Annotated in this window: 53 protein-coding genes, 1 tRNA gene and 1 other RNA gene; 30 read left to right on the top strand and 25 right to left on the bottom strand. The window is 29.3% G+C overall.

The window, feature by feature from the left end:
* Positions 1-75: 75 nt before the first annotated feature.
* Entirely contained in the window at positions 76-1,122 is a 1,047-nt protein-coding gene (locus tag Q0731_RS12165; RefSeq protein ID WP_299064479.1) for a GntR family transcriptional regulator, read from the bottom strand.
* Between the two features lie 681 nt (positions 1,123-1,803).
* On the opposite strand from Q0731_RS12165, the gene Q0731_RS12160 reads away from it, so the two are divergent.
* The 8 genes from Q0731_RS12160 (at position 1,804) to Q0731_RS12125 (ending at position 12,100) form a co-directional block, all read left to right on the top strand.
* Positions 1,804-3,900 (top strand): bifunctional aldolase/short-chain dehydrogenase, encoded by a 2,097-nt coding sequence (locus Q0731_RS12160; RefSeq protein WP_299064477.1) that lies wholly within the window; start codon positions 1,804-1,806, stop codon positions 3,898-3,900.
* An 82-nt stretch (positions 3,901-3,982) separates the two neighbouring features.
* Positions 3,983-5,263 carry a sugar isomerase gene (locus tag Q0731_RS12155; RefSeq protein ID WP_299064475.1) on the top strand — a complete coding sequence of 427 codons (1,281 nt, stop codon included), beginning with the start codon at positions 3,983-3,985 and terminating at the stop codon, positions 5,261-5,263.
* 37 nt (positions 5,264-5,300) lie between these two features.
* A complete protein-coding gene (locus Q0731_RS12150; RefSeq protein ID WP_299064473.1) occupies positions 5,301-6,677 on the top strand; it encodes an FGGY family carbohydrate kinase in 1,377 nt (458 codons plus the stop codon).
* Positions 6,678-6,708: 31 nt separating this feature from the next.
* Positions 6,709-7,998 (top strand): class II aldolase/adducin family protein, encoded by a 1,290-nt coding sequence (locus Q0731_RS12145; protein WP_299064471.1) that lies wholly within the window; start codon positions 6,709-6,711, stop codon positions 7,996-7,998.
* Positions 7,999-8,003: 5 nt separating this feature from the next.
* Complete coding sequence (locus Q0731_RS12140) at positions 8,004-9,155, top strand: alpha-hydroxy acid oxidase (RefSeq protein ID WP_299064469.1); 1,152 nt, start codon at positions 8,004-8,006, stop codon at positions 9,153-9,155.
* Between the two features lie 198 nt (positions 9,156-9,353).
* Positions 9,354-10,739 (top strand): hypothetical protein, encoded by a 1,386-nt coding sequence (locus Q0731_RS12135; RefSeq protein ID WP_299064467.1) that lies wholly within the window; start codon positions 9,354-9,356, stop codon positions 10,737-10,739.
* A gap of 3 nt (positions 10,740-10,742) precedes the next feature.
* Positions 10,743-10,910: a hypothetical protein gene (locus Q0731_RS12130; RefSeq protein WP_299064465.1), complete on the top strand. Its 168-nt coding sequence runs from the start codon at positions 10,743-10,745 to the stop codon at positions 10,908-10,910.
* A gap of 179 nt (positions 10,911-11,089) precedes the next feature.
* Entirely contained in the window at positions 11,090-12,100 is a 1,011-nt protein-coding gene (locus Q0731_RS12125) for a GntR family transcriptional regulator (protein WP_299064463.1), read from the top strand.
* Positions 12,101-12,131: 31 nt separating this feature from the next.
* Here Q0731_RS12125 and gldG read toward each other — a convergent pair whose 3' ends face one another.
* From gldG to Q0731_RS12105, 4 genes are all read right to left on the bottom strand, one after another.
* Positions 12,132-13,772, bottom strand: a complete 1,641-nt coding sequence (gene gldG, locus Q0731_RS12120; RefSeq protein ID WP_299064462.1) for a gliding motility-associated ABC transporter substrate-binding protein GldG — start codon at positions 13,770-13,772, stop codon at positions 12,132-12,134.
* The gene (gene gldF, locus Q0731_RS12115; RefSeq protein WP_299064460.1) at positions 13,765-14,481 is read right to left on the bottom strand and encodes a gliding motility-associated ABC transporter permease subunit GldF; all 717 of its coding nucleotides are present in this window, start codon (positions 14,479-14,481) and stop codon (positions 13,765-13,767) included. The genes gldG and gldF overlap by 8 nt, the downstream gene beginning before the upstream one ends.
* Before the next feature lie 96 nt (positions 14,482-14,577).
* Positions 14,578-15,111, bottom strand: coding sequence for a GNAT family N-acetyltransferase (locus tag Q0731_RS12110; RefSeq protein WP_299064458.1), 534 nt, complete (start codon positions 15,109-15,111; stop codon positions 14,578-14,580).
* Positions 15,112-15,166: 55 nt separating this feature from the next.
* On the bottom strand, positions 15,167-16,012 hold the full coding sequence (locus Q0731_RS12105; protein WP_299064456.1) for an SAM-dependent chlorinase/fluorinase: 846 nt from the start codon (positions 16,010-16,012) through the stop codon (positions 15,167-15,169).
* Between the two features lie 130 nt (positions 16,013-16,142).
* Here Q0731_RS12105 and Q0731_RS12100 point away from each other — a divergent pair, with 130 nt between their 5' ends.
* The 6 genes from Q0731_RS12100 to Q0731_RS12075 all read left to right on the top strand — a co-directional run bounded on the left by Q0731_RS12100 (position 16,143) and on the right by Q0731_RS12075 (position 24,821).
* Positions 16,143-17,096 (top strand): PhoH family protein, encoded by a 954-nt coding sequence (locus Q0731_RS12100; RefSeq protein ID WP_299064455.1) that lies wholly within the window; start codon positions 16,143-16,145, stop codon positions 17,094-17,096.
* A gap of 80 nt (positions 17,097-17,176) precedes the next feature.
* A complete protein-coding gene (locus Q0731_RS12095; RefSeq protein ID WP_299064454.1) occupies positions 17,177-18,136 on the top strand; it encodes a phosphoribosylaminoimidazolesuccinocarboxamide synthase in 960 nt (319 codons plus the stop codon).
* Between the two features lie 146 nt (positions 18,137-18,282).
* Positions 18,283-19,470 (top strand): enoyl-ACP reductase FabV, encoded by a 1,188-nt coding sequence (gene fabV, locus Q0731_RS12090; protein ID WP_299064452.1) that lies wholly within the window; start codon positions 18,283-18,285, stop codon positions 19,468-19,470.
* 42 nt (positions 19,471-19,512) lie between these two features.
* Entirely contained in the window at positions 19,513-19,992 is a 480-nt protein-coding gene (locus Q0731_RS12085) for a hypothetical protein (protein ID WP_299064450.1), read from the top strand.
* A 41-nt stretch (positions 19,993-20,033) separates the two neighbouring features.
* A complete protein-coding gene (locus Q0731_RS12080; RefSeq protein ID WP_299064448.1) occupies positions 20,034-24,425 on the top strand; it encodes a T9SS type A sorting domain-containing protein in 4,392 nt (1,463 codons plus the stop codon).
* Positions 24,426-24,449: 24 nt separating this feature from the next.
* Positions 24,450-24,821 carry a glyoxalase gene (locus Q0731_RS12075; RefSeq protein ID WP_299064446.1) on the top strand — a complete coding sequence of 124 codons (372 nt, stop codon included), beginning with the start codon at positions 24,450-24,452 and terminating at the stop codon, positions 24,819-24,821.
* Positions 24,822-24,865: 44 nt separating this feature from the next.
* On the opposite strand, the gene Q0731_RS12070 is transcribed toward Q0731_RS12075, so the two are convergent.
* Both Q0731_RS12070 and Q0731_RS12065 read right to left on the bottom strand, forming a co-directional pair.
* Positions 24,866-25,672 (bottom strand): tellurium resistance protein TerC, encoded by an 807-nt coding sequence (locus Q0731_RS12070; RefSeq protein WP_299064444.1) that lies wholly within the window; start codon positions 25,670-25,672, stop codon positions 24,866-24,868.
* Positions 25,673-25,923: 251 nt separating this feature from the next.
* Entirely contained in the window at positions 25,924-26,691 is a 768-nt protein-coding gene (locus Q0731_RS12065) for a sulfite exporter TauE/SafE family protein (RefSeq protein WP_299064442.1), read from the bottom strand.
* 138 nt (positions 26,692-26,829) lie between these two features.
* On the opposite strand from Q0731_RS12065, the gene Q0731_RS12060 reads away from it, so the two are divergent.
* The 4 genes from Q0731_RS12060 to Q0731_RS12045 all read left to right on the top strand — a co-directional run bounded on the left by Q0731_RS12060 (position 26,830) and on the right by Q0731_RS12045 (position 34,998).
* On the top strand, positions 26,830-27,093 hold the full coding sequence (locus tag Q0731_RS12060) for a DUF4212 domain-containing protein (RefSeq protein WP_299064440.1): 264 nt from the start codon (positions 26,830-26,832) through the stop codon (positions 27,091-27,093).
* Between the two features lie 6 nt (positions 27,094-27,099).
* Complete coding sequence (locus Q0731_RS12055) at positions 27,100-28,785, top strand: sodium:solute symporter family protein (RefSeq protein ID WP_299064438.1); 1,686 nt, start codon at positions 27,100-27,102, stop codon at positions 28,783-28,785.
* Between the two features lie 112 nt (positions 28,786-28,897).
* The gene (gene acs / locus Q0731_RS12050; protein ID WP_299064436.1) at positions 28,898-30,805 is read left to right on the top strand and encodes an acetate--CoA ligase; all 1,908 of its coding nucleotides are present in this window, start codon (positions 28,898-28,900) and stop codon (positions 30,803-30,805) included.
* A gap of 356 nt (positions 30,806-31,161) precedes the next feature.
* Positions 31,162-34,998 carry an N-6 DNA methylase gene (locus tag Q0731_RS12045; protein WP_299064434.1) on the top strand — a complete coding sequence of 1,279 codons (3,837 nt, stop codon included), beginning with the start codon at positions 31,162-31,164 and terminating at the stop codon, positions 34,996-34,998.
* A gap of 680 nt (positions 34,999-35,678) precedes the next feature.
* On the opposite strand, the gene ssrA is transcribed toward Q0731_RS12045, so the two are convergent.
* Positions 35,679-36,072: a transfer-messenger RNA gene (ssrA, locus tag Q0731_RS12040) on the bottom strand.
* A 257-nt stretch (positions 36,073-36,329) separates the two neighbouring features.
* Between ssrA and Q0731_RS12035 the strand changes: the two genes are divergently transcribed.
* Positions 36,330-36,551 carry a DUF3820 family protein gene (locus Q0731_RS12035; RefSeq protein WP_299064432.1) on the top strand — a complete coding sequence of 74 codons (222 nt, stop codon included), beginning with the start codon at positions 36,330-36,332 and terminating at the stop codon, positions 36,549-36,551.
* Positions 36,552-36,609: 58 nt separating this feature from the next.
* Here the strand turns inward: Q0731_RS12035 and Q0731_RS12030 are convergent, their stop codons facing one another.
* On the bottom strand, positions 36,610-37,167 hold the full coding sequence (locus tag Q0731_RS12030) for a hypothetical protein (protein ID WP_299064430.1): 558 nt from the start codon (positions 37,165-37,167) through the stop codon (positions 36,610-36,612).
* 35 nt (positions 37,168-37,202) lie between these two features.
* Between Q0731_RS12030 and Q0731_RS12025 the strand changes: the two genes are divergently transcribed.
* A complete protein-coding gene (locus Q0731_RS12025) occupies positions 37,203-37,574 on the top strand; it encodes a DUF1801 domain-containing protein (RefSeq protein WP_299064428.1) in 372 nt (123 codons plus the stop codon).
* Here the strand turns inward: Q0731_RS12025 and Q0731_RS12020 are convergent, their stop codons facing one another.
* A complete protein-coding gene (locus Q0731_RS12020) occupies positions 37,575-38,528 on the bottom strand; it encodes a transglutaminase domain-containing protein (RefSeq protein ID WP_299064426.1) in 954 nt (317 codons plus the stop codon). It lies immediately after the preceding gene.
* A gap of 189 nt (positions 38,529-38,717) precedes the next feature.
* Positions 38,718-39,536 carry a 3-deoxy-8-phosphooctulonate synthase gene (gene kdsA, locus Q0731_RS12015; protein WP_299064424.1) on the bottom strand — a complete coding sequence of 273 codons (819 nt, stop codon included), beginning with the start codon at positions 39,534-39,536 and terminating at the stop codon, positions 38,718-38,720.
* A 164-nt stretch (positions 39,537-39,700) separates the two neighbouring features.
* On the opposite strand from kdsA, the gene Q0731_RS12010 reads away from it, so the two are divergent.
* A complete protein-coding gene (locus Q0731_RS12010; protein ID WP_366915415.1) occupies positions 39,701-40,672 on the top strand; it encodes a M28 family peptidase in 972 nt (323 codons plus the stop codon).
* 15 nt (positions 40,673-40,687) lie between these two features.
* Positions 40,688-41,212, top strand: coding sequence for a DUF4136 domain-containing protein (locus Q0731_RS12005; protein ID WP_299064422.1), 525 nt, complete (start codon positions 40,688-40,690; stop codon positions 41,210-41,212).
* Between the two features lie 107 nt (positions 41,213-41,319).
* On the opposite strand, the gene Q0731_RS12000 is transcribed toward Q0731_RS12005, so the two are convergent.
* The 8 genes from Q0731_RS12000 to Q0731_RS11965 all read right to left on the bottom strand — a co-directional run bounded on the left by Q0731_RS12000 (position 41,320) and on the right by Q0731_RS11965 (position 48,661).
* On the bottom strand, positions 41,320-42,102 hold the full coding sequence (locus Q0731_RS12000; protein WP_299064420.1) for an SGNH/GDSL hydrolase family protein: 783 nt from the start codon (positions 42,100-42,102) through the stop codon (positions 41,320-41,322).
* The gene (locus Q0731_RS11995) at positions 42,092-42,253 is read right to left on the bottom strand and encodes a hypothetical protein (protein ID WP_299064418.1); all 162 of its coding nucleotides are present in this window, start codon (positions 42,251-42,253) and stop codon (positions 42,092-42,094) included. Before Q0731_RS11995 ends, Q0731_RS12000 begins: the two co-directional genes overlap by 11 nt.
* A gap of 148 nt (positions 42,254-42,401) precedes the next feature.
* A complete protein-coding gene (locus Q0731_RS11990; RefSeq protein ID WP_299064416.1) occupies positions 42,402-43,247 on the bottom strand; it encodes a DUF2807 domain-containing protein in 846 nt (281 codons plus the stop codon).
* Positions 43,248-43,326: 79 nt separating this feature from the next.
* Positions 43,327-44,946: a pyruvate dehydrogenase complex dihydrolipoamide acetyltransferase gene (locus tag Q0731_RS11985; RefSeq protein WP_299064414.1), complete on the bottom strand. Its 1,620-nt coding sequence runs from the start codon at positions 44,944-44,946 to the stop codon at positions 43,327-43,329.
* A 3-nt stretch (positions 44,947-44,949) separates the two neighbouring features.
* Positions 44,950-45,939 (bottom strand): pyruvate dehydrogenase (acetyl-transferring) E1 component subunit alpha, encoded by a 990-nt coding sequence (gene pdhA / locus Q0731_RS11980; protein ID WP_299064412.1) that lies wholly within the window; start codon positions 45,937-45,939, stop codon positions 44,950-44,952.
* 135 nt (positions 45,940-46,074) lie between these two features.
* The gene (locus Q0731_RS11975; protein WP_299064410.1) at positions 46,075-46,731 is read right to left on the bottom strand and encodes a hypothetical protein; all 657 of its coding nucleotides are present in this window, start codon (positions 46,729-46,731) and stop codon (positions 46,075-46,077) included.
* A gap of 182 nt (positions 46,732-46,913) precedes the next feature.
* Entirely contained in the window at positions 46,914-47,582 is a 669-nt protein-coding gene (locus Q0731_RS11970; protein WP_299064408.1) for a M15 family metallopeptidase, read from the bottom strand.
* Between the two features lie 68 nt (positions 47,583-47,650).
* On the bottom strand, positions 47,651-48,661 hold the full coding sequence (locus tag Q0731_RS11965; RefSeq protein ID WP_299064406.1) for a fasciclin domain-containing protein: 1,011 nt from the start codon (positions 48,659-48,661) through the stop codon (positions 47,651-47,653).
* Between the two features lie 165 nt (positions 48,662-48,826).
* On the opposite strand from Q0731_RS11965, the gene ctlX reads away from it, so the two are divergent.
* From ctlX to Q0731_RS11950, 3 genes are all read left to right on the top strand, one after another.
* Complete coding sequence (gene ctlX, locus Q0731_RS11960; RefSeq protein ID WP_299064404.1) at positions 48,827-49,762, top strand: citrulline utilization hydrolase CtlX; 936 nt, start codon at positions 48,827-48,829, stop codon at positions 49,760-49,762.
* A gap of 726 nt (positions 49,763-50,488) precedes the next feature.
* Positions 50,489-50,689 carry a hypothetical protein gene (locus Q0731_RS11955; RefSeq protein WP_299064402.1) on the top strand — a complete coding sequence of 67 codons (201 nt, stop codon included), beginning with the start codon at positions 50,489-50,491 and terminating at the stop codon, positions 50,687-50,689.
* A 9-nt stretch (positions 50,690-50,698) separates the two neighbouring features.
* Entirely contained in the window at positions 50,699-51,505 is an 807-nt protein-coding gene (locus Q0731_RS11950; RefSeq protein WP_299064400.1) for a hypothetical protein, read from the top strand.
* A 30-nt stretch (positions 51,506-51,535) separates the two neighbouring features.
* Here Q0731_RS11950 and Q0731_RS11945 read toward each other — a convergent pair whose 3' ends face one another.
* From Q0731_RS11945 to Q0731_RS11925, 5 genes are all read right to left on the bottom strand, one after another.
* Complete coding sequence (locus Q0731_RS11945; protein WP_299064398.1) at positions 51,536-51,676, bottom strand: hypothetical protein; 141 nt, start codon at positions 51,674-51,676, stop codon at positions 51,536-51,538.
* Complete coding sequence (locus Q0731_RS11940) at positions 51,676-51,984, bottom strand: hypothetical protein (protein WP_299064396.1); 309 nt, start codon at positions 51,982-51,984, stop codon at positions 51,676-51,678. Before Q0731_RS11940 ends, Q0731_RS11945 begins: the two co-directional genes overlap by 1 nt.
* A 2-nt stretch (positions 51,985-51,986) precedes the next feature.
* Positions 51,987-52,271: an alkaline phosphatase family protein gene (locus Q0731_RS11935; RefSeq protein ID WP_299064394.1), complete on the bottom strand. Its 285-nt coding sequence runs from the start codon at positions 52,269-52,271 to the stop codon at positions 51,987-51,989.
* Between the two features lie 32 nt (positions 52,272-52,303).
* Positions 52,304-52,483, bottom strand: a complete 180-nt coding sequence (locus Q0731_RS11930; RefSeq protein ID WP_299064392.1) for a hypothetical protein — start codon at positions 52,481-52,483, stop codon at positions 52,304-52,306.
* A 257-nt stretch (positions 52,484-52,740) separates the two neighbouring features.
* Positions 52,741-52,899, bottom strand: coding sequence for an alkaline phosphatase family protein (locus Q0731_RS11925; RefSeq protein ID WP_299064390.1), 159 nt, complete (start codon positions 52,897-52,899; stop codon positions 52,741-52,743).
* Positions 52,900-53,153: 254 nt separating this feature from the next.
* Between Q0731_RS11925 and Q0731_RS11920 the strand changes: the two genes are divergently transcribed.
* The 5 genes from Q0731_RS11920 to Q0731_RS11900 all read left to right on the top strand — a co-directional run bounded on the left by Q0731_RS11920 (position 53,154) and on the right by Q0731_RS11900 (position 56,968).
* Positions 53,154-53,894 carry an ABC transporter permease gene (locus Q0731_RS11920; RefSeq protein WP_299064388.1) on the top strand — a complete coding sequence of 247 codons (741 nt, stop codon included), beginning with the start codon at positions 53,154-53,156 and terminating at the stop codon, positions 53,892-53,894.
* A gap of 4 nt (positions 53,895-53,898) precedes the next feature.
* A complete protein-coding gene (locus tag Q0731_RS11915) occupies positions 53,899-54,666 on the top strand; it encodes an ATP-binding cassette domain-containing protein (RefSeq protein ID WP_299064386.1) in 768 nt (255 codons plus the stop codon).
* A 62-nt stretch (positions 54,667-54,728) separates the two neighbouring features.
* Positions 54,729-54,801: transfer RNA gene (locus tag Q0731_RS11910), tRNA-Lys, on the top strand.
* Between the two features lie 141 nt (positions 54,802-54,942).
* Positions 54,943-55,443: a CIA30 family protein gene (locus Q0731_RS11905; protein ID WP_299064384.1), complete on the top strand. Its 501-nt coding sequence runs from the start codon at positions 54,943-54,945 to the stop codon at positions 55,441-55,443.
* Between the two features lie 61 nt (positions 55,444-55,504).
* Positions 55,505-56,968 (top strand): DUF389 domain-containing protein, encoded by a 1,464-nt coding sequence (locus tag Q0731_RS11900; RefSeq protein WP_299064382.1) that lies wholly within the window; start codon positions 55,505-55,507, stop codon positions 56,966-56,968.
* A gap of 12 nt (positions 56,969-56,980) precedes the next feature.
* Here the strand turns inward: Q0731_RS11900 and Q0731_RS11895 are convergent, their stop codons facing one another.
* Complete coding sequence (locus Q0731_RS11895) at positions 56,981-57,583, bottom strand: SprT-like domain-containing protein (protein WP_299064380.1); 603 nt, start codon at positions 57,581-57,583, stop codon at positions 56,981-56,983.
* Positions 57,584-57,671 lie beyond the last annotated feature (88 nt).

Below are 57,671 nucleotides of genomic sequence, written 5' to 3'. Positions count from 1 at the left end.
CTGAAAGTGCCTACTTACAAAATTAAGGATATAAGATAATTGTAAAAGTTTATAAAGTATTCAAATAAAAAGATATTACAAAGATTCTCTTTCAATAAAATTAAAAGGAACTTTAAATTTTCCTTTTTCGTTATTTAAAATCATAGTTGCTGCCATTTCTCCCATCACTTTAAAATCTGTAGACATTACTGTAATTCCTAGTAATTCTTTTAAAGGAGTATCGTTGTATGAAATAACACCAATATCTTTCCCTAAAATATATTCATCTTCTCTAGCTTGTTTTACTAAGTTTACCAAGTCAGATTCTTCAATGGTAATAAATAAGTCGCCTGTTTTTAAAACCATATCACCATATACTTCATTTAGTATTTCAAAGTCTAATTTATACTCAACACAAAACTTTCTAAACCCATGTAATATTCTTCTGGGATATGGATAAACAGATTTGTTAGGGTAAATAAGTATAATTTTTTTATAGTTTTTTATTTTAGTAAGTCCCTCTTTTAAGGCAAAATAAATATCATTTTCAAAATCTTGATAAATTTCTATACTTTTTACACCTGTTATAGGTTTAATATTATCTAAGACTACCAATTTTTCTTTTGGTATTTTTTTTATAGCTTTTATTACTTGATCTGTAAAACTGATATGATTTAATTGTTCTGTTTTAAAATGCGGCATAATTACATAATAATCATAAGCAGATTTATTTTTATCTAATAAATTTAAAAATAAAGTCTCATCACAGTGGTATATATGTAAGTCTGTATGGGAATTTGCACCAATTTTATTTACAAAGTGATTGTAAATTTCCATTTTGTAAGAACTTAACTTATTTACTAAGAATAGAATATTAACTTTAGATATTAACTTTGTTCTAGAAATATAAAATCCTTTTCCACGAATAGAAGTTATAATATTTCGTTCTTTTAAAATGCTATATGCTTTTTCTACAGTATCTCTAGAAAGATAAAATTCTTCACTAAACATATTTATAGAAGGAATTTTTTGATCTATAGATAAATTTCCAACAGAAATGTTTTGGATTATTGAATCAATAATCTGTTGGTATTTAGGTACCCTAGAATCTTTATCAATTCTTATATGTTTAATTAAATCCATCATTAAATATTAAAAAATAAATGTAAAACTTTTTATTAATAAAAAGAGTTAAATAAAAAAATCTTTTTTCTATTTGTTTTATAAATTTTAAAATAAACAGGTTTTAGAATGATGTATTTATAACTATATGATAATTTATGCGAAATTATTATAAGAAAGAATCGTAAATTTCTATTTTGTATTAACCTATATTTAATTATAATCAATAGAATACTTACTTTCAATTTAAAAATCTTTTTTTATTAAGTATTATGGTTCTCTAATTCATTTAATAGATCGAAAATATTTCCTTAAAGTGACTTTAAATCAGTAAGATAGCTTATTCAAATTGTTTATTAAAGCTAGTTTTTTATTTTTCTGAAGATATAATTAAAAATAATAAAACTTAACTATTTGTTGGTAATTTAGAGTTAATAAACTTAAGAACTGTAGACATAATAATTTTATTTGATTAATATTTTTATACTAAGCCTTTAGAGTTAATAATCATTTAGTGAATAATGTATATGTGAATATTACAGTTAAAAAATGATTGATAAAAAGTTAGATAAATTTTATAGAAATTAAGATTTAATTTGAAATCAAAAAAAAAGATCTTTTACCACATTGTACAGGATACAAAAGTTTGCTTTGAAATGTACTTTTGGACTAATTATTTATTTTAACAGCAATATTAAAGAAATGACAAAGACATTTAAATACGTAGATTATTTATGGGATCAGAAAAAAGCTGATGCTTTAGGGGATGACCAAGTAGCTTTATTTTTATACCGTTCTAATATTTTAGGAGCAGATTTACGCATCACAAATTATGGTGGTGGAAACACAAGTTGTAAAACTATAGAAAAAGACCCTTTAACCAATGAAGAGGTTGAAGTAATGTGGGTAAAAGGATCTGGTGGAGATATTGGAACTTTAGATAGAGCAGGGATTGCAGGTTTGTATACAAGCAGGTTACGTGATTTAAAAAATGTTTATGGAGGTTTAGAAGATGAAGACAGAATGGTTGGTTTGTTTAACCACTGTATTTATGATTTAGATAGTAAAGCACCTTCAATTGACACACCTTTACATGGTTTATTGCCTTTTGCACATATAGATCACTTACATCCAGATGCTTTAATTGCAGTTGCAGCAGCAGAAGATAGTGAAAAAGTAACCAAAGAAATTTGGGGAGACACTATGGGTTGGGTGCCTTGGAAAAAGCCAGGATTTGAATTGGGATTAATGTTAGAAAAATGTTTAGCAGATAACCCAGGAATTAGAGGAATCGTTTTAGGTTCTCACGGTTTATTTACTTGGGGAGATACATCTTATGAGTCTTACATGAATAGTTTAGAAGTAATTGAAATGGCTTCTGAGTTTATTGAGAAAAAAATAAAAGAAAATGGTCAGGTTTTTGGCGGGCAAAAAGTAGAGAGCTTACCAGCTGATGAACGTCAAGAAAAAGCAGCACAAATTATGCCTTTATTAAGAGGTTTATGTTCTTCAGAAAACGGAATGATAGGTCATTTCTCTGATACTGATGTTGTTTTAGAATATATTAACAGTAATGATTTAGAAAGATTAGCTCCTATGGGAACTTCTTGTCCAGATCATTTTTTAAGAACAAAAATTCAACCTTTAGTTTTATCATTAGATAAAAACGAAGATTTAACTGATACTGATGCAATTCTTGCGAAGTTAGAACCAGCATTTGAAGCATACAGACAAGAATATGTTGATTACTATAATACTTGTAAAAATGATAGTAGTCCAGCAATTAGAGATGCAAATCCAGTAATTATTATATATCCGGGAATTGGTATGTTTAGTTTTGCAAAAAACAAGCAAACTACAAGAGTTGCTAATGAGTTTTATACCAATGCAATTAATGTGATGAGAGGTGCAGAAGCAATTACTTCATACACATCTTTACCAAGACAAGAAGCTTTTGATATTGAGTACTGGTTATTAGAAGAAGCTAAGTTACAGCGTATGCCAAAAGAGCAGCCATTATCTAGAAAAGTAGCGTTAGTTACTGGAGCTGGAGGAGGAATTGGTAAAGCCATTGCAGATAAATTAGCAGCAGAAGGAGCTACAGTTGTTTTAACAGATATTAATGAGCAAAGCTTGATAGAAGCACATGCTACTTATAAAAGAGATGTTTCTACCTATGCTATTTGTGATGTAACAAGTCCAGAATCTATTGCATCTGCTTATAATAAAGCATGTGTTGAGTTTGGTGGGTTAGATATTGTTGTACACAGTGCAGGATTAGCAATTTCTAAACCTTTAGAAGATACTACTGATAAAGATTGGAATATTTTACAAAATATTTTAGTAAAAGGACAGTTTGATTTGGCAAAACAGTTCTCTGCAATTACTCGTAAACAAAAATTAGGAGGTAACTTTATCTCTATTGCAAGTAAAAACGGTTTAGTAGCTGGGCCTAATAATGTTGCTTATGGTACTGCAAAAGCATCTCAACAACACATGGCTCGTTTATTAGCTGCTGAATTAGCAAAAGATAAAGTAAGAGTAAATACAGTAAATCCTGATGGAGTTATTGTAGGAAGTAAAATTTGGGAAGGTGCTTGGGCAGAAGGAAGAGCAAAAGCCAACGGAATTACTGTTGAAGAATTACCAGCATTTTATGCAAAAAGAAATTTACTAAACGAAATCATTACACCAGCAGATATTGCTAATGGAGTGTTTACTTTTGTTGGTTTATTAGATAAATCTACAGGGAACATTTTAAATGTTGATGGTGGAATGGCTAATGCATTTGTAAGATAAGTACATCAAAATTATATTATTTTTAAAACTTCCATAGAGCATAAAAATTTTATGGAAGTTTTTTATTTTTAAAACAGAATTTATGAAATTAACCAAACAACATATAGAAGACGATAATAAAAAAGGATTGGCTTCTCAAAATAATAGTTATAATTTTTTAGCAGATTCATTAACATCTCAAGGTCATGATGTAGATGCAATTGTATCAAAATTATCAAAATTTCAAGTAGCGATTCCAAGTTGGGCTTTAGGAGCAGGAGGTACACGTTTTGGACGTTTTTCCTTTTACGGAGAACCATCAACATTAGAGCAGAAAATAGATGATGTAGGTATTTTACATAGTTTAACACAAACTGCAGGAGCTGTTTCTTTACATATTCCTTGGGATATTCCTTCAGATTATGCTGCAATTAAACAACAAGCAGATGCTTTAAATATTAAATTTGATTCTGTAAACTCAAATACGTTTCAAGATCAAAAAAATGCAAAAGAAAGTTATAAATTTGGTTCTTTAAGTAATACAAGCCAGGCAGTAAGAGATCAAGCCATTCAGCACAATTTAGATGTAATTAATATTGGAGACAAATTAGGCTCTAAAAGTTTAACAGTTTGGTTGGCAGATGGATCTTCATTTCCTGGTCAGAATAATTTTCAAACCGCATTTCAAAACACCCAAAATAGTTTAATTGATATTTATGCAGGTTTACCAGAAGATTGGAAATTATTGATCGAATACAAACCATATGAACCAAACTTTTATAGTACAGTAATACAAGACTGGGGTGCTTCTTTAATGTTAGCAAATGGTTGTGGAGAAAAAGCGTTTACATTAGTAGATTTAGGACACCATTTACCAAACTCTAACATTGAGCAAATTGTATCAATTTTACAATTAAAAGGGAAGTTAGGTGGTTTTCACTTTAACGATAGTAAATATGGAGATGATGATTTAACAGTTGGAAGCATCAAACCTTATGCATTGTTCTTAATTTTTAATGAGTTGGTGTATGGAATGGAAAACAATCCTCAAAACCCAGATTTAGCATGGATGATTGATGCAAGTCATAACATTAAAGATCCTTTAGAAGATTTAATTCAATCTTTAGAAGCGATACAAGAAGCGTATGCAAAAGCATTATTAATAGATCAAAAAGCACTAAGAACTGCACAGTTAGAGAATGATGTTACTAAATGTCAAGAAATATTACAAGGTGCCTACAGAACAGATGTGAGACCTTTGTTAGCTGCAGCAAGATTAAAAACGGGTGGTGCAATTAACCCAATTCAAAGTTATAGAAATTTAGCTGTAAGAGAGGGTTTAATCAAAGAAAGAGGAAGAAATACGATAGCAACAGGTCTTTAAAAAGTACGAGGTTTAAACCTCTTGTCAAATATATTTTATGAAACAAAAAGTAACTGCAATTTTCGACATCGGAAAAACAAATAAAAAAGTTTTTCTATTTGATAAAAATTATAAAGAAGTATACAGAGAATATGCTTCTTTTGATGAGATTGAGGATGAAGATGGGTATCCAACAGAAAACTTAGCAGCCTTACAAACTTGGCTAAAGGAAATTTTTAATCGTATATTAGAAAGTGAAAAATATACTATAAAAGCGATTAACTTTTCTACTTATGGAGCAAGTTTTGTTCATTTAGATGAGAATGGAGATGTATTAACGCCTTTGTATAATTATACTAAAGAAATTGATGCATCTCTTTCAGACAATTTTTATAAAAAGTATGGTCCTGAATTAGAATTAACCAGAACTACAGGTTCGCCAAAATCTGGTTTACTAAACTCAGGAATGCAACTGTATTGGATAAAGCACACCAAACCAGAGATTTTTAAAAAGATTAAATATTCGTTGCATTTGCCACAATATTTAAGTTACATCTTTACAGGAATCCCTTTTAGTGAATATACAAGTATTGGTTGCCATACTTCTTTATGGAATTATGAAGCCAAAGATTATCACAACTGGGTGTATGAAGAAGAAATTCATAAAATTTTACCTCCAATAGTTTCAACGGAAACTAGTGTAAATATGAATTACAATGGTACAAGAATTAAGATTGGTGTAGGAATTCATGACAGTTCATCAGCTCTTTTACCTTATGTAAGAAGTGTAAAAAAACCATTTGTATTAGTTTCAACAGGTACTTGGTCCATTGCTTTAAATCCTTTTTCTGATGTACCTTTAACTACAGAAGAAACAGCAGCAGGTTGTATCAATTACATGCGTATTAATGGTAAGCCTGTAAAATCTTCACGTTTATTTTTAGGGAATGAATATCAAATTCAAGCTCAAAAAATGTCTGAAAAGTTTAAGGTTGATAAAGATTATCATAAAACGGTTCAGTTTGATTATGAAGCGTACTCAGCAATTATACAAGATTTTCAATATGCTTTTAAATGGGAGTCTTTTTCAGATAAAAATATGCCGAGTAAAACGTCATATTCTTACAATTCATTTGAGCATGCTTATCATCATTTAATGATAGAATTGGTACAATTACAAGTACAGGGAATTAAAAGAATTGCAGATACACAAGAAATAGATAGATTGTATGTAGATGGAGGTTTTTCTGATAATGATTTGTATATAAAATTATTATCTCATTATTTAAGAGGGATGAAGTTAAGAACAACAAAAGCCTCTTTAGGTTCAGCTTTAGGAGCAGCAATTGCCATTTCAGACTCTAAATTAAATTCAAAATTCTTAAAAAAGAATTATTCACTAAAAAAACATGTGCCTTTTATTATTGGAGGGTAAATAAATAGTATAACATTTTAAATAGATTGTTATGTCTAAGAACATAAAATTAATTCATCCAAGAAATCAAATTACAGAAGTAATTAGTAGAATTTATAAAAGAGGAATGACTACAACTTCTGGTGGTAATATTTCTATTATTGATGAAAAAGGAGATATATGGGTAACACCTTCTGCTGTTGATAAGGGTTCTTTAAGAGCTTCTGATATTATTTGTGTTAAAAAAGATGGAACCATTATTGGTAAACACAAACCATCTTCAGAGTTTCCGTTTCACAAAGCAATTTATGAATCTAGACCCGATATTAAATCTGTAATACATGCACATCCACCAGCACTAGTCTCGTTTAGTATTGTACGTCAAATACCAAATACTAATATCATTTCTCAAGCAAAACATATTTGTGGACCTATTGGTTATGCCAAATATGAAATACCAGGAAGTGAAGAGTTAGGAACTGTTATTGCAGATGAATTTAAAAAAGGATTCAAAGCTATTATTATGGAAAATCACGGAACTGTTTTGGGTGGTAGTGATTTAACAGATGCTTATGAACGTTTTGAAGCATTAGAATTTTGTGCAAGTACTATTTTATATGGTTCTCAAATAGGTACACCTAAATATTTAACAGACCATCAAATAGATCAATTTGAAGCACAAGCAACAGGTGTTTTACCAGAGATGAATGAAACGAAATATTCATCAGACGAAGTAGAAAAAAGATTAGAAATTTGTAATATTGTAAAACGTTCTTGTGAGCAAGGATTAATGATTAGTTCTTACGGAACCGTTTCTATGAGATGGAAAGATAATGACTTTTTAATTACACCTACAGGTGTAAATCGTTGGGATATTAGCGTAGATGATATTGTACAAATTAAAGATGAACACAGAGAGGCAGGAAAACTACCAAGTAGGGCAGCTTGGATTCATCAAGAAATTTACAATCGTAATCCAAATGTAAACTCTATAATAATGACCCAATCTCCATATTTAATGGCTTTTGGTGTTACTGGAGAATATTTAAATGTAAGAACGATACCAGAAAGTTGGATTTTCTTGCAGGATATTAATATTGTAGAATATGGTCACCATTTTAGAACTAGCAACAACTCAGAAATTGTAGACAATTGTGCTACTGCATTAATTATAGAAAACGATTCTGTAATTATTACAGGAGATAAATTATTACAAACTTTTGATTATTTAGAAGTAGCTGAGTTTAGTGCAAAATCTATTGTTTTAGGGCATTCTCTAGGACAAATGGAACCTATTAATGATGAGCAGGTTGAAGAATTAAGAAAGAAATTTTTAGCATAAAAAATATGACAAAGAAGTTTGATACTCGTTATCCATCGATAGACGATTTGAGAAATAAAGCTCAAAAGAAAATACCAAAATTTGCATTCGAATATTTAGATGGAGGATGTAATGAAGATGTAAATATTATTAGAAATACATCAGAATTAAGGGAGGTACAATTAAAACCAAACTATTTAAGAAATCACGGAGGTTCATCAACCAAAACAAAATTATTTGGTATTGAGTATGATGCTCCTTTTGGAGTTGCACCTGTAGGTTTGCAAGGTTTAATGTGGCCAAACTCGCCAGAAATTTTAGCAAAAGCTGCTTTTGAACAAAACATTCCTTTTATTTTAAGTACTGTAACAACATCTAGTATAGAACGTGTTGCAGAATTAACAGAAGGTAAGGCTTGGTTTCAACTATATCATCCTGCAAAAGATGAGCTAAGAGACGATATTATAAAAAGAGCTGCAGCAGCAGAATGCCCTGTGTTAGTTATTTTATGTGATGTACCAAGTTTTGGTCATAGACCAAGAGATATTAGAAATGGTTTGGCAATGCCACCAAAAATGAATGTAACAAATATTTTACAGGCTTTTGGACGACCACATTGGAGCTTACAAACCCTAAAGCATGGTATTCCTGGTTTTGCAAATCTTTTACCTTATATGCCTAAAAATTTAGACTTAAAGCAATTAGGTAAATTTATGGACGAAACTTTTTCTGGACGATTAAATGAAGAAAAAATAAAGCCAATTCGCGATATGTGGAAGGGTAAAATCGTTTTAAAAGGTGTTGCTTCTCATTATGATGCAGAACAAGCAATTCGTTTAGGTCTAGATGGTATCATTGTTTCTAATCATGGAGGTAGACAGTTAGACGCAGGAGAATCATCTATAAAACCATTGGCTTCTATTGCAGAAAAGTATGGTGACCAAATAGAAGTAATGATGGATAGTGGAATAAGATCTGGAGTAGATGTTGCAAGAGCAATGGCTTCTGGTGCAAAGTTTACTTTTATGGGCCGTTCTTTTATGTATGGTGTTTCTGCTTTAGGAAATAAAGGAGGAAATCATACCATTTCATTACTAAAAACAGAATTACAACAAGTAATGGAACAAATTTGTTGTGAACGTATTGAAGACTTTCCAGATCACTTGATTAAAATTTAACCAAAACAAGTATATAATTTATTAAGACTCAACAATTTTTGTTGAGTCTTTTGTTTTTTTAGAATTAGTGAAACTCTTATTTAGAATACTATTTTGTAGTCTTACCATACAGTACAGGATAGAAACCTATTGTTAAAAATATATTTTCGGAAAGTTAAATTAAAATTAACATATTTTTAAATACAAACCAATTAGATAATGAGCGATACAGCAGTTGAAATAGAAGAAATAGGTGGTGGGGAGTTTGAAAGAACGCCTGTACCTTCTTCAAAGTTAAAAGGGTGGAAATCTTTTTTAGGAATGTATGCAGGTGAACATGCAGCTGGTACTGAATTTATGATTGGTCCCTTGTTTTTAGCTGCTGGAGCCAGTTTAAAAGATTTAGCCATAGGATTATTGCTAGGTAATATTTTAGCAATTCTAACTTGGAGATATATAGTTGCTCCAATAGCTGTATCTAACAAACTAACTTTATATTATCAATTAGAAAAAATTGCTGGTAAGCATTTGGTGAAAATTTACAATGTAGTAAATGGAGTACTCTTTTGCTTTTTAGCAGGTGCTATGATTACTGTTTCTGCTAGTGCTGTAGGAATTCCTTTTGGTATTAGTTTTTCTGTACCTGATGATGTTTTTGGATTAAGCAGTCCTGCCTTTTCTGGAATTGTTATTATAGTTGGTTTAATAATGGCTATTGTTGCTGCAGCTGGTTATAACACAGTTTCTAAATTTGCTAATATTGCTGCTCCTTGGATGATTATTGTTTTTGCAGCTTGTGGATTGTCTGCTCTTACTCAAATGGAGGTTAATTCTTGGGATAGTTTATTTGCAGAATGGGACAAAGGAATAGATGTAGTGCAGTCTATTAATGGTAAAGCTGATTTTGGTTTTTGGAAAATTGTAATTTTTTCATGGCTATGTAATGCAGCGATGCATTTTGGTATGGCAGATTTATCAATTATGCGTTTTGCTAAAGATACTCGTGCAGGTTGGGGACCATCTATAGGAATGTTTTTAGGTCATTATATGGCTTGGATTTGTGCTTCTTTTATGTTAGCTGCACAAATTAAATTAACAGGCGATATTTCTGCAAATCCAGGAGCTTTAGCTTGGAGTGCTGTAGGTTGGACAGGTATTATCTGTGTTATTGTAGCAGGTTGGACAACTGCCAACCCTACCATTTATAGAGCTGGTCTTGCTTTTCAAAGTTTGTTTCCTTCAAGTGCAAAAAAATATTCAGGTGTAATTCTTGCAGGATTAATTGCAACTGCAGCAGGTATTTTTCCTGCACTGTCTGGTAAATTATTAGATTTTGTAGGTTTGTATGGTACTATTTTAGGACCAATGGGTGGGGTAATTTTTGTGAATCATTACCTTGCAAAAAAAATGAATTTTACACAGGATTATGCAGATAATAAAGGAGCTAATTTTAATATAGCTGTTTTATTGGCTTGGCTACTTCCTGTAGCTTTGGGCTTATACTTTATCTTTGCTAAAGGTTTATTTCCTGCCTATGCAGTTATACCTTGTTGGATTGCATCTAGTTTATTGTATGTATTTATTATGAAACTTAAAAAATCTTAAATTATGAAAATGCTAAAATTAATTAGTGGTTTGGCAATAGGAGTTTTAATATTGTTAGTAAGTATACTTTCATTTTTAGGCTCAATGGAGGTGGATAATGTAAAAATATCAATGCTAATAGGAACAATTCTATGGTTTGTTGTTACACCTTTTTGGTTAAAAGAAGAATAATTATAGGTAAGTTTCATTTTAGATAATGATTTATTTTTATTTCCTTTTAAGCTATTATTGCTTTTGAATATTTCTTTTGATAAATACTAACTTTTAGTTTTTAGATATTCATTGAAAAGAGTTTAATCCATCATCTTTAATATATTTTATCTAATGAATAAATTATAAGCACATAAACTATGGAAGTCATTGATAATGAAAAATCTAAATTTAATTTTGTAAATAACCCATATATTACAAAATATAATCAAATAGTAAACACTATCAATAACGCCATAAATACGAGTGTACTTAAAATAGGTGACCCTATTCCTTCAGTGAATAGTTTTAGTGAAACGTATAAGGTTTCTAGAGATACTGTTTTTAAAGCTTACTCGATTTTAAAGAATAACGGAATTATTAAGTCCGTGCCAAATAAAGGGTATTTTGTTTCAGAAAATAGAATTAAAATTCTTTTATTGATGAGTACGTTTAAGGCTTATAAAGAAGTTTTATATCATTCAATATTAAATAATTTGCCAAATAATATTACTATAGATTTACAATTTCATCATTATAATATTAAGAATTTTGAGTTAATGTTGAATGCAAGTAATAGTGAGTATTACAAATTTATAGTAACAGGTTTCGATCATCCAGGAGTTGCAAAGGCTTTATCGAAAATTGAAGAAAGTAATTTATTGTTGTTAGATTGGAATATTAATGTAAAAAGTAAAAGTAATTATGTATTTCAAAACTTTGGAAAATCATTTTATGAATCTTTAGAGGATGCTCTGCATTTATTTAAGAAATATGAAGCTATTTATTTTATTTATCCAGAGTTTACATATCACCCAAAGGAAAGTCTTAGATATTTTGAAAAATTTTGTAAAACTTATGGTTTTAAAAATGGTATTATAAAGAATTCTAAACAACTAATGGTGCAGAAAGGTGTTGCCTATATTAGTGTTAGTGACAGGATGCTTTTTGAGTTTTTAGATCAATGTAGTTTATTAAACCTAGAACCAGGTAAAGATGTAGGAATTTTATCTTACAATGAAACTCCATCAAAAAAGTTTATTAATAAAGGTATCTCTGTAGTTACTACAGATTTTAAAGATTTAGGAGCAAAAGCTGCTGAGTTTATAATTAATAATAAAAGTATGCAGTCTTATTTGCCAACAAAGCTTATTTTAAGAGGCTCGTTATAATAATTTATTAATAGTCTATTAATAAATTTAGTTAGCTATACTTTCTTTTTCTTAAATAGTTGAATACAAACCCAAATCCAAATAACAAAATTAGTGGTAAAATAATATTTAAAAATTGCCAGTAAGTTCTTTCTTTAAATGCTTTTTGTTTATTTAAAGTTTTAATTTTTAAACTTTTGTTTCTTAACTTAATCAAGCCAACATCATCTAATAAATAATCAACAGTGTTTACTAGAAAATCTTTATTTCCAAATTGTTGGTTGGTCCATTTGTCTCTATTTAAATCAAAAGGTTGTTTTTTTAAAATCTGATTTTTGCCAATATCTCCATCAGAAATAACCACCATTTTATTATTAATTGCATTTTCTTTAAAAAGTTTTGTTTCAAAAGGTTTTACACGGTTTTTATAAGCAGATTTAAAATCGCCTTCTAATAAAACAGCAAATAATTGATTTCCGCTTTTGTAATCTTCTTCAACAACTTCTTCTGCAATAGATTGTAGTTCAATTATAGTTGGTGTACCTACTTTTTTAGTCAATACAGAACTCAACAATAAGGGGGTTTTTTTAATGTTATTTTTTAAAGTATCTATTTGATTTGCAAACTGTAATCTTACAGGAGTAATGTTTTTTGTAATTGCATGATTACGATTGCCACCAACCATTGGATGAAAAAACCAGTCTAAATTTTTAAACTGCGTTTGATTACCCACTTTACCAGTAGCTAAAGGTATTTTGGCTGCATATAAGTCTTTAATTAAAGTAGTATTGATTCTAATTCCGTAAGAAAATAATAAATCGGTTATATTTAAATCTCTTGGATAAGCCAACATTTTACCATCATTAAACAAGCTGTCTTGGTCTGCTTGCACATTGTCTATCGTCCACAACGTTTTTCCTCCATTAACAATAAACTGATCTAAAGTAAATTTTTCTTTTTCTGAGAATTTTTGAGTCGGTTTAGCAATAATTGCTAAATCAAAAGAAGATAAATCTTGTAATGTTTGTTGTGGATTTGTAGCTACAGAATCTAGCGTAAACTTTGCTAATTTATATTTTTTAGCAACTTCACTTAAAAAACTATATTGATAAATGTCTGCTAATTGACCATTACCAGCAATTATGGCAACCTTTTTTTGTTTTTTTTGAGTGATGGTATTAATCGCATTAGAAAAACTATATTCTAAATTTTCAATAGCTTTTTGTAATTGTTCATCTTGCGATGCAACAATTGCATTTGGTAATAGAGAAACAAGCGTTGTTTTTTTTCCATAAGACACTTCTGCCCAAGGAAAAATAATGGCTTCAGAAAGTTTACCTTCTTCTTCAACAGTTAATTGGCTTGGTAACATGCCTCGTTTAATTAAATCTTCTCGTTGATTATCTGGTATTTCAAAATTAATTTTGATATTTGAGTTTTCTGCTGCTAATTCTTCTAAATACTGACGTGTTTCTATTTGTAGTCTTTTAAATTCTGATGGAAAATCGCCTTCTAAATAAACGGTAATAAATAGAAATTGATCAACTTTATCAACGATGTTTTTAGTTGTTTTAGAGAGTGTGTAACGTTTATCAGAAGTTAAATCTAAACGTTTGTAAAATGATTGATTGATAATGTTTAGCATTATCAATCCAATTAATAAAATAGCTGTATTTTTTATTTTCTTATTCATTATCTAAACGCATTTTAGTGATGAATAAAAAGAAAATTGTAATACTTAAAAAATATAGAATATCTCTAGTGTCAATTACACCTCTAGAAATACTTTTAAAATGTTCGTTAATTCCTATTTTTTTAAGGATTAAATTGTTGTCAAAAGAATTAGAAATAGCGTCAAAACCATAGAATAAAAAGAAGATAATGAAAATACCTAATAAAAATGCCACAATTTGGTTATTAGAAAGTGTAGATGTAAACAAGCCAATAGAGGTATAAGTGGCAGCCAAAAATAACAAACCAATATAAGAGCCAATAGTGCTTCCAAAATCAATGTTTCCAACAGGATTTCCTAATTGATAAACTGTATAAGCATAAGTTAAGGTAGGTAGTAAAGCAATAAATACTAAAAGTAGAGATGCAGTGAATTTACCTAATACAATTTGCCAATTAGAAATTGGCTTTGTTTTTAAGAGTTCTATGGTGCCTTTGTTAAATTCATCTGCAAAACTTTTCATGGTTATTGCAGGGATTAAAAATAGCAGCAGCCAAGGAGCTAAATAAAAAAAAGGATTTAAATCTGCAAAACCTGTATTTAAAATATTAAAATCATCTTTAAAAACCCATAAAAATAAACCATTCATCAACAAGAAAACACCAATCACTAAATAAGCAATTGGACTTGCAAAAAATGAGTTAAATTCTTTTTTTAATATGGAAATCAATGTGTTACTATAGTTTTTTAATTAGTTGTAGGGTTAAAAACTTTCTATAATTACCTTGTTTGTTTCTCGTTTTTTATTTTTGCTAACAGCTAACAGCTAACAGCTAACAGCTAACCTATAACTATTATTGTTTTCAAAGCCTTCTTCTTTTCTTTCAGGATCTAAAACAAAATTATATTTTTCTAATAACGCAATAGAAGCGTCATTATTTTTATGCGTAAAAGCTTCAATGGTTTTTAGGTCTAAATTTTCAAATGCATAATTAATAATTGCTTGTAAAGCTTCATCCATAAATCCACTTTGTTGAAAATCTGGATGCGTTTCGTAACTAACTTCGGCATAATTTTCTTCATCTTCAAAATTACGTAAACCTATAGTTCCTATTAATAAATGATTACTTTTTGATTCTAATACCCAAAAAACACCTTTGTTATTTAAAGTATTATTGGTAATTAAATCAATAAAAGCTCTTGCTTCCGAAAGATTTTTTGGTGTTTTTCTGTCGATAAATTCGTTTACTTCTTTATTGGTTCTTAAACCAAAAATTGCTTTTGCATCGTTTAAGTTTAATGCCCTTAATGTTAATCTTTCTGTTTCTAAAACAGGAAATGGAGTAAAATTGAAATTCATTATTTATTGTAAACTTTTTGTTGTTTTTTGTTGATTTATAGTAAGAAAAAATTTGTTAAGATGCATTATTGTCACTCATAAAATCTATTGTAATAGAATCTCTGTAATTCAATCCTAAAAGGGTAGATGCACCTCCAACAGAATCTAAATTACTTCTGTAAATAGCAATTTCTAAATAACCACCAGCATTAAAAATAGCTAATTTACTACCTTCATATTGTCTACTATCATGTGTACTATTGCCAGTAATTTCATTGTATTTTGCAAAGATTTTAATAAAAGTATATCGTTTTGCAGTAATTTTAAAACTACGTCTTTTGCCAATTTTTTCAAACATTTTTTTACTGATGTTCGTTATTACGTTTCCATAATTATCAACATAAACTACGCCACCAGTAATTTGGTTTTTAGCTTCATTTACTTTTGGTTGAATTTCAATCATTTTTTTTAATGTTTGAATTTCTTTACCAATTACATTTAAATTTCCACCTCTAGCAATAAAACAAGCAACTTGTACAAAAACATCTAATACAGGAAAACTGCTTTCTACACGATCATGAACATTTATTTCAAAAATTTTAGTCGGTTTAATTTCTGATGCAATCATAGAAATAATACCATTATCAGGGCAAACAAAAAAGTGATTGTCTAATTCTATGGCAATATGTTTATTGTCTGGGCATAATTCTGAATCGACACCAACTATATGAATAGTTCCATCAGGAAAACTCTTGTAAGAATTTTTTAAAATATATGCAGTTTCTGTAATGTTAAAAGGAGGTATTTCATGCGTAATATCTACAATTCTAGCATCAGAAAATTCAGAATAGATTGCCCCTTTAAGCGCCCCTACAAAGTGGTCTTTTGTTCCAAAATCTGTGGTTAAAGTTATAAGAGGCATTAGTTTTACTGCTGTTAATTAATTGTGTAAAAGTTATTAATTATTTCATACAAATCTAATCAATTTAACAATTTTATTCGCTATTTTTAATTGAAATATAAGTGGAATTTTTTTTAAAAACATTAATCATTTGAACGAACGCATTATAGAGCTTACAGAAATTAATCCAAAAGACTTTTTTGGAACTCAAAACAGTACCATTGAGCAATTAAAAAAATATTTTCCTAAAATTAAAATTGTTGCTCGTGGATCTAAATTAAAAATTTATGGAGAGTCAGATATTTTAGATGACTTTGAAATACGTTTAGAACGTTTAATCAAGTACTTTAATACCTATAATAAGCTAGATGATAATAGTATAGAACGCATTTTAACATCTAATGGAAATGATGAAAAAACAACTGCTGCAATTAACGCTAAAGAAGTTTTGGTACATGGAGTAGGAGGCAGGTTGATAAAACCCCAAACAGCAAACCAGCGTAAAATGGTTGCTTTAATGAATAAAAATGATATGCTGTTTGCTGTTGGCCCTGCAGGAACAGGAAAAACATATACAGCAGTTGCTTTAGCGGTAAAAGCATTAAAGGAAAAAGAAGTTAGGCGTATTATTTTAACGAGGCCAGCAGTAGAATCTGGAGAAAATTTAGGGTTTTTACCTGGGGATTTAAAAGAGAAGTTAGACCCTTATATGCAACCTTTATATGATGCTTTAAGAGATATGATACCTCATGAACGTTTAGAATCTCATATAGAAAAAGGAGTGATTCAAATTGCACCTTTAGCGTTTATGCGTGGTAGAACTTTAGACAATGCATTTGTTATTTTAGACGAAGCACAGAACACAACTCATAATCAAATGAAAATGTTTTTAACAAGAATGGGTAAAAGTGCAAAATTTATAATTACTGGCGATCCTGGGCAGATTGATTTGCCTAGAAAACAAGTTTCAGGCTTAAAAGAATCTTTACTAGCATTAAAAGATATTGAAGGAATTGCACAAGTATTTTTAGATGATAAAGATGTGGTAAGACACAGATTGGTAAGAAAAATTATAAGTGCATATAAAAGTATAGAAACAGAATAATCGGTTTTTGTTTTTGGTTGCTAGTTTTTAGTTTATTTTTGCAACCACTAACAAAAAACCAAATCCATCAAATAAAAAAGATGAATACAATTAACAATACGACGAATCTTCAATTTCCTAATCAAAAATCTGTTTACATAGGTAAAGTAAGAGAAGTTTACAATATTAATAACAACCTTTTGGTAATGATTGCAACAGATAGATTGTCTGCTTTTGATGTTGTTTTACCACGCCAAATTCCGTTTAAAGGTCAGATTTTGAATCAGATTGCTACAAAAATGATGAACGATACAGCAGATATTGTTCCTAATTGGTTGGTTGCAAACCCTGATGAAAACGTTGCAGTAGGCCATTTGTGTGAACCTTTTAAAGTAGAAATGGTTATTCGTGGTTATTTGTCTGGTCATGCAGCTCGTGAGTATAAAATAGGTAAAAGAACACTTTGTGGCGTTGCAATGCCAGAAGGGTTAAAAGAAAACGATAAATTTCCTGAAGCTTTAATAACTCCATCTACCAAAGCAGCCAATGGAGAGCATGATGAAGATATTTCTAGAGAGGCTATTTTATCTCAAGGAATTGTATCTGAAGCAGATTATATTGTTTTAGAAAATTATACTAGAGCTTTATTTAAAAGAGGTACAGAAATCGCAGCAAAAAGAGGCCTGATTTTAGTAGATACAAAATACGAATTTGGTAAAACAAAAGAGGGTAAAATTGTTTTGATTGATGAAATTCACACGCCAGATTCTTCTCGTTATTTTTATGCTGATGGCTACCAAGAAAGACAAGATAAAGGAGAAACCCAAAGGCAATTGTCTAAAGAATTTGTAAGACAATGGTTAATAGAAAATGGTTTTCAAGGAAAAGAAAATCAGCAAGTACCAGAAATGTCCGATGAAAAAGTGCTTGAAATTTCTAACAGATATATAGAATTATACGAACAAATTACTGGAGAAACTTTTGTAAAAGCAGCTACAGAAAATGTTTTAGATAGAATTGAGAAGAACGTGAATAATTTTCTAAACGCTAATAAAAAATAACACTGTCATTTCGACGATAGGAGAAATCTCATAAAATAATATAAGATTTTTTTTAACACAAATTACCGATAAATATAACAAGGTTAGTTATTAGAATGTAGCTTTTTTTAACCAACAACTAATAACTAACAATTAAATACTATAAAATGATTATAGAACCAAGAACAAGAGGCTTTATTTGTTTAACATCTCATCCAACAGGTTGTGAACAAAACGTAATAAACCAAATAGAATATGTAAAATCGAAAGGAAAAATAGATGGAGCTAAAAAAGTATTAGTATTAGGTTCATCAACAGGGTTTGGATTGGCATCAAGAATATCCAGTGCTTTTGGATCAGATGCAGCTACAATTGGTGTTTTCTTTGACAAACCAGGAACAGAAAGAAGACCAGGTTCTCCAGGTTTTTACAATACAGCAGCTTTTGAAAAACATGCAAATGCAGCAGGCTTATATGCAAAAAGCATTAATGGTGATGCATTTTCTAATGAAATTAAAGAACAAGTAATCAACTTAATAAAAGAAGATTTAGGTCAGGTAGATTTGGTTATTTACAGTTTAGCATCACCTGTTAGAACAGATCCAACAACAGGAAATAGATACAAATCTGTTTTAAAACCAATAGGAGGTGAGTTTTCTAATAAAACAGTAGATTTTCATACAGGAAATGTCTCAGAAATCTCTATAAAACCAGCTGAAGGAGAAGATGTTGCAAATACTGTAAAAGTAATGGGTGGAGAAGATTGGAAAATGTGGATAGATGCTTTACAATCAGAAAACTTATTGTCTGATGGAGCAACAACAGTTGCTTACTCTTACATTGGACCAGATGTTACAAAACCTGTTTACAGAAACGGAACTATTGGTGCAGCAAAAGATCATTTAGAAGCAACAGCTTTTACTATTACAGATACCTTAAAATCTATTGGAGGTAAAGCTTATGTTTCTGTAAATAAAGCTTTGGTAACACAAGCTAGTTCTGCAATTCCTGTAATTCCGTTATATATTTCTTTGCTGTATAAAGTAATGAAAGCCAAAGGAATACATGAAGGTTGTATTGAGCAAATACAACGTTTGTATAGCGAGCGTTTGTTTGGTGGTGATATCTCTTTAGACGAAAAAGGTAGAATTAGAATTGACGATTGGGAGATGAGGGAAGATGTACAAGCAGAAGTAAATAAACTTTGGGAAAGTGCAACAACAGAAAATTTATCAGAAATAGGAGATTTAGAAGGGTATAGCAACGATTTTTATAACCTTTTTGGGTTTAAAGTTGCTGGTGTAGACTATACAGCAGATGTTAATGAAGTAGTGAAAATGCCTAGTGAAAAATAATTTTTTAGACAAGGGAGCTATGCTCCCTTGTTTTATTTTAAAATGAAAGCAGTAACTATAAAACAACTTAAAGATGAATTATCTCATAAATCTGCCTCAGATTTAAAGGAGTTATGTTTGCATTTGGCGCGTTTTAAAAAAGAAAATAAAGAGTTACTTACCTATTTGTTGTTTGAATCTAATAATGAAGAAGCATACATTCAAACTTTAAAAGAAGAAATTGACGAACAGTTTACAGCAATTAATACCTACAGCTTTTATTATATTAGAAAATCAGTTCGAAAAATTTTAACTTCTATCAAAAAACACATTCGCTATTCTAAAAAGAAAGAAACTGAAGCAGAGTTATTATTGTATTTCTGTAAAAAATTAAGAGAATTTAAACCTTCAATAAAAAGAAGCGTGCAATTGCAAAATGTTTTTGATACGCAGTTAAGAATGGCTAAAAAAGCCATGGAAAAATTGCACGAAGATTTACAATACGATTTTCAATTAGAATTAGAAAAATTGAATGAAATATAAAGATCACAGAGAATAGTCATTTAAAAATACCCCTAAAAGTTATGTTTTTTTTAATAAAAGAATACAAAGAGTTCTTTAAAATACCAAGTAAATTTCTATTAACTATTTTTATCTGTTTGCTTATTGTACAAGTAAGTAATTCACAATCAACTCCTGGAGGTGTTGGTACTACAAATATGTCTCTTTGGGTAAGAGGAGATGTGGGTGTTTCAGATGCAGGTACTTTAAATTGGACTGATGGAAGTGGTTTAGGTAATGATGCTTATCAGCCTTTGGCTGCAGATAAACCATCACAACTAACCCCTATTAATTTTAACAACACTTTTACTTTTGATGGTATTTCAGATAGATTTGCAATTTCAAATCTAAATTATACCAACGGACAAACTATTGGAGAATTGTACGCTTTTGTGGTTTATAAAACGAGTTTTTCTTCTGGTGCATATAATGCCAATTGGTCTTTCTTAGATTTTGATAGAAGTGAATCGTATAATTTTTACATTCATGGTAATGGAAGGCTAGCAATGTCTTATGAGTCTGGAGGGGAAAATGATTTAGTGGCTGCCACAGTATCTAATAATGGTATACCACATATTGGGACTTTTATTTTTGATACTAATGTAAACAACGAGTCTAAAATGAGATTGGATGGTTTTGAAGATTATTCTGGCGATATTGTTACTGCAGATATCAATGTAACTGCCAATAGATTTGGTTTTATTGGAGATGGATCTGAAGCTAATAGTGCAAATGGAGCGACCAATGATTTTTATTATGATGGAGATATTGCAGAAATTATTTTATATGACAAAGGTGCGTTAACTGCATCAGAAATAAATAAAATAGAATCTTATTTAGCCTTAAAATATGGTGTTTCTTTAGATCAAACAATTAGTACTTATAAAAATTCTGCAAACACAACAATTTGGGACAATACTACTTATTGGAACGATGTTGCAGGTATTATAAATGACAGTTCTGTAGGGGCTATAGATCAAAAAATAGCAGTATCAGCTACTAATAATCAATTAATAGTAGCAACCAATAACGATTATTCATCTTTAAATAATGATGTAAGTAGAACCTCTTTAACGTTAGGTACATCCTTATTATTTGGTCATAATGGCAATACAGCAGAATTTGAAGGTTTTGATATTCCTAACAAAGAACATATTTACAAAAGAAAATGGTTGTTTAAAGAAGTAGGAGAGTCAGGTGTTGTTTATGTAGCCATTCCTAAAACAATTTTCACTGAATTAGGAACAGTAGTTTCAGCAGATTTAATAGTAAGTACTAATGATGTTTTTGACGGCACAGATACAAGGCATACTTTAATAGAAGGCGTTGATTATTATTATACTTCTTTAAATATTGCTGATGGAGAAAGAGTTTCTTTTATAGCAACATTAACAAGTGCTTCTCCTGGAGGTGTTAATGATCCAAGACTATGGTATAAAGGAAATGCAGGTGTCATTGATACAGATGCTAACGTTACAAAAGTAATTGATCAATCAGGAGATGTTAATCATTTAAGTCAGGCTGCAGCAGCAAATCAACCCAATTCATCTAGTTTTACAAATTTCAATTCAAACTTAACTTTTGATGGTACTAGTGATAGAATGCCAATTGAAAACTTAAATTATGAAACCACAGATAATTTGAATCAAGTGTATCTTTGGGTTGTTTTCTCAACTGATTTTTTAGATTTATCAAACTCAGGTAATGCTTATGATTCTAGAAACTGGTCTTTTTTAGATTTTGATAGAAGTGAATGGTTTAGTGCTTCTATAGGTGGAGAAGGAAAATTAGGTTTCTCCTATAATAGTGGAGGAATTATAGATAACAAAGGAGTTGCTTTAGCAAATAACGGAGAAGCTCATTTGGGTGGTTTTATTTTTGATACAAATGATACCAATGAAACAAAATTAAGATTGAATGGTTTGCAAGAAATATCTGTAGATAATACATCAAATTCAATTAACAGTAATCTTACTAGGTATGGTTATGTTGGTGATGGTTCTGAAGCAGCAAGTTTTAATGCTGCTGCTAATAATATTTATTATGATGGATCTATAGCAGAAATTATTTACTATGAAAACGTAAGTTTAGATGCAGATGCTATTAATGGTATAGAGTCTTATTTAGCTATAAAATACGGAATTACGTTAGATGTTGCTTCTACACATTATAAAGCCTCAGATCATACTACAGTTTTATGGAATAATACAACGTATTGGAATGATGTTGCAGGTATTGGTAGAGATGATTCTGGTAATTTTAATCAAAAACAATCAAAATCTGTAAATTCAGATGCCATCTTAACAATTGCTTTAGGTAATGATATTGTTACAAATAATACAGATATATCAGCCAACTTTGATGATGATTTAGATTTTTTGCTTTGGGGAAATGATGGAGGAGCAGTTAGTGAAGTATCAGTAATATTACCAACAATTTTTAATGATTGTAGCACTGCTCATAATGGTATTCAAAGAAAATGGAAAGTAAAAAATACAGGTGCTGTTACTGGAGTTACCACTCAATTTGATGTAACAGGATTTTCAAATCCATCAGAATTTAGAATTCTTATTGATGAAGATGGAGATGGCAATTTAACAACAGGAACCATAAGAGAAGAAATTGGTGGTGTTTTGTATGGAAATAACCTTGTTTTTTCTAACATTACTTTAAATGATAATGAAGTGTTTTCTTTAGTTAGAACTTATCCAGAACCAGATATAACCTATCAAACAGGTGTTTGGGCAGGAGGAAATGGAGCTGGAGGTTCTGTTGATAATTCGCTTACAGATTTAACAAAAATAGTAATGATATCTGAAGATGTTACGTTACCTACAGCTGCAAATTGTAAATGTTTAACAATTTTAAACAATGCAAAAGTAACAGTAGAAAACACTAAAAGTTTATTAGTGTCTGATATTATTAATTCTAACGGTTCAATTTTGTTGTATGGAGATGCTCAATTGATTCAAACTCAAACAGGAGTTAACAAAAATATTGGTACAAATACAGCCTATAAAGTTTTAAGTGATGCACAATCTTCTGTGTATGCATATAATTATTTGAGTTCTCCAGTAAATACTGATGGAAGTTTTCGTTTAAATACCAATTTAAAATTTAATAATGATGTATTAGATATAGAAGACAATACAGATCCTTCTTTTATAACAGCCTTAAATGGAACAGGAACGAGTATTAGTAAAAGATGGTTGTATACTTTTGAGAATGCTTTAAATTGGACTCAAATTACAGAAACATCAACAATCAATCCTGCTTCTGGCTTTATTATGAAAGGAACAGGCGTTGCAAATAACTACAATTTTATAGGAGAGTTAAATAATGGAACATATACTTTGCCCATGACAACAGGAAATTACGCTCTTTTAGGAAATCCTTATTTATCTTCTATAGATGCAGATGTTTTTAATGCAAATCATTTAGCAAGTAATATTACAACAGGTGTAATCTATTTTTGGCATCAAGACCCTGATAATACACACGTAAAAAGTCAATATTCTGGTGGATATGCTACTAGAGCTCTTGGAGTTGGTACTGCTGCACCAGGGGTAATTGCACCAATTGCACCTACAAAATACATACCTGTTTTTCAAAGTTTTTTTGTTGAAGGAGGAACTTCTGGAGGAGTGATTACAATAGACAATGCATTAAGGGCTTATAATAATGCAGCACCTTTTTTTAAGAGTTCAAAGAGAAACGAAGTAGAAACAGATCAGCTACAGATTATAAGAGTTGGTTTAGAGTTTGATGATGAAGGTAAAACATTTCAAAGAGAATTAGCAACAGTATTACGTGGTTTAACCTTAGAAAAAGAGGTAGGTTATGATGCTGAAATGTTTGATTCTCTAAATAATGATATGTTTTGGGATTTGAATGATAATTCAAGATATGTAATAACTGGTATTCCTTATTTAGAAAATCAATTAGACCTTGCAATAGGCATTGTATTAGATCAACAGAGAGAAATTACCATTAAGTTGGTAGGTTCAGAAAATTATAATAACGGAATTTATTTAAAAGATAATTTAACAGGAAATTTAACAAACCTCAAAAACAACGAACAAAAAATTACCTTAGAAAAAGGAAATTATTTGAAACGTTTTAGCATTGTTTTATTAAAGGAAGAAAACGCTTTAAATATTGATGATGAAGTTTTAAAAAATGATGTAAACTTTTATTACAATAGTGTACAAAAAGAATTAATTGTAAATTCCAATAACTTGGATGTTCAAAAAATAGAAGTGTATAATCTTTTAGGGAAGAAAATAATTGAAAAACAGCATACTTTAAAAGAAAAGTCTTTCAGTTACAATTTAAACAACCTTTTGCCTAACATATATATTGTAAAATTGATTACAGATAATTTTGTAGTCTCTAAAAAAATATTGGTTGATTAGCTTTATTGAGTAATTAAAAATAATATGAGTACTAAAAAAAGACCCATTTTAACTGATTTAGTAAACAATGGAACAACAGAAATGGAAAAGTTTCAGAATGAAGTGCTTCGTCCTATTATAAAAATGCAACATCTTTTGTTAGTCCATTCTTTTAAAAATTACTTGCAAAAAAGAAAAATTGATTTTTCTATTTTATCAGAACAGAAAAAAAGAAGTAAAATTACGTCCGTTTTTAAAACAGATAACAACTATAAAAACATCACTTTAGGCTTAATTATTGGTCATTTTTCTGAGGATGAATTTAGGTATTACACCAATAGTTCATCAGAAATAAATAGAAGAATTTTACAAATTATTACCCAAAGAATTAAAGATAGTATCTTAGAAATCACATAAAAAAAGTCGCTATAAATATATTTACAGCGACTTTTCAATTTTTATTAACTTAATTTATTTTTTGCTTCAGCTAATAAATTCTTTTGATATTTTCCTTGCACAACATCTACAATTACTAAAATTGCCAATACAAAGTAAAAAGTAGTTTTACTCATAGGTACAATTTCTTCGCCAAAAATTTTAATATGTGCTAAATGTCCACCTTCTGTAACTAACATAATACCTACAATAAAAAGAATGAATAAGCCTAAAACTTCATACATTCTATTTTTAGATAAAAACACAGAAATTTTATCAGCCATAAATAACATTAACAAACCACTAAATACAATTGCAATTGCCATAACAATAAATGCAGTGGTTGCATTTTCTATTTCACTAGTCAGTCCAATGGCAGCTAAAATAGAATCAAAAGAAAAAACCAAATTCATAATTACAATACTTGTAATTACAGCATTTACAGATTTAGACTTTTTTTCTGTAGCCATTTCATCAACCTCTAAACCTTTAGTAGAGATCATGTGCCAAATTTCTTTAATAGCCGTATAAATGATAAAACCACCACCAATTAAAACAATAATACTGTGGCCATTAAAAGAAAATTTTAAAACATCTGTAATTCCGCCAGTTAAAAATGAAAAAGGTTCTTGAAAAAATTCAATAATAGAAACAAGTACAAATAACAATACAATTCTTAGAACAATAGCAATTAAAATCCCCTTTTTTCTAACCGATTTTTGAGCAGCAGCAGGTGCTTTTTTAGACTCTAAAGAAATATAAAGTAAGTTGTCAAAGCCAAGAACAGCTTGTAATAACACCAACATAATTAAGGTAAAAATAACTTCTAACATTTTTTTGTTTTTTATTTTATAGTTTTCAAAGGTATTTTGATTGTTGAGAATACACAATTTTTATGTTGTTTAGTTTGCTGTTTTTTTGATTTTTATACATTGAGCATTAGAATGAGTATATGTAAAAAAGGAAGCAAGAGACAAGATAGAAGGAGGTGCGAAATAAAATTAGATATTTTTGAAGATTATTTTTTTCTAAAAAAATAAACGCTGTTTTCTATGTTTCTATGTGGTAAAAAAAAACACCAATATTACAAAAGATACTTAAAAAGAATACGCAAACTCACAAAAGCAATCAAAATAGCAGTCGCTTTTTTTAATTGAATCGGTGTAAAAAAATTAGCACTCATTCTGCTCCCTATTTGTCCACCAATAAAAACTATCACTAATAAAATAGAAGTTAAATTCCAATCAATATTAAAATCAGGATTTGAATATTGACCAAATAACCCAGCAATAGAATTCACTAAAATAAAAACACTTGCTGTAGCTGCAATTTTTTTAGGAGTATCCCAGTTTGTAAGATGTAAAAGAGGTGCTAAAAAAACACCACCTCCAATACCAACCATTCCAGAAATAAAACCTATAATTCCGCCAAAAGTTCCGTTTTTTATTCTGTTTTTTTCGGTTGATATTTCTTTAGCAGTTGCAATTCGTTTAGAAAACCACATGGTAATTGCTGCAAAGAGTAATGTAAAACCTAATAAAATAAAAAAGGAGTTTTGGTTAATTTTTAGTTTGCCGCCTAAAAAAGCAAACGGAATACTAAACAGTACCAATAGAGTAATTTTTTTCAAATCAATTTTTTTCTGTTGATAAAATAAAAATACATTTCCAGATACTACAACAATATTACATAATAAAGAAGTTGCTCTAATTTGTGTAAAAACCAATCCTGTGAGTGCTAAAATGGCTAAATAGCTAGAGCCACCACCAAAACCAACAGATGCATATAAAATAGCAACTGTAAAAAAAAGAAGTATGATATACCAGTTTTGTAGTAAGGTTTCAAAAATCAAAAAAAAGTTCTTTATATTTAGAAATTAAGAAAAAAAATAACACTTTTATTTAATTATACATAACCAAAGTGTTTTTGTAGATATAAAAGTATACTAATTTAATTAAATTCGCTCAAATAATAAGTAAATATTAATTTTATGGATTCTCAAAAAAGAAAAAAATACTGGAGTAAAAATTTAAAATATTTAACAATATTATTAAGCATTTGGTTTTTAGTTTCCTTTGTTTTTGGAATCCTTTTAGTCGATGAATTAAACACTATTAGAATGGGAGGCTTTAAACTTGGCTTTTGGTTTGCACAACAAGGTTCTATTTATGTTTTTGTCATTTTAATTTTTGTTTATATTAAGTTGATGAATAATTTAGATAATGAGTTTGGGTTTAACGAAGAAGAAAAATAAAATAATATGAGCATTCAATTTTGGACATGGATTTTAGTAGGTATTACTTTTGCATTATATATAGGAATTGCAATTTGGAGTAGAGCAGGTTCTACCAAAGAATTTTATGTTGCTGGTGGAGGTGTGTCTCCATTAGCAAATGGACTAGCAACAGCAGCAGATTGGATGTCTGCAGCTTCATTTATATCAATGGCAGGTTTAATTTCTTTTAATGGGTATGATGGCTCAGTGTATTTAATGGGTTGGACAGGTGGTTACGTTTTACTAGCTTTATTGTTAGCTCCTTATTTAAGAAAGTTTGGCAAGTTTACAGTACCAGATTTTATAGGAGACAGATATTACTCAAATGTAGCAAGAACTGTTGCCGTTTTTTGTGCTCTTTTAGTTTCATTTACTTATGTAGCAGGTCAAATGCGTGGCGTTGGTTTGGTGTTTTCTCGTTTTTTAGAAGTAGATATCAATACAGGTGTAATTATTGGGATGATCATCGTCCTTTTTTACGCAGTTTTAGGAGGGATGAAAGGAATCACTTACACACAAGTAGCACAATATTGTGTGTTGATTTTTGCATTTATGGTGCCTGCAATTTTTATTTCTATTCAAATGACGGGGAATCCAATTCCGCAATTAGGTTTTGGTGGTGCAGATGAAAACGGAATTTACCTATTAGACAAGTTAGATAATTTACACAAAGAATTAGGTTTTGCAGCATACACTTCTGGTAGTAAAACAACTTTAGATGTTTTTTTAATTACAGCAGCATTAATGTTTGGTACAGCAGGTTTACCCCATGTAATTGTCCGTTTTTTTACAGTTAAAAAAGTAGCTGATGCACGTAAATCTGCAGGTTGGGCATTGCTTTTAATTGCAATTTTATATACTGCAGCTCCTGCAATATCTGTTTTTTCAAGAACAAATTTAATAGAAACTGTTAGTAATAAAGAATATGCTAAAATGCCAGATTGGTTTGGTAATTGGGAAAAAACAGGGTTAATTGAGTTTGATGATAAAAATAAAGATGGATTAGTACAGTATTTAGCAGATGCAGAAAAGAATGAATTAATTGTAGATAAAGATATTATGGTATTGGCAAATCCTGAAATTGCAGGTTTACCAAATTGGGTAATTGCTTTGGTTGCAGCAGGTGCTTTAGCAGCAGCATTATCTACAGCTGCAGGTTTGTTATTGGTAATTTCAGCATCAGTTTCTCATGATTTAATTAAGAAAATGATCAACCCAAATATTACAGAAAAAGGCGAGTTAATTGCAGCAAGATTGGCAGCAGTAGTAGCAGTTTGTGTGGCAGGTTATTTTGGTATCAATCCACCAGATTTTGTTGCAGCAACAGTTGCATTGGCTTTTGGTTTGGCAGCAGCTTCCTTTTTTCCGGCAATAATTTTAGGGATTTTTGATAAAAGAATGAATAAAGAAGGTGCTATTTTAGGAATGGTTGTAGGTATATTATTAATGCTTTTTTATATGATGAAATTCAAATTTGATTGGTTTGGTGGTGGCACAAAAGAAGATTGGTGGTTTGGAGTTTCGCCAGAAGGTTTTGGTACAATTGCTATGTTTGTAAACTTTATCCTTTCTTTAATTGTATCTAGGTTTACTGCTGCACCTCCAGAAGATGTGCAAGAAATTGTAGAAAATATTAGAATTCCAAGTGGAGCAGGAGAAGCTACACATTAAGAGAAAGAATCATTTTTTAGATGTTAAAAAAACACTTAAAAAAAACATTAATTCTTTAAAACTAAAATATAATCTCTATTTTTAGAATTCATTACAACTAACTAAATTAAGGATGAGCAATTATCACATAAAACATTTAGAAGAATACTACCAAGTCTATAGAAAATCGATAAGAGAACCAGAAAATTTTTGGGAAGAAATAGCAGAAGAACACTTTGTTTGGCGTAAAAAATGGGACAAAGTTTTAGAGTGGGATTTTTCAAAACCAGAAATAAAATGGTTTCAAGGAGCAAAACTAAATATTACAGAAAACTGTATTGATAGGCATTTACCAACTCGTGGAGATAAAACCGCTATTTTATTTGAACCTAATGATCCAAAGGAAAAAGCAGCACATATTACTTACAAACAATTATCAGAACGTGTAAATCAATTTGCCAATGTATTAAAAGACAATGGTATCAAAAAAGGAGATAGAGTTTGTATTTATGTACCTATGATTCCAGAATTGGCAATTGCCACTTTGGCTTGTGCAAGAATTGGTGCAATTCACTCAGTAGTTTTTGCAGGGTTTTCATCCACAGCATTGGCAACAAGAATTAATGATGCTGACTGTAAAATGTTAATTACTTGTGATGGTTCTTGCAGAGGTAAAAAAACGATCGACTTAAAAGGAATTGTAGACGAAGCTTTAGAAAATTGTCCTGGAGTTGCAACTGTTTTGGTTGCCAAAAGAATCAATTCAAACATCCACATGAAACAAGGACGAGACAAATGGTTACAACCTTTGTTAGACGATGCTTCTATTGAATGTGAAGCAGAAACAATGAATGCAGAAGACCCTTTGTTTATTTTATATACATCTGGTTCTACAGGCAAACCCAAAGGAATGGTGCATACAACAGCAGGCTATATGGTGTATACAGCCTACACGTTTAAAAACGCATTTCAATACAAAGAAAATGAGGTGTATTGGTGTACAGCAGATATTGGTTGGATTACTGGTCATTCTTACATTGTGTATGGGCCTTTAGCCAATGGAGCAACCACTGTACTTTTTGAAGGTGTACCAAGTTATCCAGATTTTGGACGCTTTTGGGGCATCATCCAAAAACATAAAATAAATCAGTTTTATACAGCACCAACTGCCATTAGAGCGTTGGCAAAACATGGATCTGAATTGGTAGATAAATACGATTTATCATCCTTAAAAGTATTAGGTTCTGTTGGTGAACCCATCAATGAAGAAGCTTGGCATTGGTATAATGATAATGTGGGTAAAGGCAAAAGCCCAATTATAGATTCTTGGTGGCAAACAGAAACAGGTGGCATTATGATTACTCCAATTCCTTATGTTACTCCTACAAAACCAACCTATGCAACGTTGCCTTTTATAGGCATTCAACCCGCTTTAATAGATGAAACAGGTAACGAATTAAAAGGAAACCAAGTAGAAGGAAGATTGTGTATAAAATTTCCTTGGCCAAGTATTGCCAGAACCATTTGGGGAAATCATGAGCGTTATAAAGAAACCTATTTTTCTGCCTATAAAAATATGTATTTTACAGGCGATGGAGCACTAAGAGACGAAGTTGGCTATTACAGAATAACAGGTAGAGTAGATGATGTAATTATCGTTTCTGGTCACAATTTAGGAACAGCACCAATAGAAGACGCTATAAATGAGCATCCTGCCATTGCAGAAAGTGCCATTGTTGGTTTTCCTCATGAAATAAAAGGAAGTGCTTTGTATGGTTATATTACACTAAAAGATGCAGGAGAAGATAGAAATCATAACAATTTAGAAAAAGAAATCAATCAATTAATTACAGATAGAATTGGCCCAATTGCCAAATTAGATAAAATTCAATTTACAGAAGGCTTGCCAAAAACGCGTTCAGGAAAAATTATGAGACGTATTTTGCGTAAAATTGCCTGTAACGAAATGGACAATTTAGGTGACACAAGTACATTGTTAAACCCAGAAATTGTACAAAGTATTATTAATAATAGATTGTGATATATGTCAAACTGAACTTGCCTGTGCTGAATTTATTTTCAGTATTTCAGTTTCCTCTTAAATATTTATTTGGGCGTGCCACGCAAAAAATCGTGGTCAGGCTATACACTATATCTTTTTGCAGAAAAAGCAAAAAGGATGCCGTTTCTATCCTTAACGCAACTTCTTTAGTCACCAATTAACAATTATAAAAAACAATAAGCTTTGTTAGGTTTTTAAAATTTAACACATTAGATTCTTTAATTAACAGACAGCACAATAGTTATTACAAAAAATAGCTAAAATACCTGCTGTATTATTGTGATAGTATTTTTATAAAATCTATTTTTAAAGTTCAAAAAAAACGCTAGCTATAAATGTCATTATTTCAAACCTCTGTTTTAAAAAATACTTTAGAATTACAAGAAAAACTACAAGTAGAAAAAGCGTATAAAAAATATGCCAAATATTTTTTAAACCCTACCATTCAAGAAAACATTAGAAATTCTAAAGAAGAAGAATATCAAGGTATTTTTTTAACAGAATTGTTTGTATATATTTTAGAGTATACCTTAAAACCCAATGTAAACTTTAATTTAGTAGCAGAATATAAAAACCAAAACAATGCTAGAAAAGCAGATGGAGCCATATTACACAAAGATATTGCCATAGCAGTTATAGAGTTAAAAGGAACAAAAACAAAAGATTTAGAAAGCATAAGAAAACAAGCTTTTGATTATAAAGCCAATCAAAAAGGGTGTGTATATGTAATTACTTCAAACTTCGAGAAGTTACGTTTTTATATAAATGATGCTACAGAATTTGAAGAATTTAATTTATTTGAACTTTCCCCAGAACGTTTTGAACTCTTCTATTTATGTTTACAAAAAGACAATATCATCAACAATGTTCCTTTAAAAATTAAGGAAGCATCTATAGTACAAGAAGAACAAATTACCAAAGATTTTTACAAAGACTATTCACTTTTTAAAAGAGAATTGTACAGAGATTTGGTAAAACAAAATGCAAAAAGATTAAAAAGTACTAATGTCAACTCGAGCACAGTAGAGAGGTCTCAAGAGGAAATTACTGAACAACAACGTTTAGAAAAAAACGTAAAACTAGCCCTCTTTAAAAAATCTCAAAAATTAATAGACCGTTTCTTATTTATTTTCTTTGCAGAAGACCGCAGTTTATTACCTGCAAATAGTACAGAACTTATTTTAGAAAAATGGAAAGCAGATAACGATTTTGGCGATGAAAGACCACTCTACAACCTCTTTAAACAATACTTTAATTTCTTAGATAAAGGAAGACAAGGCACAAAAAGTAGAGGAGAAATATATGCGTATAATGGTGGTTTATTTAAAGAAGATAGTTTATTAGATAGCTTAATTATAGACAATGATTTACTCTACAAATACACCCACAAACTAGCAAGTTACGATTTTGAAAGCCAAGTAGATGTTAATATTTTAGGACACATTTTCGAAAACTCGTTAAACGAAATAGAAAGTGTAAATGCAGAAATAGAAGGTGCAGATTTTGACAAACAAAAAAGCAAACGTAAAAAAGACGGCGTTTTCTACACCCCAAAATACATTACCAAATACATTGTAGAAAATACTGTTGGTAAACTTTGCACAGAAAAAAAAGCGGAATTAGGCATAAAAGAAGAAGAATATTTTAAAGGACGTAAAAACCGACAAAAAGCAACCATTACCAAACTAGTAACCCTATTAGATACTTATAGAGCTTGGTTGTTGCAAATAACAATTTGCGATCCTGCTTGTGGTTCTGGGGCATTTTTAAACCAAGCTTTAGATTTTTTAATTAAAGAACACAATTATATAGATGAACTAAAAACAAAAGTTTTAGGTGGTGGTTTGCAATTCTCAGACATAGAAAATACCATACTAGAAAACAATATTTTTGGAGTAGATTTAAATGAAGAATCTGTAGAAATTGCAAAACTCTCTTTATGGCTACGTACTGCACAACCTCGTAGAAAATTAAACGATTTAAGTAGCAATATAAAATGTGGTAATTCTTTAATTGATAGCAAAGCAATTGCAGGAGATAAAGCTTTTCATTGGGAAAAAGAATTTCCTAATGTGTTTAAAGAAAAAAACAGTAAAATTTATCATCTAACAAGTACAATACATGATAGTAGAACTTCTGTTAGAATGGAAACTTACAAGGTAAGAGAAACAAGAGAAAAAGGCACAAACCCAAAACCAAATGTTGTTTATTTTACTACTGATGATGATTTGTTAATTACAAAAACCATTGCAGAATTAGTAAAAAAAGAAAACTTAACACTTTTGGCTTATAATATTTGTGCAGATCATATACACTTAATTATTAGATGCGAAGAAGAAGAAATTAGCAAAATAATGCAAAAAATAAAAGGCGTAACGTCTTTTATACACAATAAACAAAACACAGTATCTCCAAAGTACTTTAGTGCTTTGAAAGAAAATGAGCCACAGGAAACAAAAACAAGGGACTCAAGTCCCTTGGATAAAAAGAAACCTTTGTGGTCTCAAAAATATTATTGTAAAGAAATTACAACCAAACAGCAATTAAATACTACAATAAGTTACGTAAAAAGTAATAGAAGCAAACATAAACTACCAGAACACAGCCAAGAAATTAAAGACATTATTAGTTCTTTTTGTACTACTATAGATGTTGCTTTTAAAACAGAATACAAAGGTGGTTTTGATGTTGTTATTGGGAATCCTCCTTATGTTCAATTACAAAAAATGAAAAATATTTCATTTGAATTAGCCAAAATTGGTTACAAAACTTATGAAAGCACAGGTGATTTGTATTGCTTATTTTATGAAAAAGGAAATGATATTTTAAAATCAAAAGGTGTTTTAGGTTTTATAACCTCCAATAAATGGATGAGAGCAAATTACGGTAAAAGTTTAAGGAAATACTTATTCGAAAACACGAATCCTTATAAACTATTAGATTTAGGTGCAGGAATTTTTGAATCAGCAGTCGTAGATTCTAATATAATTATGTTTGAAAAGTTAAAAGTTGAAAGTTTAATTATTTCAAGCATAGATATTTCTAATGAAAGTGATGTAAAAGATTTAGTTTCTTTTGATAATTATTTTGTAGATATTAGTCCAAAAAATGATGATGTTTGGACAATATCATCTAAAAAAGAACAAGCTTTAAAAGATAAAGTATTGAGGAAAGGAAAACTTTTAAAGGATTGGAATATTAATATTAACAGAGGTATTTTAACAGGTTTAACTGAAGCCTTTATAATAAATGAAGAAAAAAAGAATGAATTCATTAGTAAAGATGTTAATTCTGAAAAAATAATAGAACCAATTTTAAGAGGTAGAGATGTTGACAGATATCAAATAGATTATCAAGATTTATATTTATTAAATGTTCATAATGGTTTTAAAGAAACACCAAAAATAGAAATTGAAGATTACCCTATAATTAAAGAACATTTAGAGCAATATGAACCTAAATTATCAAAGAGATATGATAAAGGGTCTACACCTTTTAACCTTAGAAATTGTGCTTATTTAGATTCTTTTCTTGAGAAAAAAATTATCTGGAAAGAAATGTCTTCGAAGCCTCCTTTTGTCTTAGATGTAAACAAATATTTTACGAATGACACTATAACCTTTATTACTGGTGATGATTTAGAATATTTATTAGCAATGTTAAACTCAAAATTAATGTTTTATATCTTTTCAAATTATTATTCTGGTGGAGGATTAGGTTCTAAAGGAATAAGGTTTAAGAAAGATTTTTTATCTAATTTACCAATAACAGAAGCAAATAATAAAACGCAGTTTATAGAAAAAGTTGAATCAATAATTTCTAAAAATAATGTTTTTCAAAATAAAACATCAAATTTCCAAACCTATTTAAAACAAAAATTCAGTTTAGAAAAACTCTCCAAAAAACTCCAAAACTGGCACGAGTTAGATTTTGGAGACTTTATAAAAGAGCTAAACAAAGCCATAAAAGCACAAATATCCAAGGGACTTCAGTCCCTTGCACCATTAACAAAAAAAGACGAGTTTGAGTGGTTAGAACTCTTTGAAGAAAACAAACAAAAAGCACAAGAATTACAAACCCAAATAAACCAAACAGACGCAGCAATAGATGCTATGGTTTATAAATTATATGGTTTAACAGAAGATGAAATAAAAATTGTAGAAACATCTTAATTTAAAAGAACAGTATTAATTACAATTTTTATTCACGAACACTCAAAAATAAAAAAGTTGTGAGCTAAATCTTAATAGTTGAAAACTCTTAAGATTCACGAACACAAAAAAAACAATAAAAAAGTTGTGAGCTAAATTGCGATAGTTTAAAACAGTTAATTTATGGGAACTTATTTAGAAGCAATAACAAATATAAAAACCCCAAAAAATATTTCTACTGCATATTTACATGAAAAATAACTGTAAAAACAGAAGCTCCCAAAAAATCTAGCACTTTTTCAGAAGCTTTTATCAATTTAAAAAATAAGTATAAAAGTTTGTTTCTATTTTATCCACTTTATATACATACAGAAGTAAATAATAAAGTTTCCGAGTTTTTAGAATTAGAATATACCCATAAAGTAAAAGATAAATTCTACAAAAATTGGACAAATTGTTTACAAGAAAATGATGCCTTTTAAAAAGAAACATCAAAAATACCCAAGGGACTTCAGTCCCTTGCAATATTAACAGACTCCTTGTGATATTACTGACTCCTTGTAATATTAACAGACCCCTTGTAATTTTTACTAAAAAAAAGACGAATTTGATTGAGTTCTAATAAATAGTTACAACTTTTAAAAGTTCTATGGTATAAATGAAGTAAAAAAACCCTGTAAAACAATATTTTACAGGGTTAAAAGTGGAGACGCCGAGAATCGAACTCGGGTCCAAACAAGCAGCCAAAAAGCTTTCTACATACATAGTTCTTTCTTGGTTTTCGACCAAAAGCTGATTAAGAACAATCTGCTTTTAGCTTAACTTCTTTAGTTTCAAAAACCTGCCAAAGTTTCAGGTTTTCTATATTTACTTTTACGATATCCAAAAGTGAAACGCCGTAAATCAAGGCTTTTCGTGGACATAAAGCTTGCACACCTTGTGTGCCTAGGCAAATTCTACTATGATTCGAATTATGCAGCTAAAGCGTAGTTATTCTCGCCGTTTAAAAAGTTGAAATTAGGTTTTACGAGTGTTATTTCATAACTCGGTATGCTTACAAATTCACTGTCCTTGCTGTCAAAACCAGTCGTCCCCTTAATGAAATAGCAAATTTTAATTTGCGTAATTGAATTAATTCTAAACTTGTTTCAGAAACTTTTCAGTAGATTTTAATTTGGGCGTTACCAAGCAAAAAAGCTTGGTCAGGCTTTCAGTTATATCTTTTTAACAAAAAAGTTAAAAAGGATGCCACTTCAATCCTTAACGCAGTTTGCAAAAGTATAAAAAATACCCTTGCTTATCATTATAAATTCTAATATCTTCGAACAAATATTATACCATAAACATAAATAATGCTTCAAGACAAACAGTTTCTAATAGATTTAGCCAAAATGAAAATGCCATTTGGTAAATTTAAAGGCAGGTTTTTAATAGACTTGCCAGAACATTATATTGTTTGGTACAAAAACAAAGGTTTTCCTAATGGAAAATTAGGCAAACAAATGGAATTGGTCTATGAACTTCAATTAAATGGTTTAGAAGATATTGTTAGAAAAATACAGCGAGATTATTAATATAAATGTGTTGATTTCAGTTTTATTAAAAAAAATGACTTTTAATAAATTACAACAATTATTCTTTAACAACAAACCCATAAGTAATATGAGCAATGCCTAAAATAGATAGGGAAGAAGCCCAATAAGTAGGTATTAAAAAGCACATAAGAGCCAAAAGAAGACTCAAACCACTTAAAACAAGTAAATTTTTTCTTGCTTCATTTTTAAACACAAACAATAAAAATCCATATAAAATTAAAAAAGTAGGAGTGATGTAGTCTATAAAACCTAGATTCATTAAAATAATTAATGAAGAAAAAATAACTAAAACTCCAAGAAAGTATTTTTTAACAGCATTTTTAGTTGGGGCATTCCAAAGTGTAATTTCTAGTTTTGTTGCGTTTCTTTTACCGCTAAAGTAGATGGCTAAAGAAGAAAATTGAAAAACTAAAAAAGCAATTCCTAATACAACATATTCTATAATTTCTGCAGAAAACATTGCTAAAGCATGATCATCAATTAAAAAACCTTTTAAAATGGTTTCAATTAAATAGCCTGCAATAAAAAAATAACCTCCAATTAATATACTTGTAAAACCCTTTAAAGAAAAATTAATTTTAGAATTATTGTCCATTAAGTTGTATTTTTAACAAATGCTAATATACAAAAATGAAACCTGCAGAAGCATATATTTTAGAGCAACCAGAACCTTTTAAATCAATTTTATTGCATTTACAAATTTTGATTGAAAATTCATTTCCAAAAGTAGTTTTAGAGTTTAAATGGAAAATGCCTTTTTATTATTTAGAAGATAAACCTTTTTGTTATTTGAATCCTTCAAAAAAGAAAGGCTATGTAGATGTTGGTTTTTGGGTTTCTGCACATTTAAAAAATTACAATGAATTGTTGATTTCAGACAACAGAAAAGTGATAAAATCTTTACGTTACACTACAATTGATGCCATAAATGAAGAGGTTCTATTATCTGTTTTACAAGAGGCTCATCAACTAAAAGACAAAGGTTTTTATAAAAGAAACTAATTAATTTGTTTGAAATTGAAGAATGGCAGATTGATCTAGATATAAAGTTAAAAAAGAATTTTGTTTGGCATTTTTAATGGTTAATGTATAAGTGTTTTCAGCGAAACTGATTGTTGGTTTTGTTGAATAACGATCTCCTCTAAAAGCATATCTAATTAAAGAACTGTTTTCTAAATTTTTAAATTTCAATATAATTTCTTTTGATGCATTTACTTTTAAAATACCGGTTGTTGAAGTCAGTAATTCAGCTTTAGAACTTAAAAGAGAGGCATCATATATTGGTTGGTTGTAAAACTCTTCTTTGCTGATGCTACCAAAACGTAATACCCAAAGACTATCTTCTGGATAATGGGTTTTAAAAATTTTATCTTTTGGCATGTTGTAAAAGTAGTTATTAAATTTACGAATCCATTTGCCATTAATTAAATGACCTGCTGCCCAAGTTGCATCTAAAATAAGCCACTTATTATTTAGTTTTACTGCATTCCAAGCATGGTTTGAGTATTTTTTAGGTCGTCCTATTTCTTTTGGGCTATTTCTAACATAGCCAGAAATTACTGCAGCTTCTAAACCTAATAAATCACATATTTTTTTAAAAGATTGTGCATATTCTTCACAAACACCTGTTTTAGTTTTAAAGGTTGTTGAGACTAATTTGTCTTTAATAGCTTGTAGTTTGCTTATTTTTTCTTCTTCTGAAGAATATTTAAATTGATAACTTCTTTGTTTTGGATTGTAATATTCTTTTAAGTTGTAACGGATGTTTTTAGCCAACCAATAAAAAGCTGCTCTAGCTTTATTTTCATCAGATGTAAAATCTTTTTCAATTTGGTTTGTTAAATCTTCAATTTTAGTAAATTTGGGATATTGAGATACCAAATTATCAACTTTATTAAAGTTTTGACTTTGTAGTGTAATTGAACATAAAATAAAGAAAAATAAAACTTGTTTCATCATACTTTGTTTAACAACTTTAGATGACAAAAATTGTGCCTTTATTTTTTTTGATAATAAACAATTGTTTTTTTAATAAGATTTTTTTTTGAGATTAACTGAGTGCGTTAGGGATTGCAATGGCATCCTTTTTTCTTTTTCAGAAAAAAGATACAATGGAAAGCCCGTTTAAACGCCCAAAATAAAAATTTATAAGTTATTTACAGTTTTTCTAATCGCAACCAAATTACTGAGCAAACTTTCTAAATTGTTTAAATGTAGCATGTTAGCTCCATCACTTTTTGCATTTGCAGGGTCAAAATGAGTTTCTATAAACAAACCATCTACATTATTTACAATTCCTGCTCTGGCAATGGTTTCAATCATGTCTGGTCTGCCACCTGTTACACCTGCTTCTTGATTTGGTTGTTGTAAAGAGTGGGTAACATCTAAAACTGTAGGTGCAAATTTTCTCATTTCTGGTATTCCTCTAAAATCTACAATCATGTCTTGGTAGCCAAACATGGTGCCTCTATCTGTAATCCATGCTTTTTCTGAACCTGCATCTTTTACTTTTTGTACAGCATGTTTCATGGCAGCAGGACTCATAAATTGTCCTTTTTTTAAGTTGACAACTTTACCTGTTTTTGCAGCAGCCACCACTAAATCTGTTTGACGTACTAAAAAAGCAGGAATTTGTAAAACATCTACATATTCAGCAGCTTTTATAGCATCAGAAACTTCATGAATATCTGTAACAGTTGGTACATTAAAAGTTTCTGAAACTTTGCGTAAAATTTTGAGTGCTTTTTCATCTCCAATACCTGTAAAACTATCAATTCTACTTCTGTTTGCTTTTTTAAAACTTCCTTTAAAAATATACGGAATTTCTAATTTATCGGTAATTGTAACTACTTTTTCTGCAATTCTTAACGCCATTGCTTCACTTTCAATAGCACAAGGTCCAGATAATAAAAAAAAGTTGTTGGTGTTGGTATGTTTTATATTTGGAATTTCGGATATTATCATTCTTAAAATTTTTATCAAACATACAAAAATAATAAGGTTTTAAATAGCTTCTTTTTAGAGTTTACAATAATTTTATAGTACAGTTATATCTCTTAAGAATCTGTTATGTTATAAGAATAATCAATTAAATTAATTATATTTATGTTTTAAAAATCAATTTAAAAATGAAGAAATTAACTTTGTTATGTTTGCTTTTAATGCTGGCAGTTTCTTGTAAAAAGATTCAAGAAAAAAAAGTTGAAAAAGAAATAACAATAGATTCACTTTCTGTAAAAAAGCATTTATATACTTTGGCTGATGATGAGATGAAAGGTAGAAAAACAGGAACACCAGGTATTGAAAAAGCAGCGAAATATATAGAAAATGAGTTTAAAAATATAGGTTTAACTACTTATGATACTCTAGATAATTTTAGACAAACTTTTACGTTTACAGATTATAAAACCAATAAAGAATTAACTAGCAGTAATATTATTGGCGTTTTAGAGGGTACAACTAAAAAAGACGAGTATGTTGTTATTTCTGCTCATTATGACCATTTAGGAGTCAGAAAAATAGAAGGGCAATTAGATAGTATTTACAATGGTGCAAATGATAATGCATCTGGAGTTACAGGTGTTTTAGCCTTGGCAGAATATTTTAAACTGAAAGGAAATAATGAAAGAACCATTCTTTTTGTAGCTTTTACAGCAGAAGAAATGGGTTTATTGGGTTCTACACATTTTGGCAAAGGCATTGATGCCAATCAATTTGTTGCAGGGATTAATTTAGAAATGATTGGGAAAGAACCAAGTTTTGGACCTAAAACTGCATGGTTAACTGGTTTTGAACGGTCAAATTTTGGAACGATTGTTCAAAACAATTTAAAAGGTTCTGGGTATACTTTACATGCTGATCCATATACAAATTTTAATTTATTTTTTAGATCAGATAATGCATCGTTAGCAAAGTTAGGCGTTCCTTCTCATACATTTTCTACAACTGCTATTGATGTTGATAAAAATTATCATAAAGTTTCTGATGAAGCAGAAACACTTGATGTTGCAGTAATTACAGAAACTATTAAAGCAATTGCAAAAGGAACTGAAAGTATAATTAATGGTAAAGATACTCCAACAAGGATTGTGCTAAAATAAAAAAAATATAAAGTGATGGTAAAAAATATAAAGTATGTAGTATTATTTTTTTTGATGAGTTGCTCAACATCAAAAGTAATTACAGATTATGATGAAAATACTGTTTTTGCTAAATTTAAAACGTTTGAATTTTATGAAGATAATGGAGAAAATTTAAATGAGTTTGATGTAAAAAGAGTTGAAGCTTCTATTGATCAAAATCTAGAAACAGCTGGTTTTTTGCAAAGTAGTACTCCTGATTTTTTTATCTATTTTAATACAGAAAATTCAGTGGCTCAAAATAATAATACCCTTGGTATTGGTTTAGGAAGTGGTGGTATAAATGGTGGTTTTGGTATATCTGGAGGCATACCAATTGGAGGTAAAAAAATAAACGAAAACTTAATTATTAAATTTATTGAAGCTAAATCTAATTCTCTTTTTTGGGAAGGTTCGTTAAATTCTACAATAAAAGAGAAAAGAACACCAGAAGAACGTGAGTTCTATATTCAAAAAGTAGTTGCAGAAATATTAAAAAATTATCCTCCAAAAAATAAATAACGTACCACTTTTGTTAATAGTTAGGAACTTTATTTTTTAGTTTATATGCAAAGTTTTAACAAGAATTATGTGTTGCAATAATAAATTTTATTGTATGTTTTAAGAATTTAAGTTTTAGAACTTAATTTATGTGTGATAAAATTCGCCATTTCTTCTCCCCAAATATGATAGGTTAATTTAGAAGGATGAACGCCATCACTAAAATATATTTTGGAATTATTATTTGGTAAATGATGTTTTTTACTCCAATTTTTTAGTGTAATAACTTCTTTGTAATAAAAAACATTTTTTTTGTTTTTAGTAAAACGATGTAATTCGTTGCCTAATATTTCAACCAAATTACCAATTACAAATTTTATAGTTTTTGTAAATGCAGGAAACTCTTTTATTGGTGGCATATTTGTGAAAAAAATTGAGGTTTCTGTGAACTTATTTTGTAATAATTCAACAAGAGTTTTAATATCTGCAATCCATTTTTTAGGAGAATTTAGCGTAAAAGCATCATTTCCTCCCATTCCAATAACAATAATATCTGTAGTAGATTCTTCAATTTTCGGAATAATTTTGTTGCAAACTTGTTTTACAGTATAACCACTTCTTGCATAAACACGCCAATTGATATTATTTTTAAGTTTTTTAGAAACTACATTTGCTAAAGCACCTGTAAATCCGTTTTTATGAAAATCTACCCCAACTCCTGCAATTGTACTTTCTCCAATACATAATATGTTTAAAGTTGTATTAAAATTGCCATTTACCAACCCTTTAGGTTCTTTTGCTTCTGGTAGTTTAGGTACTTTTTTTCTAATGTTTTTTCCTTGAAAATAGAGCAGAGGTAATAGAGGTACAGAAATAATACAACCTAAAATATATTTTAGTTTATTGTTCATTCTCTTTTTGTTCATTTGCCTTTCTAATAATTGCTTTCAAACGCTCTTTTTGAAGCTGTTTTTCTAATTTTACTTTGTTAATTTTTCGATTCATCAACTTAGTATGCTTCGCTTTATTAAGTGTGTTTTTGGCTTTTCCTTTTTTAGGCATTTTAGTGTCATTTTTTTTGAACAATTACTACTTTATACAGTAAAGTAGTCTATAAAAATAAAAACTAAGAGAGATATCTTGTGTGTTTTTTTAATTTTTGTTTAAAGGTTATAACTATAAGTTAGTTTTGTTCCATAATTAGAAAAAATTAAAGCTCTTTTTTAAACAGCCTAGAGGTTCCTGTAAGTTTATCTATAATAATTTTAGGATCTCCATATATTTCTGTTCTACTTTTTTCAGATGCGTCTATAACTATTTCACTAGAAGCTTGTATGATAAAAACAGCACTATCTCTAGAGCTTGTAAAACAATTGTCAACTTTTAACGCTTCGCCTTTTAAGTTGGCAGATTCAGCAGTAAATGCTTTTAGAGAAGCAGCTGTGCCTTTAATATCTAAAATTGCATTTTTCATCATTTTGGTACTTAGGCTATCTACATTAATGTCTAATTTTGTGTTACTAGATTCGTTTAAAAGTAAGTTTGCTTTTTTACTGGTAACCTGCAAATCAGATTTAGATTTTAGTTGAAATCTAGATTTGTTATTATTAATAAGATTAAATTCATCTGCTTTTATAATTAATTCTGCTATTGAATAATCATTTATTTGAAGTAAAAGAGAAGCAGTTGTTATAGGGGCTAAAGATTCTAATTCAGCATCATCGTTTAATATTATTTCTTGTAGAGATTCCTTATAATATATGGTTATGTTTAAGCGTTTTGCTTTTATGTTTAGCTCAGTAGAAATAGTAAGTGTAGCATCTACAACATCTATATCAATAACCTCATGAATATTTTCGTCTGTTTCAATCTCAACAAATGAATTTTCTGATTTTATTAATTTTATTTTAAAATCATTATTTATAACAATCTTTCTAAACAGATTTAAGTCTGTTTTAACCCTTGTTACATTTTTATTTCCTTTAATTTTTTCTTGACTATTGGTTGTATTGATAAAACTAAATAGTAATAAAAGTAATATGATTTTAATTTTCATAATGATGTTTTAGTTGTTTAAAATACAAAAACCATTTCAATAAATGAAATGGTTTTTGGTATAATATTAAAAAAAACAATTATGCTATCATTGTAACTGGGTTTTCAATGAATGTTTTTAATGTTTGTAAAAACTGAGCACCCACAGCACCATCTACAGTTCTATGGTCACAAGTTAAAGTTAAATTCATTGTATTTCCAACCACAATTTGTCCGTTTTTAACAACAGGTTTTTGAACAATTGCACCTACAGATAAAATTGCAGAATTTGGTTGATTGATTATAGAATTAAAATTTTGGATACCAAACATACCTAAGTTAGAAACTGTAAAAGTACTTCCTTGCATTTCTGCAGGAGCTAATTTTTTATTTCTTGCCTTACCAGCTAAATCTCTAACACCTGCTCCAATTTGAGTTAAACTTAATTGGTCTGTATGCTTAATAACAGGTACTAATAAACCATCATCTACAGCAACAGCAACACCAACATGAATATGACTATGGTATACTGTATTTGTTTCAGTCCAAGATGTGTTTACTTGTGGATGTTTTTTCAATGCCATTGCACAAGCTTTTACAACCATATCGTTAAAAGATACTTTTGTATCAGGAATTGCATTGATTATTTTTCTAGAAGCCATTGCATTGTCCATATCAACTTCAATATTTAAACTGAAATCTGGAGCAGAAAACTTAGAGTTTCCTAAAGATTTTGCAATTGCTTTACGCATCTGAGAGTTTTTAACTTCTTCAGAATTTTCAACACCAGCAGCAATAGAATTAACAGTAGTAGCATTACTTGTTTCTACTTTAGCAGCAGGTGTGTAATTTTCTACATCTTTTTTAATGATTCTTCCGTTTTCACCAGAACCAGCAACTTCTGCTAAATTAATTCCTTTATCTGAAGCTATTTTTTTAGCTAATGGAGATGCAAAAATACGACCATTAGAAGTGTTACTTGTAGTTGCAACAGGTTTTGCTGCTTCAGTTTTAGCAGCAGGTTTACTTTCTTCTTTTTTATCAGTAGAAGTATTAGCTGTTTTTTCTACAGATGTAGTAGCTCCTCCATTGGCAACCAATGCAGAAACATCAGTTCCAGCAGGACCAATAATAGTTAATAAACTATCTACAGGTGCTGTTTCACCTTCTTGTACACCAATGTATAGAATAGTTCCTTCATAGAAACATTCAAATTCCATTGTTGCTTTATCAGTTTCAATTTCAGCAAGCATATCTCCTTCAGAAACTTCATCACCTACTGTTTTTAACCATGTTGCCACAGTTCCATCAGTCATTGTATCGCTTAAACGAGGCATTGTAATTACCTGAACTCCTTCAGGAATTGCTACAGCATCAGCAGAAGCAGTTTCTTTAGTACTTGTTTCTTCTTTTACTTCTTTAGTAGCCGTTTCTTCTTTTGGAGAATCAGAACTTCCACTAATAATAGCAGATATATCTTCACCTTCTTCACCAATAATGGCTAGTAAAACATCAACAGGAGAGGTTTCTCCTTCTTGAATACCAATGTATAAGAGAGTTCCTTCATAGAAAGACTCAAATTCCATTGTTGCTTTATCAGTTTCGATTTCGGCTAAAATATCACCTTCTTCAATTTTATCTCCAACACTTTTTAACCATTTTGCCACAACACCTTCTTCCATGGTGTCACTTAGTCTGGGCATATTTATTACTGTAGCCATATCTTAACTTATAAAAGGATAATCTTCTTGTTCATAAACCATATCATACATCTGTTGAGTTTCTGGATAAGGAGAATCTTCTGCAAATTGCTCACATTCTTTTACTTTCGCTTTTACCTCTTTATCTATAATAGCTAATTCTTCTGCTGTAGCATATCCTTTTTCTAAGATAATGTCTTTTACTTGCGTAATAGGATCTACTTTTTTGTACTCTTCAACTTCATCTTTTGTTCTGTAGTGTTGAGCATCAGACATTGAGTGACCTCTATATCTGTAGGTTTTCATTTCTAAGAAAGTTGGTCCATCACCACGTCTTGCTCTGTCTAAAGCTTCATCTATTGCTTCTGCAACTTTAATTGGGTTCATAGCATCTACAGGACCACAAGGCATTTCATAACCTAAACCTAGTTTCCAAATATCTGTATGGTTTGCAGTTCTTTCTACAGAAGTACCCATTGCATATCCATTATTTTCACAAATAAAAATTACAGGTAATTTCCATAACATTGCTAAATTAAAGGCTTCATGCAAAGATCCTTGTCTTGCAGCACCATCACCAAAACAGGTTAATGTAACACCACCAGTATTATTGTATTTATCTCCAAAAGCAAGACCTGCTCCTAAAGGGATTTGACCACCAACAATTCCATGACCTCCATAAAAGCGAAACTCTTTAGAGAAAATATGCATAGAACCACCCATTCCTTTAGAAGTTCCGGTAGATTTTCCGTACAATTCAGCCATCACTTTTTTAGGATCTTCTCCCATACCAATTGGTTGCACGTGATTTCTGTATGCAGTAATCATTTTATCTTTAGTCAAGTCCATTGCATGCAATGCACCAGCTAAAATAGCTTCTTGGCCATTGTATAAATGCAAGAAACCTCTTACTTTTTGTTGAATGTAAACAGAAGCAAGTTTGTCTTCAAATTTACGCCAAAAAAGCATGTTTTGGTACCAATCTAAATAGGTTTGTTTGGTGATTTTTTTCATTCTTAGAGTTATTGTTTGTTTAATCGTTTAAGCATTTGTAATAATACAACACTTTAGCGTTACAAAAATAACTTTTTTATGTAGAATAAAAAAACAAGATTCTAAGAATCTTGTTTTTAATTTTTTTTATCGATTTTAATTTCTTGATACACTAAAAATTGCTTTAGCTCCTGTAGCTAAAAACCAGTATTGTGATGCTATTTTTGATCCATTTTTATCAACTAATTTATATTGTGCTGTATTTGCACCAAGTCTACCTTGATTTAATGCTACAATTTCAATTTTATTATTTCCTTTGTCTAAGTTAATATCAAAAGATTTGTAATGTTGATTGAGCGTTGCTTTTTCAACAACAAGAATATCATTATGATAGATTGCAATAATATCCCCATCAATTGCACCAAAATCTCTAAAGGATAAAGTAACTGCTTTAGAAAGTGTTAAAAAGTTTCCTTGAAAGCTATCTACTTTTTCTACAGTACGTTTGCCATACATTTCTTTTATTCGTAGATTATTAAGTTGCTCTCTTGTTAAAATTCCTTTATTATTGAAAGCTTCTTCTGCTTCTTTTCTCTTATTTTTTTCTTCTTCAATTTTATAAGCACCTTTAAAGCCTAGATTGCTATCAAGATTTATAGATGTTGGTTTTTTAACTTCTTTAGTACTATTTAGTACAATCGCTTTTACTTTGCCTTTTTCTTTATTGTTTGTATTACTATCTAATTGAGCAGATAATTGAACTACTGAAAATAGTAAAAGAGGTAAAAAAAGAAATTTTATTTTTGATTTCATTTGTAGTTTACTTTTCAGAGCTAATATTACAAATATAATGCCGATTTTAAATGAAGTTGTTTCTATTATGTTAAAATGTAATTAGTGTGTGTAAAAGTTCATAAAATTAATTGAACTTTATAAAAGTCCATTTATCTAAATTACTATTTACTATTAAGAACCACACCTTTTTTTTAAAATTATTATTCTACAGGAAAATTAAAATAGGTGTTAGGAAAAGGTTCTTTTATAAGTGTAAAATGCCACCATTCATTTTCATAAGGTTTAAAATTATTTTCCATCATTATTTTTCTTAAAAAGAATCGATTTTCTTTTTGAACCTTACTTAATTTTTTATAAAATGGATGAGATTGTTCTCCAAAAAAATCATAAGGACTTCCCATATCTAATTCGTTACCTGTTTTAGTATTTACAATTGTTAAATCTACAGTACTGCCTCTTGAATGTCCAGATTTTGAAGCGATATAACCTTTGTTAAATAATTGAGATTTTGATACGTTTGGATAATATTCTTTTTTCATTAATGTGTCGTTTAAAACCTTTGCCCAACGCACAAAATGATCTACTGCTTGCTGAGGTCTGTAGGCATCAAATATTTTTAAGCTCAATCCTTTTTTTAAGAGAGATTGCTGTACTTTGAGTAAATATTTGGCAGATTGTTTGGTTACAATAATGCAATTTTTGTGATAGCCATCAATCTGTTTTCCTATAAAATTGTTATTGCTTAAGTAACGTAATTCTAATTGAATGGTTTTGTCAATATCTGATAAATAGATAAATCCTTCAGGAAGATTTTGTCCGAAAGAAAAAAGAGAGAAATTTAAAATAATGAGTAAAATTATTCTTTTCATATTGTAAAAATAAGCAAAAAAAATACCTGTAAAATAATTTACAGGTATTTAATAAAAATACTTAAAGTTTATTTACTTACTTGTTCTTTAACTTCAACTAATACTATTTCATTACTAACAGATAAAACTTTATCAATAGTATGAATTACACCATTATTGGCTTGTACATTTGTAGCAGTAATATTACTAATTCTGTCTGCTTGATCTGTTAATGTAGCTCCACCAGTAACATTTGCAGTTAGCTTTTGATTAGAAAAAGCTGTTAACTCTAAACCATCACTTAAAGCACTATCTAAAGAATTTGTTGCTGTTAAAACGTGAGTTCTTAAAGTAGTATCTAATGTTTCTTTTGGAATGTCTGATAATTCATCAAGTTCTAATTCAGTTAAAAAGTTTGTAAAAGCAGTATTTGTTGGTCCAAAAACTGTGTAAGGAGCTGTTGCATTAGATGCAGGTCTGTTTAATATTTCTACAAAATCAGTATCTAAATCCTCTCTAGTGAGTGCTGCAACTAAAGTTGAGAAATTTGGGTCTGCTAATGCAAAAGTTACAACTGTTGGCAAACCAATAACTTTGTCAACGATATGTACAATGCCATTATTGGCAGATACATTTGCACTTGTAACTGTAGAGATTCCATTAAATTTTACACCATTGCTTGTGTTTATATAAATAGACATTGGTGTGTTAGAAGCATCACTTGTTGCATTTGTATTTGCATAACTAGTAGTTAAATCTGTAGATTCTAAACGACCATCAATCACATGGTTTAAAAGTACTTCTCTAAGTAATGCAACAGGTACATCATTTAAAGATTCAAAATTGTTGTCTGCTAAGAAATCTGTAAATGCTTGATTTGTTGGGGCTAAAACAGTGAAGGGGCCAGTGCTAGTTAAAACAGAGCCCAAGTCTGCTCTAGTTACTGCTGCTACCAAAGTAGATAATTGATTATTGCTTGAAGCAACATCTACAATAGAGCCTGATTTGATTTCAAGAGTTTCAACAATATCATCTTCACTACAAGAGTTAAAAGAGAGTATTAAAGTAAAAAGGAATAAAAATTTTGAAATTGTTTTCATGATAATATGTTTAGATTAAATTAGTTGTCTATCAAAATTAAACAATTAAAACATTTATTTTTGTTAAATAAATTACAAAAAATAATAAACAAACTTCACTATTTATTTCTTAAAACTTATTCTTTCATCAAAAAAAATTAGTTTTGTTTTAAACAATTCTTTTAAATGACTCAAACTACAAATATGATTTTAATGATTCGTCCAATGAATTTTAGGATGAATGAACAAACTTTAATAAATAATTTTTATCAAAAAGGATTAAAAACGTTGCTTCCATCAACAATAAACGCAAAAGCTCAAAAAGAATTTGATGCTTTAGTTGATGAATTACGTTATGTTGGAGTTGAGGTAATTGTTATTTCTGATACCAATGAGTTTGATACACCAGATGCTATTTTTGCCAATAATTGGATTTCTTTTCATGCTGATGGTACTATTGCAATGTATGCTTTATTTGCAGAAAATAGGCGATTAGAAAGAAGAGAAGATATTTTATTAGCCATAGAAAAAGAAGGTTTTTTAATTGAAGATATTGTAGATTATACTTCGGCAGAAGAAGATGGCGTGTTTTTAGAAGGTACTGGAAGTATGGTTTTAGATAGAAAAAATAAGAAAGCATATTGTGCACTATCTAGCAGGTCTGATGAAGAGTTGTTTATCGAGTTTTGTGAAGATTTTGAATACTCTCCAATTATTTTTACGGCTAAACATACTGTGAATGGAAAAAGAGAAGCAATATACCATACAAATGTTATGATGTGTGTTGCAGAAAGTTTTGCTATTATTTGTTTGTCTTCTATTGATGATAAAAAAGACCGTAAAAATGTTCAAAAACATTTAAAAGAAGATGGTAAAAAGATAATTGAGATTACAGAAGAACAAGTAACTAGTTTTGCAGGAAATATGTTACAGGTTCGTGATAAGGATGATGAATGTTTTTTAGTAATGAGTCAAAGTGCATTTAAAAGTTTAACAAAATTGCAAAAAGCTCAAATAAAACAACATTGTAAAATTATTTCGAGTTCTTTAGATACCATTGAATTGTTTGGAGGAGGAAGTGCTCGTTGTATAATGACTGAAGTTTTTTTGCCAAAAAAATAAAACGATAAATTTAATTTTTAATAGCAGTTGCAACTTTAACCAGAATTATATTTTATATTTATTTTAAAGATTGACTTGAAAAAGATCCGGTGTTTTTTCTTTAAAAATTTTCTTTTAAATTTTAAAAGCTAGTATTTTAATAATAGTAATTTTAGTTGGTTTTCTAGCTAAGTTGTTATCAGTTAATGCTATAAATTTTTTTAAACAGTTTGTAAAAGCATTTATTATAGTTGGTTTGGTAGAAGAATTTACTAAATATATTATTGTAAAATATTATAAACAATAAAATAAAGAATTTAACCAACCTTTTGATGGTATATATGCAACTATGGTTTTATGAGTTTTGCTACTAAAAGAAAACTTTTGTATGTTTTTAAATATGGATTTTCAAAAGGAATTTTAAGAGTATATAATGCAGTCACTGCACATGAAACTTTATTGTGCTATTTTATGAGTAAAGCAAAATGTTCTTAAGATAAAATTTTATTAAATTTAACAGCCTTATTATTTGCAATATTGTTTCACGGATACCTATAATTTTTTTGTTCATCAATTTTATTCCAGAAACTTGGATTGGTGCAATTATTTCATTTTTAGTTGGTGTTTTTTGTATCTATTAAATCTATAAAAAAAATAAACGTTATAATTTTAACAGATTAATTATATATTTGTGACTTGTTAACTGATTGTGAGTCTAACAATTAACAACCTTTAAAATAATTTATAATGAAAAAAACAATTTGTATAATTTCAGCTTTTGTTTTTATGATGGCTTGTACAGACAAAAAGAAAAAAGAAGAAAAAAAAATAGAAGATAATATTCAAAAAATTGATTCTATTGAAGCAGATGTCATAAAAAATATAGAATCTCTAAAGAACACCATAAAAGATATTGAATTAGATTTAAAAAAATTAGATAACATTTAAACCATAAATATGAAGAATTTTAAATTTGTAATTATAGTATTAACTTTTGTATCTTTTATTTTTACTCAAGAAGTTGCAGCACAAGGAAATGGAAAGGGTAAAGGCTTAGAAAAAGTAAATAAGAAGGTAAAAAAAGGTAAAAATAAAATAAAAGAAAATTCTACAGATGTAGATCAAGAAATTGAAAAAATAAAAGGCAAAGGAAAGGAAAAAGCAGAAAAAAAGAAACAGAAACATCTGTCTGATATTGAAGATGTTAAAGGGCGTAGTAAAAATAATGAAGTCGAGATAGAAGAGAATGATAGTGAAGGAAAGAAAGACAAGAAAGGAAAGAAAGATAAGGATAAAGAATTAGATGGAAGCGAAGGCGATAGTAATGATGACTTTGAAGACGATGAAAAAGATGTAAAAAAAGTTAAGAAAGAAAAGAATGATAAGAGATCAGAAGAGGATAAAGAATCTAAAGGGAATTCTTACGGACGTGATAAGGGGAATTTAAATGGACGAGAATTTGGGAAAATTCGTTCTGAAGAAGCTCGTAATAAAATAAAAGTACAAGAAGAAAATGTGCGTTCTAGTGAAAATGTTCTTATTCGTGGAAGAGAAAAAGTTAAACAAGCAAACAAAAGATTAGAAGAAGCTAAGAAAAATAAAAAAATTACAGATAAAGAAGCAAAAGAAAAAGACGATATTATTCGTGAAGCAGATGAAAAACTAAATGAACTAGATAAGAAAATAAAAGATCAAAAAGAAAAAATTAAGAAAGAAAAAGAAGCTTTAGAAAAAATTGAGTTTCCAAAAGAAACTCAGAATTAAATAAAAAGGTGCTCAATTTGAGTGCCTTTTTTACTTTAAAGCTTCATTAATAATAATTCCATTTGTGCCATTTGCTGGTTTAATACTCAACAAATTTGCAATTGTTGATGCAATATCTGTAATATTATACCTTTTTGAATACTTGTTAAAGTAGCCTGGCACAGGAATCATTAAAACATCGCCAGATAATTTTTGATTGTACCCTTTTGAAGCGAATTTAAAATTCCTGAGTTAAATGGTTTTGTTTGTAAAGTTCTTGCAGTAACAGCTTTGTAAATTTTATCAAAATTAATGACTTCATCAGCTAATTTTTGAGCAACTAAATTAAAGTCTAAACCTAATGCCGCTATTTTTTCTTTATTTAAAAAAATCTGGTAATTAGAAACATTTTCAATCAAATCATCAGCAATAAAATACTTTTTTAAAATATTTATAATAAATTCTTTGAGTTTATTAATATTTATGTAATGAGCAGGCATTTTTAAAATTGAAGATAATTGGGGTTGTGAATAGATGCATGATCTGCAGTTAAAAATAGGGTATAATTATTTTTTCCTACTTGTTGGTCTAAAAATTTAAAAAAAATGGCAAGATCTTTATCTAAACGTAAATAAGTATCTTCTGTCTCTATAGCTGAAACACCATATTTGTGGCCAATGTAATCTGTTGACGAAAAACTAACCGTTAAAAAATCTATAAATTCACTAATTGTTGCTTTCGCAAAATCAGTAGTAAAAGTATTTCCTGCCTTAACTGTTTTTATCAAACTTAAATACCCATTTTCAGAGCGTAGCTTTTTTAAGTCTTTAGGAAAAGTAGGTGTTTTTGTCCTTTTAAAGTCTTTTCAACAACATTATTATCAGTTCTACTATTTTTGTAACTTTTAATGTCATATAGTGTATTCCAAGCCGTATTTAAATAAGCATCAGCTTTATTATTTTTATTTAAGTCTATAACCCATTTTGGAAGTTTACTCATATAATATGAACTTGAAATCCAAATATTAAAAATTACCTCCATCATACCAGTATGCAGCATTTGCACTATGACCAGTAGATAAAATTGCAGAACGATCTTTTATGGAAATACCAATAGTTTTTCCATTCATATTTTGTGCAAGGTGTAATTTGTCTTAAATTGTAGTTGTGTATAATCTTTCGGTGATTTTTGAATATTTTTTTCATTATTACCAATTGTTTTGTAAGCATCATCATCTACACAATAAATAGATTTTTTTAAAAATTTATGATACCAATTGTAAGAAATAATTCCTGTTCACTTGGTGTTGTTCCAGTAAAAATCGATGCGTGGCCAACAGCTGTATACGTTGGTATATGATTAAAGTGAGCGTTTTCTAATGAAAATCCATGATTCAAAATTCTATTAAATCCCATCTTTGGTGTATCTATAAGCAAATCGAGTTAGATCTATTACAATACCAACTAATAATTTAGGTTTTTTTGGTCTGTCCCATAACTTTTTTTGTGCTACTTATTAAAGCAAAAAAGCAAATACAGTAGAAAAGAAATTTAGATTTCATGACAATTTTTTTATACTTGAAACCAAAAGTAATATTTTTTAATTTTGATATCTTTATTTTGGCTATCAATTAATGATATTTTAATACTTTAGCACAAAATTAGATGAAATGAATTACCTAGAGCATATTGGTAAATATTTTATGATGTTAGGACGCGTTTTTAAAAAACCACAACGTTTTAAAATCTTTTATGAAGCATTGCTAAAAGAAATTGAAGATTTAGGTTTAAAATCTCTAGGAATTATTATGTTTATTTCATTTTTCATTGGTGGAGTAATCGCCCTACAAACCGCTTTAAATTTAGACAGCCCTTTTATACCAGATTCTTTAATTGGTTTTGCAGCAAAACGTTCTATAATTTTAGAATTTGCACCTACTTTTTGTTCTATTATTTTGGCAGGGAAGGTAGGGTCTTACATAACTTCTAGCATTGGTACAATGCGTGTAACAGAACAAATTGATGCATTAGAAGTTATGGGTATCAACTCTTTAAACCATTTAGTGCTACCAAAAATTATAGCCACTGTTTTCTTTTATCCTTTTTTAATATCTTTAGGAATGTTTTTAGGTATTTTTGGAGGCTGGGTTTCTGGTGTGCTCTCTGGTCTTTTTTCTGGAGGTGATTATATCGAAGGAATTCAAACAGATTTTAACCCGTTTTTATTAGTCTATGCTATTATTAAAACTTTAATTTTTGCTTTTTTAATAGCAACAGTTCCATCTTATCATGGTTATTATGTAAAAGGAGGCTCTATTGCAGTTGGTAAAGCAAGTACACAAGCTGTAGTTTGGACAACTATTTTAATTGTAATTGCGAATTATTTTCTAACTCAAATGCTTTTAACTTAAAAATATGATAGAAGTAAAGGATTTACACAAAGGCTTTGGAAACGTAAAAGTGTTAAAAGGAATTTCTGCTACTTTTAATGCAGGTAAAACCAGTTTAATAATTGGCCAAAGTGGTTCTGGTAAAACCGTATTTATAAAGTCTTTAATAGGTTTGCATACGCAAGAATCTGGAACGATTTCTTTTGATGGAAGAGTAAATACAAAATTTACAGAAAATGAAAAACAACAATGGCGTCAAGAAATTGGTATGGTTTTTCAAGGAAGTGCCTTATTCGATTCTCAGACTGTTGAAGACAATGTAATGTTTCCTTTAAAAATGTTTACAAACCAATCTAATGCCCAAATGTTAGAACGTGTAAATTTTGTTTTAAATAGGGTGAATTTACCAAATTCAAATAAAAAATTACCAGCAGAATTATCTGGTGGTATGCAAAAAAGAGTTGCCATTGCAAGAGCTATTGTTATGAATCCAAAATATTTATTTTGTGATGAACCAAATTCTGGTTTAGATCCTCAAACAGCCATTGTAATTGATAAGTTAATTCAAGAAATTACAGAAGAATATAAAATTACAACAGTAATTAATACTCATGATATGAATTCTGTAATGGAAATTGGACAAAAAATAATTTTTTTGAAAGACGGCAAAAAAGCATGGGAAGGGACAAGTGAAGAGATATTTAAAACTGATAATGAAGCTGTTGTAGATTTTGTGTATTCATCTAATTTATTTAAAAAAGTAAGAGAAGCATATTTAGCAGAAAAAAAGTAAAAAAAAATTTTTTTAAACTAAAAACAAGATGTATGTTTGCACCCGCTAAGGCGAAAATAAATGACCTGGTAGCTCAGTTGGTAGAGCATCTCCCTTTTAAGGAGAGGGTCCTGGGTTCGAGCCCCAGCCCGGTCACATTTAAAGCTTCACATTTTTGTGAAGCTTTTTTTATTTAACAAATTTTCAACACAATTTTTACTTTTCAAATCTTATTTTTGGTAATAGTTTATAATTATTATGATAAAGTTTTACCTTTTAATTTTTACAGTATTTATAATGAGCGATACCAAAATTGTTGTTTTCGATTTTAATTCCAATTCAAATATTACTAATTGGCGTGTTGTAGACGATGTTGTGATGGGAGGTAGGTCTCAAGGGAATTTTAAATTAAATGAAGAAGGCAAAGGTTCTTTTTATGGAAATGTGTCTTTAGAAAATAATGGAGGTTTTTCCTCTTTAAGATATCGTTTTAAAGAATTAAATATTAAAGACTCTAAATATATCGTTCTAAAAGTAAAAGGAGATGGTAGTAACTATCAGTTTCGTGTAAAAGATGCTATTAAAAATGCCCATTCTTATGTACATACTTTTTCTACAGAAGTAAATAAATGGAAAGAAATTGTAATTCCTTTAAAAGAAATGTATCCAGCATTTAGAGGTAGAAAGTTAGATTTAAATAATTTTTCAGCAAATACAATTGAAGAAATTGCATTTTTAATAGGAAATAAAAAAGCACAAAACTTTCAACTAGAGATTGATATTATTTATCTTAAGTAAAATTATAAAAGTAGTATCAACTAACTTTTTTTGTATCTTTCCAACATCGTATAATAGGGTTATGGAAGAAAAAAACATACTTGAAGATTCCTCTAAGCAGGCAAAACAAGGAGTAAAAGAAGATGCAAAAGGTTTGCTAGCAAGTATCAAAAAATACTTAAAAGAACTTTTAGATTTTAGAGAAGACACAGATCATGAAGCTACTATAGCTGCTATAAAAGCTGATATTTCTTTTAAAGGAGCAACTGCTTGGATTCTTATTTTTGCTGTATTTGTAGCCTCAATTGGGTTAAATGCAGATTCTACAGCTGTGGTTATTGGTGCCATGCTAATATCTCCTTTAATGGGACCTATTTTAGGGTTGGGAATGTCTTTTGCTTTAAATGATATTGCTACTCTAAAGAAATCTTTAAAGAACCTTGGAACAATGATTGGCTTAAGTTTATTTGCCTCTTTTATGTTCTTTTATTTTTTTCCTTTAAGTGAAGATACATCAGAATTATTAGGACGTACAAGTCCAGATATTAGAGATGTTTTAATTGCTTTTTTTGGTGGTTTAGCCTTAATGGTTGCCAGAACTAAAAAAGGAACTGTTGCTTCTGTAATTTTTGGTGTTGCTATTGCTACTGCATTAATGCCACCACTTTGTACTGCAGGTTATGGATTGGCAAAAGGGAATTTCGATTTCTTTTTAGGCGCCATGTATTTGTTTATTATCAACACCATTTTTATCGCTTTAGCGTCATTTATAGTGCTTAAAATGCTGAATTTTCCGATGCATAAATACGCTAATGCAGCAAAGAGAAAACGATATGCAATTATTGCTACTTTGGTTGGGTTAGCTGTTATGATCCCTGCAATTTTTACCTTTATCAATGTTTTTGATGAAAGTCAAATTAAAAATCAAGTAAGTATTTTTATTAAAAATGAAATAAAGGCAATTCCTAATTTTCAATTGATAGATAATTCTTATAATTCAGAAACGAAAGAAATTAGTTTGAACTTTTTTAATGAAGTAACTGATGGAGAAGAGAATATTTTAAAAAATCAATTGAAAAATGATATCAATTATACTAAAATTAAAGACTTTAAATTAATAATTAGAGGTAGTGATACTAAGAGTTTTGAATTGATTACAACTGCATATAGTGATAAAAGAAAAGAGTTAGAAGAGAGTAAAAATGTAATTGCGAAACTGCAGAAAGAGATAGAAGAACTAAAAGAAACGATAGCCGATTTAAATACAAGAATTGAACAAGATTCGCATTCTAAAAATGAAAAAGCGATCGCTTTTAGTAGAATTTCTAAAGAGTCTAAAATTAGGTATAACGAAATACAAGAAATTGGTTTTGCAAAAGTATTGACTTCTAAAGATTTTATTAATATTGATACAATACCTACTGTAATGGTTAAATGGAATTTAAAATTAAAAGATAGTATTGTAAAGTTAAAAGAGAGAGATTTAAGAAATTGGTTGCAGAAAGAAATGAACTTAGATACCTTATTTATTAAAAGGAATAGGTAACAAAAAAAAAATTTATCTTCTAGCAGCTTTATGCTCTATAATTTCTACGTTTTGGTTGAATAAATAAATTTTATTATTGCTCATATTTAAACATTCAAAACGAGTTCTTCTTTTATTGCCTCTTTTATAGATGTTTTTTTTAAATTCAAAAAAACCACCTAAAGGAATATCAAAGATGAATTTTTTTCCATTTTCAGCCACATTTCCTCTTAATACTAAAGATAAATTTACATCAGTATCTGTACTTGCCTTTGGGTTTTTAAAGTAATTTGCTAAATAAGGAAGCATTTGTATTGGATAAATTTCAGGATTTAAAAAAGGCAACATTAAATGTTGAAAAACAGTTTTCCATTCTTTTCCATGAGGTTGAACCCTTCCAAATTTTTGATGTGTAACATGATGAGCAATTTCATGTACTAAGGTTAGTAAAAATTGATATTTGTTGAGGTTGTTATTTACTGTAATTTGAAATCGTCCATTGGGCAATTGTCTAAAATCTCCATGTTTTGTTTGCCGTTGATTTACAATTTTTAAGTCAAAAGAGTGCTTGTCAATTAAAAATTGAACAAAAGGAATTGCCTTTAAAGGAACATAATTATGGTAATCTAAATCCAATTTTTTATTTTTGCTTACTGCTTACTGCTTACTGCTTACTGCTTACTGCTTACTGCTTACTGCTTACTGCTTACTGCTTACTGCTTAC

This window comes from uncultured Polaribacter sp. (assembly GCF_947497695.1).
Lineage (GTDB): Bacteria > Bacteroidota > Bacteroidia > Flavobacteriales > Flavobacteriaceae > Polaribacter.
Note: the sequence above shows the minus strand (reverse complement) of the source record. Positions and strands in the feature narration are given on the sequence as shown.

Bases quoted from the DNA above. Each gene is read 5' to 3' on its own strand.
- Q0731_RS12000 (WP_299064420.1), bottom strand. From the start codon at position 42,102: ATGAACAATAAACTAAAATATATTTTAGGTTGTATTATTTCTGTACCT.
- Q0731_RS12150 (WP_299064473.1), top strand. From the start codon at position 5,301: ATGAAACAAAAAGTAACTGCAATTTTCGACATCGGAAAAACAAATAAA.
- Q0731_RS12160 (WP_299064477.1), top strand. From the start codon at position 1,804: ATGACAAAGACATTTAAATACGTAGATTATTTATGGGATCAGAAAAAA.
- Q0731_RS11940 (WP_299064396.1), bottom strand. From the start codon at position 51,984: ATGCCTGCTCATTACATAAATATTAATAAACTCAAAGAATTTATTATA.
- Q0731_RS12075 (WP_299064446.1), top strand. From the start codon at position 24,450: ATGAGTACTAAAAAAAGACCCATTTTAACTGATTTAGTAAACAATGGA.
- Q0731_RS12145 (WP_299064471.1), top strand. From the start codon at position 6,709: ATGTCTAAGAACATAAAATTAATTCATCCAAGAAATCAAATTACAGAA.
- Q0731_RS12085 (WP_299064450.1), top strand. From the start codon at position 19,513: ATGAAAGCAGTAACTATAAAACAACTTAAAGATGAATTATCTCATAAA.
- Q0731_RS11900 (WP_299064382.1), top strand. From the start codon at position 55,505: ATGGAAGAAAAAAACATACTTGAAGATTCCTCTAAGCAGGCAAAACAA.
- Q0731_RS12030 (WP_299064430.1), bottom strand. From the start codon at position 37,167: ATGGACAATAATTCTAAAATTAATTTTTCTTTAAAGGGTTTTACAAGT.
- Q0731_RS11905 (WP_299064384.1), top strand. From the start codon at position 54,943: ATGAGCGATACCAAAATTGTTGTTTTCGATTTTAATTCCAATTCAAAT.
- Q0731_RS12060 (WP_299064440.1), top strand. From the start codon at position 26,830: ATGGATTCTCAAAAAAGAAAAAAATACTGGAGTAAAAATTTAAAATAT.
- Q0731_RS12020 (WP_299064426.1), bottom strand. From the start codon at position 38,528: ATGAAACAAGTTTTATTTTTCTTTATTTTATGTTCAATTACACTACAA.
- gldG (WP_299064462.1), bottom strand. From the start codon at position 13,772: ATGAATAAGAAAATAAAAAATACAGCTATTTTATTAATTGGATTGATA.
- pdhA (WP_299064412.1), bottom strand. From the start codon at position 45,939: ATGAAAAAAATCACCAAACAAACCTATTTAGATTGGTACCAAAACATG.
- kdsA (WP_299064424.1), bottom strand. From the start codon at position 39,536: ATGATAATATCCGAAATTCCAAATATAAAACATACCAACACCAACAAC.
- Q0731_RS11995 (WP_299064418.1), bottom strand. From the start codon at position 42,253: ATGCCTAAAAAAGGAAAAGCCAAAAACACACTTAATAAAGCGAAGCAT.
- Q0731_RS12110 (WP_299064458.1), bottom strand. From the start codon at position 15,111: ATGAATTTCAATTTTACTCCATTTCCTGTTTTAGAAACAGAAAGATTA.
- Q0731_RS11930 (WP_299064392.1), bottom strand. From the start codon at position 52,483: ATGAGTAAACTTCCAAAATGGGTTATAGACTTAAATAAAAATAATAAA.
- Q0731_RS11985 (WP_299064414.1), bottom strand. From the start codon at position 44,946: ATGGCTACAGTAATAAATATGCCCAGACTAAGTGACACCATGGAAGAA.
- Q0731_RS11915 (WP_299064386.1), top strand. From the start codon at position 53,899: ATGATAGAAGTAAAGGATTTACACAAAGGCTTTGGAAACGTAAAAGTG.
- ctlX (WP_299064404.1), top strand. From the start codon at position 48,827: ATGACTCAAACTACAAATATGATTTTAATGATTCGTCCAATGAATTTT.
- Q0731_RS12080 (WP_299064448.1), top strand. From the start codon at position 20,034: ATGTTTTTTTTAATAAAAGAATACAAAGAGTTCTTTAAAATACCAAGT.
- Q0731_RS12035 (WP_299064432.1), top strand. From the start codon at position 36,330: ATGCTTCAAGACAAACAGTTTCTAATAGATTTAGCCAAAATGAAAATG.
- Q0731_RS11955 (WP_299064402.1), top strand. From the start codon at position 50,489: ATGAAAAAAACAATTTGTATAATTTCAGCTTTTGTTTTTATGATGGCT.
- Q0731_RS12005 (WP_299064422.1), top strand. From the start codon at position 40,688: ATGGTAAAAAATATAAAGTATGTAGTATTATTTTTTTTGATGAGTTGC.
- Q0731_RS11990 (WP_299064416.1), bottom strand. From the start codon at position 43,247: ATGAAAATTAAAATCATATTACTTTTATTACTATTTAGTTTTATCAAT.
- Q0731_RS11970 (WP_299064408.1), bottom strand. From the start codon at position 47,582: ATGAAAAGAATAATTTTACTCATTATTTTAAATTTCTCTCTTTTTTCT.
- Q0731_RS12140 (WP_299064469.1), top strand. From the start codon at position 8,004: ATGACAAAGAAGTTTGATACTCGTTATCCATCGATAGACGATTTGAGA.
- Q0731_RS12025 (WP_299064428.1), top strand. From the start codon at position 37,203: ATGAAACCTGCAGAAGCATATATTTTAGAGCAACCAGAACCTTTTAAA.
- Q0731_RS12105 (WP_299064456.1), bottom strand. From the start codon at position 16,012: ATGCCTCTTATAACTTTAACCACAGATTTTGGAACAAAAGACCACTTT.
- Q0731_RS11950 (WP_299064400.1), top strand. From the start codon at position 50,699: ATGAAGAATTTTAAATTTGTAATTATAGTATTAACTTTTGTATCTTTT.
- Q0731_RS11945 (WP_299064398.1), bottom strand. From the start codon at position 51,676: ATGATTCCTGTGCCAGGCTACTTTAACAAGTATTCAAAAAGGTATAAT.
- Q0731_RS12070 (WP_299064444.1), bottom strand. From the start codon at position 25,672: ATGTTAGAAGTTATTTTTACCTTAATTATGTTGGTGTTATTACAAGCT.
- Q0731_RS11965 (WP_299064406.1), bottom strand. From the start codon at position 48,661: ATGAAAACAATTTCAAAATTTTTATTCCTTTTTACTTTAATACTCTCT.
- Q0731_RS12125 (WP_299064463.1), top strand. From the start codon at position 11,090: ATGGAAGTCATTGATAATGAAAAATCTAAATTTAATTTTGTAAATAAC.
- Q0731_RS12135 (WP_299064467.1), top strand. From the start codon at position 9,354: ATGAGCGATACAGCAGTTGAAATAGAAGAAATAGGTGGTGGGGAGTTT.
- acs (WP_299064436.1), top strand. From the start codon at position 28,898: ATGAGCAATTATCACATAAAACATTTAGAAGAATACTACCAAGTCTAT.
- fabV (WP_299064452.1), top strand. From the start codon at position 18,283: ATGATTATAGAACCAAGAACAAGAGGCTTTATTTGTTTAACATCTCAT.
- Q0731_RS12095 (WP_299064454.1), top strand. From the start codon at position 17,177: ATGAATACAATTAACAATACGACGAATCTTCAATTTCCTAATCAAAAA.
- Q0731_RS12155 (WP_299064475.1), top strand. From the start codon at position 3,983: ATGAAATTAACCAAACAACATATAGAAGACGATAATAAAAAAGGATTG.
- Q0731_RS11925 (WP_299064390.1), bottom strand. From the start codon at position 52,899: ATGGGATTTAATAGAATTTTGAATCATGGATTTTCATTAGAAAACGCT.
- Q0731_RS11975 (WP_299064410.1), bottom strand. From the start codon at position 46,731: ATGAAATCAAAAATAAAATTTCTTTTTTTACCTCTTTTACTATTTTCA.
- Q0731_RS12010 (WP_366915415.1), top strand. From the start codon at position 39,701: ATGAAGAAATTAACTTTGTTATGTTTGCTTTTAATGCTGGCAGTTTCT.
- Q0731_RS12055 (WP_299064438.1), top strand. From the start codon at position 27,100: ATGAGCATTCAATTTTGGACATGGATTTTAGTAGGTATTACTTTTGCA.
- Q0731_RS12045 (WP_299064434.1), top strand. From the start codon at position 31,162: ATGTCATTATTTCAAACCTCTGTTTTAAAAAATACTTTAGAATTACAA.
- Q0731_RS11920 (WP_299064388.1), top strand. From the start codon at position 53,154: ATGAATTACCTAGAGCATATTGGTAAATATTTTATGATGTTAGGACGC.
- Q0731_RS12165 (WP_299064479.1), bottom strand. From the start codon at position 1,122: ATGGATTTAATTAAACATATAAGAATTGATAAAGATTCTAGGGTACCT.
- Q0731_RS12130 (WP_299064465.1), top strand. From the start codon at position 10,743: ATGAAAATGCTAAAATTAATTAGTGGTTTGGCAATAGGAGTTTTAATA.